We start from the raw sequence: 55096 nt of genomic DNA, 5'->3' as shown, positions 1-55096 counted from the left end.
CCGGGGCTGTAGCGCCGATCGACATCCTCGATCTCTGAGAAATCGTGCGGTGTTGTTACCCTGACCAGTCTGGGCGTGGCATCACTATCCTGGCGGACGGTATCGGATGCCGAGGCTTGCGGTGCCCCGCCCGCCTGCTTTGCCGATCGTCGGCCGAAAACAGAGCGAAGCCGCCTGAACCCGCGGCCGGCCTGCCACCAGATATCTCCGGTATGAGCCCGGGTCCGCTCAGCAGTGTTGTGTGTTGATAATCTTGGCCGAGCTCTTGGCTGGGTGATCAAATATAGGCGGCGTACCTGAAGCAGCGTCCAGTAGGTCCCAGCCCACATGAGGTAGAGAATGACCAAAAGGATAGCGATGCCGGCCAGGGAAGCCAGATATTGCCAGTACACGATCTCGCCGACGAAAAAGGCAACGACGATGGGCACAACCGCCGCCCACGCTCCGAGCTTCTTCTTGATGGGTGTCATAAGCCCCCCCGAGCCGAATCCCGCTTAGATTGCAGCGTTCATCCTATCGGCTCATGACACGGGCTCAACCTGTGTGATGCAGTTTGCGTCGGATGAGGCCGCAAGGGGGATGGTTGCGGCAAGGACGTGCCCCAATCACCAGGCCGCATTCAGCCGCTTCTCACCGCATCCACTCGGGTTCATCCTCATAGTCGCGGCAGTCGGTTCCGGTGGTGCAGCGATCGAGGGCATCGTCGCGAAAATGGTTCTCGAAGCGCGATTGGGTCTGCTCCTGATCGCGGATCTCCTCAGCCTTGGCGTCCGCGTCGGCGACGCCGCCCCGGTACTCGATCACCTCGTAATCGTTGGCCATCTCCCGATCGAGCATCTGCCGGATCGTCCGGTCCGAGGCGCCGTTCCTGCGCATGGGTGCGACGATCGTCTCATACCACCAGGTCGCGCCGCCTGCGTCCGGAGACCGCCCCAGGTTCTCACCATAGGCCCGGCAGAGAACGGGGTCGGCGGTGCATCGCGACGGGCTTAGCTCGTCGTTGCCAGCAACCGTCGGCGGCTGAGGCGGCGGCGGCGGAATGTACCGCTTGCAGCGCAGCTCACCGGACGCACTGACGCCTTCGGCATATTCCAGGATCGAGGCGTTGCAGTCCTTGCCCAGCACCCGTTCGACCCAGGGGGCGGCATCGGTCACGAACCGCTCGATCTCGGCGAGACGAAGGTCCAGAGCCTCCAGGCTGGTGTTTTTGGTCGTGCCTCGACCCGCCCAGGACTGGGCGAGCGCCACGCCGGGACTGAAGACGGTGCAGGCGGAGATGATGAGAAGAGACAGGCGCATGGCAGTGATCCGGATTTGTTCGTTCTAGGGGCGCTTTTTGCGGCACACGACGGCTTCGCCATCGCCGACCGCGGCCAGGAAATTGTTCTTGCCGGAGCAGGTCGCCCGTCTGAGACGCTCGACGGTGGGGGTCGTTTCCTTGGTGAAAGCTTCCAGCCTCTCCAGGCGGGCGATCAAGCGGCTGACGTCCGAGGCTGACCGGCTGCCCTCGCCGCTGAGCGCTTGGGCGTGGGCAGGGTCAGAGGCTGCGATCGACAGCGTTACGGCGCACGCGGCAACAGCGCTCAGGACGATCCTCGGGCAGGACAAAGGTCTCAGTATCTGCATATCGCGCGCCCCTCTTCGTCGAAGCCGATGATGAACTGGCCGTCCTTGCACTCGGCCTTGCCGAGCGCGGCCAGAAGCGGCTCGTAGATGGCGGCGAGCCGCTCCATCTGCGCGATGCGGGCCTCAAGACGGGCCAGCTGTGGGGTCTGGGTCGTTCCGCGCGAGGCGGCGTTCTGCGCCTGGGCGGGCGGGCTTGCCGACGCTGCCATCAGCAGTGCGACGGCAAGAACGCGGGCCCATCGGGGGGTCTGGATTGGCATGCGGTTCCCTCTTTCGTGGTTGGTATCTCTCTCTTATGGGGGATGTCAGGAATTGACGGCTGACGGGTCGGCAGACGGCCTGAGCGGTCGGCTTCGTCGAGGACGACACCCGCGACGGCATCGACCGAGATCAATCCAAACCACGAGCTGTCCCGCGAGCCGGAGGGCACCTCTCCCATGAGCAGGAGAGCCCCGTCCGGAATGCGATTGTCATAGGCCTTGGCATAGAGGGAGAGCATGGCTGCGCGCTCCCCTGGCAGACGATAGGGCACCCCGGCCGCGTTGCGGGCCGGGCTGCCGTTGACAACGACCGCGCCATGCCGAGCGATCCGCAACCGGTCGCCGGCCTTGCCAACGACGGCTTTGGCCAGTGGCTTGCGGCTGGCGCCGACCCGCACCAGCACGATCGCGCCTCGATCGAGCCCCGGCCCACAACCCGGACCCAGCGCTGCAAGCAGCGTCGCGCCATCGGCGATCCGGGGTTCAAGAGAGTGCCCCTCGACGCGGACATAGCCGGGTCGGCAGGTCGAAGCGGAGACTGGCGATGGGGCCGCCGTCAGGCCCACCAGGAGGGCCAGGCCAATGGCGGTGCAGCCGTGACAGAGCGCGCGCCGTCCCGGGGCCGTGCCTCGACAGCGACCATTGGGCCTACCATCAGCAGACTTCCGGTTCGGCGATCCCCGGACGGCCACGGACCAGCGGCCAAGCAACAGCAGCGCGCGGGTCAAAAATTGCAGCACCAGAGCGGGTGCGTCGCGTTGCAGTTGGAAGCCCTGTAGTCCCAAACCGCTTTGTAAGTGGTGCCCCCAACATCCGACACGGCGCCGTTACCAGTAGTTACTGTATACGGGTCGCTATGACCGCCACATGGTCCGACTGACGGCTCATGCACCCAGCCAAGCCTATCCACGATCGTGTTGAGTGAACCGAGCTGGGACATTTCTCCGAAGTGCCAACCGGCACCGAACTCGGCGGCACACTTGGCGTGCGCCCCGCTCAACCCACCCAGATCGCCGCTGTAGGACTGCCAGGTGCGCTTGCAGATCGGCGTGGTTCCGGCACCGCCACTGGCCCCGACCACAGAGATGGCGCTATCGACATAGGCCTTGGTGGCGACATTGTTGTCGGCCACCGGGGGAGCAGCCGTCATCGTCCCATCGGACGTGATCGGTCCGTTGGAGACGATCGCGTCGGCGGTGACGGTCCCGTTCACCGTGACATCGCCGCCGGTGATGGTCGGGGCGGCGTTGTCGCACTGGATCTGACTGCCGTCGCTGCGACAGAGCCGATTGCTGATGAGCGTTCCCACTTCCGGATCGTCCTCCGTGGTGATGGCCCCGCCCGCGACGCCTTCGGTCTGGTCAGGCACGCACTGCCAGCTTCCTCCGGCCGTGTCGGTCCACACCAGCTTGGCATTGGTCAGGTGGCAGTAGGGCGGTACGGCCCCGTTGGTCGCGTGCGGGCCAACGCTCGGGTCGGCCTCATCGACGCAAGCCCACGCGGTTCCCGTCCATTGCAGCATCCGGCCGTCGCCGTCGCACAGCACGATGGGCGCCTTGGCGTGGGGGTCGATGTCGGCAAGCTCGTGCTCGGCCGCGTCGATGCGGTCGCCATGGTCGGTCAGGGTCGCGCCGATCCCGTCCAGCCGGCTCTCATGGCCGTCGATGCGGGTCTCCAGCTCGGCGTCCTTGGCGACGAGGTCCGCTTTCATTTTTGTCGTCAATGCCTGCAGCCGGGCAATGCCGGCCTGGCCTCGGGCCATGCCGCTGGTGCCGTACACGACGCCTTGGGCGAACGCTGCCGTCGGCAGCAGCATCAGCGCCAGACAAACTCCTTTGAACGCGAACCGCATGTTGTCTTTCCTCCGCACGATGATCCGGTTGTCTTCCGGCGTCGTGCGAAGCCTCTCCGGACGGTTGTCCCGGGGTCTCGCTGTTCGGGTCGAGCAGAAACAGTCTGCTACGCCGGTGACCCGCTCTTGCTTATGAACGGGCTTACAAGCGCGGGTTCGCGGGTCCTGACAGTTACCTGACAGGGGGCCGGCTTGCGGGTGCGGCCGAACAGTCGGGGTGGCCTGTCAGGCACTCCGTCGGCGGCGGTCTTTGTCGTCTGCGGCCCGTCCTCCGTCTCTGGGCGGGTGCGCCCGCATCTTCCGTCCTTGCCCCGAGATGGCGGCTCTGACCGGGGCCGCCAGCCGGCGCAACGGCTTCGCCGTCCTCCTCTCCCGTTGCGGTCCTTCGGATGCGCCGACCGGCTCTTGGGCCCCGGTTCTTCGAGGCCATCGCAAGGCCGTTCGAAAGGCGAGCGGCTTAAGAGACCAAAGGAGGACAGACCGATGACAAAGACCCGTACCGACGTGCACGCCACCATCACCGACGCGATCGTGGCCGCGATCGAAGCCGGAACCGACGCCTGGCAGATGCCCTGGCACCGCGCAGGCGGCGCGCTCTCCCGCCCCGTGAACATCGCCACAGGGAACCCATACCGGGGCATCAACATCCTGGCGCTTTGGGTCGCAGCCCAGACCCGGGAGTTCACCCGCCCGGAGTGGGGCACCTACCGCCAGTGGGCCGCCAAAGGCGCCCAAGTGCGCAAGGGCGAGAAAGGCACTACGACCGTGTTCTACAGGGAGCTTGCCGTCGAGGCTGATGCGACCCCTGACGACGGCGACACCGCGTCTCCCGAGCGTCGCTGTGTGGCCCGCGCCAACATCGTCTTCAACGCCGACCAGGTGGACGGCTGGGAACCGGCACCGACCGAAGCGCCCTCATCCATCGAAGAGTTCGCGCCTGTGGCCAACGCGGAGGCCTTCGTGGCCGCCACGGCTGCCGACATCCGTCACGGGGGCGACGCGGCCTTCTACCGGCCGGCAACCGACCATATCCAAATGCCGCCGAAGGAGGCCTTCCGCGGGAGCCCGACCAGCACGCCCGCCGAGGCCTACTACTCCACCCTATGCCACGAACTCGTCCATTGGAGCGGTGCGGACCACCGTCTGGACAGGACCCTCAAGACCCGCTTCGGCAGTGAAGCCTATGCCGCCGAAGAGCTCATCGCCGAGCTCGGGGCCGCCTTCCTCTGCGCAGACCTCGAGATCAGCCTGAAGCCCCGGACCGATCACGCCGCCTACGTCGCAACCTGGCTCAAGGTCCTCAAGAACGACACCCGAGCGATTTTCACCGCAGCCTCCAAAGCTCAACAGGCCGTGCAGTTCCTGCACGGCCTCGGAGGGGGCGAGGCCATCACCGATAGGAACCTGTAAACGGGAATCGACGCAAATGCGGACTCGCAAAACGCGTGTTGTCAATCCGAATCAACTGATTCAGGATCATAAGCATGAGCAAATTGGCGCTGTCAGCTGTTCGTGTTCTCCGGCGTTTGCCGCATTCCGCGCGGTTTGACGCTCATCTTGACGACTGCGCGGCGCTCGTCTTCCTTTATTCCCCTACGCAGGAAGACGGCATCCGCCGACTTCGGCTGCGACACGTGCTTGGGCTTATTCCGCTGCCCAGCCTCGAGCCATGCCTCATGACAGCGGGTAGCGAGTGTGTCGAGAGTTCCATTCCGGCAGGTAACGGTGCTCGGAGCTACGTAGCAGCGCCAATTGTCAATACTCGAGATACTTTCGAGCGTGGGTCTCAAACGCTCCACTAGCGTTTCAGAGCTTTCGTCCGTCACGATCAGGAGTGAAACTCCCCGTTTCACGTGACAGGCGGCCTTGCACCAGCGCTTGATGGCACCCTGCAATCTGATCACATCGCGACCTGCATCTTCGAGCTCATATTTGAGCTCGAGCTGCAGGAGAAGAGGCTGATATCCCATCAGGTGTCGCCTTCCGATTCGGACCAACTTATTATAGCTGGTCCGAAGCGGTTCTCCGAGTCGACCTCCTCGACGGGATTCGAATACGCTGTCCTCACTTGGATGACCTTCAGCCAGGACGTCTTCGTCAAGTAACTGGTGCCGGCGACAAAGGCTCGGGTCCGCAATCTGTGAGGCAGCAAGCGTCAAGCGGTTGGTGCGGGCTCTCTGACGAGTTCGGCCATTTGAAGCCATGTCCACCTGAGGAAAGCCAAAGCGAGATCCCGCCATATTGGCCTGTCGTGTGATCCTTCCAACCGGATGCCATGGCTCCGTTCGGCGAGTGGTTCCGTCGCTTCCTGCGCCCTTTCCTTTGCATGGCGGACCTGGCCCCGGCGCCGTGCCCGGCAACGGCGTGCTTCGACTTTTCTCCCCTGACCTCCGGTCATTCCGCGCGAAGCAGAAAAGTCGGCGCGTGCCGTCGTCCGCTTCGCTTCCGCCCTCCGGGTGCAGGGCCCAGCCTCAACCGGGGCCGACGGTGAGCCATGGAAGGTCGCGAGGAGCGCGGCCTCAAACACACCGAAAGGAGAAAGACATGGCAACCATTGGAACCTTCACCAAGACCGAGCGCGGCTACACCGGCGACATCCAGACCCTGACCTTCAAGGCGAAGGTGGCGCTGACGCCCGTGACACGCGGCGGCGACACCGCCCCCGACTACCGCGTGACGGCGGGCACAGCCGAGATCGGCGCGGCCTGGATCCGCACCAGCGAGGCCGGCAACAGCTACCTTGCCATCAAGCTGGACGACCCAAGCTTCCCGGCCCCGGTCTACGCCAACCTTGTCGACCGCAACGGCAAGCAGGTCCTGATCTGGACCCGCTGAGGATAATCGGCCCCGCCCCAGCGGCGGGGCCGTTTTATTTCACAAAGGAGATTTCAATCATGAGTACGAATACGAACCATCCCGCCGCTGACTACGCCTTCGCCGAGATTGCCGTCGAACAGCTGACCGTCTACCGCTACGTCGTGGCGCTGACCGACGATGTCTGCGATCCTGAGGCGGTCCCCCTTGCCCGCTTCAAAGCGGGCGAGACACCCGATCTTGGCCCGGCCGATGGCGAAGCGCACGATCTCAGCACCTTCTATATTGATGAGCACCTGCTCCACCCCGGCCAGGCGTAAGCGGGACCGTTCGATTCCGCTCCGCGTGCGCGGAGCGGTTTCGGCTTGCCGAACGGAAAGCCATAAACCGGCCGACAATCTCCTTCATTATATCGAATGATGTTCGTTTTTTTTCGGTTTGGCCGGCCGATACCCCTCGGCGTCGGGGGGCTGGACCGGTTCGGTGAGCCTGCCGCTCCCGGAGGTGGCGGGCTTTCGCCCCGTGTTCCGTCGTTCCGGCGTTGGCGAGATAACGGACCGCGATACGGTTTGTAAGACGCAGCTCCCACCGACCATGTCGGTTGAGCCCACGGTCGGGCCACCCTCCGTGCAGACGGACTCCTGCGGCCCAAATAGGTTTGACGGGTAGCGCTTCTTCAACCGGTTTCGGTCCCGTCGACAAGATGACTGACCCGTGCCGGACGGGCATTTCCGAGCACCCCGATCGGGGCCACCGGCCCGCAAATGTGCAGGGTCAGCTAACAGCCAGATCCGGCGGTTCCGGACTGGCCAGCAGACCTGCTGTCGACCCGCGCAGCGGACTCGCGCCGCTGTCGGAGCGGCCGGGAGAGGCCTGCGCGCTTCTGTTTTGTTGGCCGGTGTTGGCTGCCACCGGATCATGCTGGACATCGCCGCCTGTATTCGATAAGTATTGAATAAACTATTCGCCTCCGTATTGCGGCTTTTGCTCTGAGTTCCCATAACAGTCTCAGGATGAAAAACAGTCGTATGCGGGAGGCAAGATGTACGTTGTCCCACATTTATTCGCATCACCTTGCCAGAAACTGGCTTCGGTGACGGCTCATAAACGGGCCAACCTGTCCGGCATTCGCCCCCTGACGGGGGCTCAAGCCGGGACCGGTCTTGCGGACCCTTGCGGTATCCGGGAGGTGGGTCATGGGGCGTAGGGCGCTTGCCGCGGAGGCCCGTCAGGCGGCCATCCTGGACGTCCGGCTTCCTGGTCCTCAGCGCGCCTTTATCGCGGAGTGCGCCGCACGCGGCGGGATGGCCGTGGCGGACTATGTCCGTGCGGTCCTGGCCGGGGCACGGCGCCGGCCGTACCGACGCCAGTTCGAGCGGCTGAAGGCGGATGCGAAGATCCGGGTGCGGATGACGGCGGCGGAGCTGGACCGGCTTCGCGCGTTTGCGCGGGATCGCGGCATGAGCCTTGGACGCTATGTGCGCCTGGTGCTCTCCGGCGGGCGACCCAGGGGGCGGTCTGCCGCACCTCGGGCTCTGAAGCAGGTCGTCTACGAGCTTCAGTCCATGGGGGCGAACTTCCGCCAGCTCGCCACGAGCCTGGGGGATCCCGACTATCTGGAATGGCGCACCCATGTGGCAGTGATCCTGGTGCGCGATTGCGTCCGTGCGGGGGATCGGGCCGAGGCCATGGGGGCGCTGCTGGGTCCGATCAACCGGGCCGGCCACCTGCTGAACGAACTGGCCTATCGTGCCAACGCCGGTCACGCTGTCACGGAGGCTGAAGAGGCCGACGTCCTCGAGGCCGTGGCCGCCGCCCTCAAGCCGCTCGAGGACTGTGTCTGGGCGACACCGTCATCTGAGCGCTGAGGCGGAGAGCGGTCATGCGGTTCAAGGTGGGCAAGCAACAGCCGGCGAGCTTCCGGGCGGCCGCCCTCTATCTGGCGGGACAGACCCGCAAGCATCGCGAGGCCGAGCGGGCGCGAGAGTCGGAGCGCGGCGCGGGACGTTCGGGCGGACGGGGCGACGACGGTGGCCTGCTCGGCGAGACGTCGAGCCCGGCCTCTCGTGGCGAGCGGGTGCTCTGGGTGGAGGAACGCGGCCTTGGCACCACCGACCCGGAGGAGGCGGCCCGTATCATGGCGATCACCGCCGAGCGCTCCCAGCGGGTGCGCCAGCCGGCCCTCCACTTCATCGTGGCCTTCGATCCGAAAGACGCCCGCCGCGGCCGGGTCGATCCGGACTCCATGCGGGAGATTGCCGGCGAGCTCACCGAGAAGCTCGGGCTGAACGACCACCAGATGCTGATTTACGCCCATGGTGATCGTGAGCATCCCCATCTCCACTTCCTGGCGAACCGGGTCCATCCCGAGACAGGCCGGGCCTGGAGCCAGCGCGACATCGGCCGCAGGCTCACCACGCTGTGCCGGGAGATCGCCGAGGAGCGTGGCCTCAATGCGCTCAAGGAGCGGAGCCGGGACCAGGATCGCGGGAGAGACGCCGACCGCACGGGTCCCGTCTCCGACGGCGAGTATCGCACCGCCCAGCGCGAGGGGCGCGAGCCGAAGGCGCCGTTCGACCGGGACGCGCTCGCCGAGCTCAAGACCAGCCTTGCCCCTGCCTTCCGCGACGAGACCAGTTGGGCAAGCCTGAGCGGCCGGCTGGCAGCCAAGGGTCTTTATCTGCGCGCCAAGGGTCAGGGCCTGATCGTTACCGACGGCCGTGCCTATGCCAAGCTCTCCCAGCTCGGCAAGACCGTCCGCCTGAAGGAGCTGGAGGCGCGGTTCGGCGAACGCTTCGCCGACTACTATGCACGCGAGGCCAGAGACCTCGTCGCCGAACGCGAACGGGATGGAGGACACGATGACCGCAGAGCGGAGAACCGCTCGTCCCAGGCTGGTTCGGATCGCGGCCAGCGGAACGGGCCGAAGGGCAAAGACCGGGACGACCTCGATAGCCTGCACCGACTGGAGACCGCCGACTTCGAATACCGACGCTGGGCCCTTCTCGACGAGACGCTAGCGGCATCCGAGCGCCAGATCCAACGGGCGGACCGCACGACGCGCAAGCGATCCTTTGAACTCGATCGCAACCGTGGCCGCGAAGTCGTGACCTACGACCGGATGCTCGTTCACATGAAGAGGCTCTTCGCCGACCCGGCCAAGGCCCACGCGCGCTGGACGGCGCTGGAGCGGGAGCTCGGCGTTGGTGACGCGGCCGAGCTGGTCGGCAAATCGCCTGGCCTCCTCGGCAGCTTGAGCCGGGATACGAAGGTGGGCCGCTCAGGCCGTCCGTCGGCCAAGAGCTGGGAGGCTCTTCAGAAGGCTCGCACCCGCTGGCGCGACGCCGAGGCGGAGCTGGAGGATGCCCGGCACAAGATGCAGCTGGCCCGCCACGCCGCCGAACGCGTGCGCTCGAACTTCCGCCACCTCCAGGCCCAGGTCGGGGAACGCGAACAGGTGAAGCGCTACCTCCGGCGCTCCATCCGCCTGCGCGCCCGCGCCCTCGACCGCGTCAATCACCGCATGTTCGAGAAGAGCCGCCTTGCCGACGAACGCATCGAACAGCTCCATCGCGCCTGGCGCAAGCACAACGAGCGGGAGAGGCAACGCGAGCGGGAAAGCGGACGGTGAGCGTCAACATCACGGTCAAATGCAACGGCCGGCGGCCGCCATGTCTTGTTCAGGCGCGAGCTCTCCTGAAGTGACGGACTGACCACAGGGTGATATCTAAAACCGACGGTTGCTAATCCGCGCGCTTCAGGTTGCGGACCTGAACTACCGCCGTCGCGCCGCGAGCGCCGTTGAGCTGTCTGGACATCAACATGCGGGGGGCATGCATGAACCAGTCCGAGATGGAAGCCATCCTGAAGCTCTACGAAGCGCATTTCGATCCGGCGGCCTATCAGGGCGCTGTCGATCATTTCGGCAGTCGCTTTCAGGATGTTCGGCTTGGGCTACAGATCGAGGAAACCGCTCCGCGCCGGTTCTGTCTCGACAGCGTCTTCGCCAACAACGATGAGCGGGACATTTCCGACTACATCGATGTGGCGTACCTCAATCCGATGGTCACGCCGGCGACCGTCGATCTGATGCGGTCTGGCCGACTTTTCAGGAGCGAGCCGTACATCTCCCGCGCAGAGATCAAGAGAAGTGAGTTTTTCGACGTTTATCTGCGGCCCCGCAATCGAATGGATTCGGCAATCGGATTCAATGTTTTTACCGGGCGAGGTACGACGGCCATGTTCACGGCCACGATCCCGGAAGCTCTCAGCGAAGACGAGCGGACCGATCTGGCCGCCTCTATCGATCGAATCCGACCATACGTTCAGCGGTCGTTTCGCATGGTTCGCGACCTGATGCAGCGCACCGCCGTCGCACAGACCGGTGATATCATCGATCGGGTTGGTACGCCGGTGGCGGTGTTCGATGCAGCACACCAGCTCATCGCCCAGAACGGGAAGGCCGAGGCCATGTTCCGCAGCGGCGGCGAGCTGTCGCTCTCAGGGCGCGGAACCCTGGCCGCCCGGGAGAAGAAATCGTCGGACCATCTGTATGCGGCGGCGGGCAAGGTCATGGCGGGCTCGCTGCCCGTTGGTCCGGTCCGCATAGCGCGTCCAGCCCAGGTTCCGTTGATCCTCTACTTCGTGCCAGCCGGCGGCGGCCGCCTCAATCCGATCATCGAGCCGTTCAAGGAAGGGTTTCCAGCCTATCTTCTCTACGTCCTCGATCCGGAGGACGTGGATCCTGCCCCGATGGATATTCTGACCTCGGCACTCGGGCTGACGCCGGCCGAGGCACGGTTGGCGGAATCCCTCCACAGAGGCAGCACGGTCAGGGAGGCGGCGGAGCAATCGTCAACCGCCTATGCCACGGCACGCAATCAGCTGACGGCCATCACCCGCAAGCTCAACCTGAGCCGACAGTCGGAGCTGACAGGGCTCCTCGCCCGCATTATGGCGCGGGTGCCGCGATAGACCGGCGACCAGCCCCCAACAGCAGTGGCAGGATCAAAAAAGATCGACCACATTGGTGAGATCGAGAACGATCAGCACGCCGCCGGCGAAGGCGGCGAACTCGATGCACATCCGGATCGTCACGATCACCCGGGTGATGTTGTCCATTGTCTGACGCCGAATGTGCTGTGGCCGAAAATGGGCGAACTCTCACTATTCTTGGGGGATGCTGCCGCGTGCGCATGATGCAAATGCTCTATCCGCCAGATGGTCTCGGTCAGTTTCCGGCATTGGAAGGGCAATCGGCCGGGTAAGTTGCGCTCTTCCCTCCGCCTTGTCGCAAAGAGCCAATCAGCTTGAGGCGGCTGCGCTCATGCGGCGTCTGCTGCGCACCCGGCGAAGTGCCCCTATCTCGCGCTTTGATCCGACGGCCGTCCCCAGAATGCGATCTCGTCTACCCGGTCGCCCCAGCCGACGACGAAGCGCAGGGTCCGCTCCCCCTGATCGGTGATCGCCATCGCCGTGCACCGGCGAAGCTCGGTGCCATCGGCGATGCTCGATACCTCCCGGATGGAATGGAGGCCGAAGACCACGAGATCGTCGTTCTCGGCAGCAAAGCCCGCCTGAACGATGCGTCGGCCTTCGTCGGCGCTGCAGGCCGGCAGCTTCGCTGGCGGTTTGGCCGTGGCCAGGCCAATCGTCACGCCGAAGACGGCCGCCGCAAACGCGATCATCGTGAACAGCTGCCAGGTGGCGGCGGTGTTGGGATTGGTGTTCGGGTCCATGGCGGTCTCTCCCTATCTTGCTTTCTGGTTTTCTAGTTGTCGTCCTTTCGTGCTTCGGCACGCCGCTCGGCGAGCGCCTTGCGGGCGCGGAACGGCTCCTCGGCGAACCAGCGGATCTTGCGCGCCCGGATCGGTGGGCAGGCCTGGACGAAGAGAAGCTGGTGCGTGGTCGGCATGGCCATGACCTCGTCCGGCGTCATCAGCTTGCGCGCCTGCAGCCCTTCGCTGGTTGAGAAGTGGTTCGGCAACAGCGACAGCGGTCCGGCCGTCGCCCGGCTGATGCTGGGCGCGATCACCGTGCGCGTCCCGAGCATGTTGGAGAGCTCCGCGGCCGTTGCGTAGTCGGTGACGTTGAAGGCTTGGCGCACCGCGCAGTTGGCGATCATCGAGCGCCAGCGCGGGTAGATCTGCATCAGCTGGTCGAGATCCTGGAAGAACAGCCACAGGCTCGCGCCGTAACCGGCGAGCCAGCCGATGCCGGCCTCGATCGGCTCCATCCGTCCAAGAGCTGCCGTCTCGTCCAGGAAGAAGACAACGGGCTCGCGCCGAGCGGTGCGAGCCCGGGTCGTGGCGACCAGCGCCAGTCCCACGAAGAGACGGACGAAGGGGCGGTAGGTCTCCAGGAGCTCCGGCGGCAGGATCAGATAGAGGCTGGTCGGTCTGCGCTTCAGATCCTCCATCATGAAGTCGGAGGCTTCCGTCGCGCGGGCGAGCAGCGGGCTCTTCCAGATCTTCATGTGGGTCTGGGCGGTGGAGATCACGGCGGAGCGCTCGCGGATCTCCTTCTGGGAAAAGCCCCGTGCCATGGCGGCAATACCGGCGTGATCGAAGGTAAGTATCTCGTCCAAGAGGTCCTCGAACCCGTCCTGATCACGCATCAGCAGCGTCCAGACATGGCTGAGCGTCCGCTCCGAACCGGTGCGGGCGTGAGCCACGTAGAGCAGGAGACAGGTGATCAGCGCCTTGGCTTCGCTGTCCCAGAAGGTCTCCGGGCCGCTGGAGGTCACCAGCATCTCGGTGATGAGGGTGGCGTCGTCGATCTCTTCCGCCTCTCCGACCCGGATGAAGTCGACCGGGTTGAACCGGGACGTCTCCACCTGCCGATCAAAAGGGGCGACGGCATGCACGCGGCCGAGGCTCGCCCGAAAGGCAGCGCTCGCCGCATGGTTCTCGCCCTTGGGATCGATGACGAACACCGATCCCGGATGATCGAGCAGGTTTGGAATGATGGAGCCTGCTCCCTTGCCGGAGCGGGTCGGGGCGAAGGCCAGCAGATGGCCAGGCCGCTCAAACCGCAGGAACGTCCGACCAATTCGTCCGAGGATGAGACCGCGGCGGCCGCGGAGGGCGTGAACATCGAGATCTCGCCTTGTGGCAAAGCGCGCAGAGCCATGCAGGGTCGCCCACTTGCGGTGTCGGCGGATCCGCAGCCAGAGGCCAGCGCCCAGACCAACACCGAGCAGCAGCACCACAGGCACCAGGCCCCAGGCAAACACCAGGAACAGGCCGACAAGGACGACCAGCGTGCGGCCGAGAAGCCGCGCGGGGGCTCGCACAAGCAAAGCCCACAGGAAGGCCAGAGCGCGCATCGGCGACGCCTCCTTCGTTTATTGCAACCACCTGCTTATGGGTGGCGGCACGAATGGAGGTGGCTTTTGCTTGCGGAGATCCAGAAACTGAGAGAGGCTTAAAGGTGTTGCCAGCCGAATACAGACGTCGCATTCCGGCGTTTATTGCAACCCGAGCGGCTGGCAACACCTGTTTATGGATGGCCGAGCCCGATCAATACCTGACATCTCCCGAAAGAGAGCATGCGCCTTACCCCGTTTGAGGGAGGCGTGTTTGCGCGGATTTGCACCAGTCCACCGGGCGGTGAAATCGGCGCGTTTTCGGGCTCGCGGGCTCGGGCGAAAGAACGGGCGCGTGCGGGCGGCATGATGGAGGTGTTTGGCCCTCGATCAGCTGCTAATGCTTCTGGTACCCGAGAAAGAGTGCACCAATCCGGATCGGAAAAGGTCGCGGTTTCGAGCGTCGACCGGTTCGGTGACGGCTTGCGACCAATGACCAAAGGGCGGGACGGGCTCGGGGTAGTATCCTTGCTGGAACAAGATCAAACGCCATGCTGACCCCAGGAGAGATCTACTCGAATCTCGACGACCTCGCCGCAGAACCTCCGGCGGGGGGGGGATTTGGCTTAGCGCTAATGGAGGCTGTAGGAGCCCCGCGCTCCACGATCACCAAACTCCGCGAGACCGCAAAGGGCGGTGCATTCACGTGGACAAGGATGCTGCGTTTCGAGGCGACTCAGCCGGGAGGAGCGGATGCGGCGTTAGATCGTATGCGAGCCGAAGCAGAGGCTTCGCCCAAGGGACGCCGTCCCCGCATCCTGCTTGCTTATGACGGTGAGCGGATCGCGGCCTATGACACCAGCCCGAAATTTGACGAAGAGCCGCTGCGCGTCGGCATCGACATGCTTTCGCTGGAAGGCGACGTGTTCTTTCCGCTCGGCGGGCACGAGCGCTACGTTCCGAAAAAGGAGCGTATGGCCGACGTGCGGGCTACGCGCTTCATCTCGCGCTTCCACGACGCAGTCCGCGACGTCAACCCAGGTTGGACCACCCAAGCCGATCGGCACGCTCTCAATATCTTCATGGCGCGCGTACTGTTCTGTCTGTTCTCGGACGATGTCGGCATTTTCGAGAAGGACGTGTTTGAAAAAGCGGTGCGGCAGTCCACGAGGGTTGATGGCGCCGATCTAGCGGATTTCTTCGAGGGCGCCTTTCGTCACATGGATACGCCTCATGCGATGCGTTCCTCTGAGACCAAAGGCTGGTCAAAGCTGGAATACGTCAACGGCTCCTTGTTCGAAGAAGATGTGCCCATGCCGGCGCTGGACGGGCGCTGCCGCAAGCTGCTTCTCGACTGCGCAGGGCTGAACTGGAAGCTCATTAACCCCGATATTTTCGGCTCCATGCTCCAAGCCGTCGTCGACGTGGAGAAGCGCGGCGAGCTCGGGATGCACTACACGTCTCCGGCAAACATCATGAAGGTGCTGGAGCCCATTCTGCTCGATCCGCTCAAGGCCGAGCTTGAGCGGGCGGGGGCGAACAAGGGGCGGCTGCGCGCCTTCCTCGAGCGGCTCGGCCGAATCCGCGTGTTCGATCCGGCCTGCGGGTCGGGAAACTTCCTGATCCTCGCCTACAAAGAGATGCGGGCGCTGGAGATGGAGGCAATGCGCCGCCTCGCCACGCCACGCCTATCAGGCATCGCACTGGAGCAATTCTTCGGAATAGAAATCGATGACTTTGCTTGTCAGGCGGCGCGGCTGGGCCTCTGGATCGCGAAATACCAGTGCGATCAGCAACTGGAATTGGACCTTGGTCAGCGCACCGACTTCCTACCACTCCAAAAGGCGGGCGTGATCGTGACTGGCAACGCAGCGGAGGTGGATTGGCTGGAGGTTTGTCCGCCCACGGACGCGGTGGGCGAGCCCGTCGAGACGGTGGTGATAGGGAACCCACAGTTCAAGGGTGCGATGTGGCAGTCCAAGTCACAAAAGGCCGACATGGACCGCGTGTTCAATGGGCGGGTGCCGAACGTCGGACGACTGGATTATGTCGGGATTTGGTTCCTCAAAGGTGCTGACTACGCGGAGGCAACGGGGGCGCCCTTCGCTTTTGTCTCCACGAATTCGATTGTCCAGGGCGACTCGGTGGGAATGCTCTGGCCGTACCTTCTAGATCGGCTTGATATCCGCTTCGCCTATCGTTCTTTTAAGTGGTCGAACCTTGCCGCGCACAATGCGGGAGTGACCTGTGTCATCGTCGGCATGGGACCGCCAAGCGATGCGCCGAAGCGCCTTTTTGACGGCGATACGGTGCGAGACGTGGAGGTTATCGGCCCCTATCTCGCGCCCGGAGTGACGACGATTGTGGGAAAGAGGAGCACGCCTCTCTCCTCGGATCTGGAACCGTTGGTATTTGGAAACATGCCGCGGGACGGAGGGCACCTTCTGCTAGACCGCAACGAGCGCAACGCGTTGCTAGAGGCGCACCCGGAAGCGGAACGATTTCTCCGCCGGATCTACGGCTCACAGGAACTGATGAAAGGCATCGAACGGTGGTGCCTTTGGGTGGACGATAAAGACTACGCAGCTGCCCGGCAGATTAAAGAATTGGCGGCGCGGTTCGAGCGCGTCTCTGAAATGCGCCTCCAAGGAAGCGCGAGTACGGCAGCGTTCGCTGATCAACCCTACCGCTTCGTTCAACGTCCGGGTGCTGCAACCTCGCACACAATCATGGTCCCTGCGATCACGTCCGAGGGTCGAGCTTGGCTTCCCGTTGCGGTCATGGATCATCGAAATATCATCAACAATAAGATATATGGACTTATTGACGGCTCGATTTGGCAGGCGGGGATTTTATCCTCTCGTATGCACCGGCTTTGGCTGGAAACAGTGGGGGGACGACTTGAGACCCGCCTCAGCTACGCGAACACCCTCGTTTGGAACACTTTTCCTCTCCCACCTCTCTCTGAGCGGCGTAAGGCAGAGCTGGAGGAGCATTGGTGGGCGATAGACGAAGCCCGACAGGAGGCGGGGTTCGGGCAATCGCTTGGCGAACTTTACGCCCCCGCCACCATGCCCCGTCGCCTGCGCCGTGCACATGAAGAGCTGGACGAGACGATGGAGACCATCTTCGGTTCGCGTCGCTATCGCTCGGACGCCGACCGCATCGAGCACATGCTGCAACTCTATGCGCGCATGGCCGCGGGAGAAGCGAAGCCGATAAGGACCAAGGAAAGGGTGAGCCCATGAGCGCGGCGGGGAACAAGGCTGGTGAGAACGGGCTCGGCTCGATCACGCTCAACTACGATGGAACAGGCGCGTCCAAGGCGACCGATAGTCTCGGCATGCGCGCTATGCAGGCCCGCGTGTGGGACAAGCGGGACGCCCAACATCTCCTAGTGAAGTCACCCCCCGCTTCGGGCAAATCGCGCGCGGCCATGTTTGTCGGATTAGAGAAGCTGCGCACAAACGCGGTCGATCGCGTGGTCATCGCCGTGCCGGAGCGCTCAATCGGCGCTTCGTTTCGGGACACGGATCTCGCGGCAGGAGGCTTCCACTCAGACTGGCGGCTCGACCTTGACCTCTGCACCATCGGCTCGGAGACCGGCCGAAAAGTGAACGAACTGATCGGGTTCCTTCGCGGCGAGGGTGGCGGGCGGACGACACTGTGTACCCACTCCACCCTGCGCGCCGCCTATGCCAAGACGGACGATGTGACCATGTTTGACCGCGCACTCGTCTGCGTGGACGAGCTGCATCATGCTTCTTCGGACGAGAACAGCCGGCTAGGCAATCTGCTGCGCGGACTGATCGACCGGGCGGGCGAAGCAGGGCACGACGCGGCGCATATCCTCGCCATGACCGGCTCCTACTTCCGCGGTGACGGCACTGCGGTCCTGCACCCGGAGGACGAGGCGCGCTTCGAGCGCGTGATCTACACCTACTACGAGCAGCTCAACGGCTACGAGTACCTCAAAACACTTCGCATCAACTTCCGATTCTATCAGGGCAGGTATCTCGACGCGATCGGCGACGCCCTGGACCCAAGCCTGAAGACCATCGTGCACATACCCCATGTTGGCTCGGCCGAGGGGAGTGGGATCAACAAGATGTTTGCGGTCGACGCGATCGTGGACGCGATTGGCGACCGCCTGGGCAAGAGCCCCAAGACAAGCATCGACCAAGCCACCGGCTTCGTGCAGCTCACGGTTGGCGGCCGTACGCTCAAGATCGCGAATCTTGTGGACGATAGCGCCGACCGCGAGAAGGTGCTGGCTAGCCTGCGTGCGGTAGAGGATCGCGATGACGTCGATATCATCATTGCACTCGGCATGGCAAAAGAGGGCTTCGACTGGGTGTGGTGCGAGCACGTTCTCACCGTCGGCTACAGAGGCTCGCTGACTGAGGTCGTGCAGATCATCGGCAGGGCGACGCGTGATGCGCCCGGCAAAAACGAAGCGCTATTCACCAACCTTGTCTCCGCGCCCTTCGCCAACGACGAAGCGGTAAGCCGTGCCGTCAATGATATGCTTAAGGCGATCTCGGTATCGCTTTTGATGGAGCAGGTGATGGCACCTGTCTTCAAGTTCCGGACCCATAAAGGCGCCGATGAGTTCGATGGCTCGCCCGGCAACAAATCAAAATTGGAGCCTGTGACCAACGCCGGCGAGATCGAGATCGTTGGCATGCCGGAGCTGGACGAGAAGGTGGTCGAAACGATCGAATCTGACTTCAACGACCTGTTTGCCGATGTGCAGAACGACCCCCGGACGCTTACAGTGATGATCAATCCCGACGACCACCACACGGACGTGATGTACGACCTCGTGGTGACAGATGTGATCAAGCGGCGATACCCCGGCTTTTCCGACGAGCAAGTCCAGGACGCGGTTAGCCTGTTCAGCGTGCGTGCCGGGCTGGGGCGCGAGGTCGCCAAGGACCCCAGCATCATCCAGACGCCCGGCATGTCCGAGAACGAACAGGCTGCCTATGCAGGACCGGGAGAAGGCGACGACGGGCAACACACGACCGGTCCGAACGCCGGCGATCGCTTCGTGGAGCAGGCAAAGCGGTTCATTAATGTGAGGGAGTTGCAGGTCGATCTATTGGGCGGCCGTCGAGACTTTGACGATGCCTACGAACTGTTATCAAAAGAACTCTCAGAGGAGCTGCTCGCGCGCCTTCACGGCGAAGTTCGCGCCCTGAAGGTCAACATGTCGCAGGAAGAGGCCGAAAAGCTCTATCCGCGCATCAAAGACTTCATCCAGCGCGAGGGTCGCGAGCCCAATTTGAACTCCCCTAACGGTCGCGAAGCGAGGCTGGCCGAGGCGCTGGCGTACCTGCGCAAGCTCTCCCGAGAGAAACGCGAAGCAATGACGGGCGCGGACAAGGGACAGGTCGATGCCTGATCCGATCGACTACTTCAACGACGAGCTTCTTCTCACACCTAATGAGAAGCCGAAAGCAGCGCGAACGCCCCTGCTCGATCGCGCAGTCGAGGTGATTGAGCGCATCAATGCTTTCGTCGATGAGACGAGTGCGGAGCCGGTCTCCGAGCCGGGAAAGAGCGTTCGCGAACGCATGCTGGCAAACGAGCTTGCCGGATTGCGGGCATCGAAAGCGGGTCTCGAAGGGCTGGCATCCTACGATAGACACAGCCTAGTGTTTGGGAAAACGAGCGCAGTTGACCCGCTCGATGATCCTCTCCTTTCGGATGGCCTCGACATCTTCGAGGTGCGCGCCGAGCTAAAGCCAATGGCCCGTCCCGACTTCGTGGCTGATCGAAGGCCTTGTCCGGATTTTGAGCGCTTTGAGCCGCTGATAGAGAACATCCGCAGGGCTGTTGAGGCAGGAGGGCGCAAGCCACAGCCCTTTCGGCAGGAGCGCGTCGAATCAGGCGAGTTCTTCGTCCTCAAGGGCCAACTCGTCTACGTCGCAGATCTTCGTGATGAGCACAGGCGCAATGATAAACCAGATGCGCGTTTACGCGTCATCTTCGACAACGGCACGGAATCGAACCTCCTGATGTCGTCGCTCGTTCGGCGGCTCTACGAGGATAAAGATGCCCGCCGCATCGGTCTGGCAGATGCTGGCCCCTTGTTCGAGGGCGCTCGTACTGGGTTTGTATACGTGCTCCGCTCCCGATCCGACAAACCTGAAGTCCAAGGACTGCTGAAGGTTGGCACCACATCAGGAGCGGTGGAAGATCGCATCGCGCGTGCGGAAACCCAGTCAGCGTTTTTGTTCGCGCCTGTTGAGATCGTCGCCACTTATGAACTTGTGGGGCACTCGGCGAAGGAGGCCGAACAGCGTATCCACCGGGCGCTTCGCTCCTATCACATCGCTCTCAGAGTGACGGGGCCGGATGGACGATCCTTCAGTGCGACGGAATGGTTCAGGGCGAAACCGGAACTTATTGAAGATGCGATCAATTTAGCGCTCACTTAGGGTTTGCCGGCCTCTTGCGGTCCGTCCGCATTGTCTAGAATCGAAATGGCCGCTTGATGAATTTACGAGGCATATCGACCGGTATGAGATCGGGATCGGCAAGGACTTTGCCAGGAGATCGACGTATTTTTTCTCGGTGTCCGTAGCCTCAACCTCTCCGACGATGACGACCTCATCAACCGATCGAGATTCAGGCCACAATGCGTAGTCGAGGATCTGTCCGAGCGCCTCGCGAATGCAGCCGCGGGCGGTTGATGCAGTTTTTACTTCGAAGAGGATGCGCTTCTTCGGCGTCTGCACAACCATGTCGATCAAGCCACCGCCGTCGGATTGTTGCTCTCCACCGACATGATGTTTACCGTGTTCGGCGACCAGAAGATCGAATAGAGCTTTTTGAATTAGCTTGTGTCGGAAATGCATTGACGAAGATTTGGCTGACGCCTGAAAGGCTGTCTCGGTCATACCAAGCGAAAAACCGGGCTTGAAGTCGAAGGTAAATTTTGATGGTGCTGAAACGGTAGCGCGGCCGCCCTGAACGTAGAGATAGATAGGCAACAGCCGGTTGAACGTCGCGATCATGCGATCGTAGTCCGGGTCGTTGAACGTTGTTACCTGCCCGATGAAAACAAACGTCCCGGGCGTCATGTGTTCATTCAGAATTTCGGTCGGTCGATGAGGTGAACTGCGCCCGTCGTTGGTGTGATACCACATCCACAAATCGGATAATTCTTCGCGGTTCTGTCGGAGAAAGTCGTTGAAGAGCGCGGCCTTGGGCTTTAAAATGCTGACGTCCAGCAGGCTGCGGTTGGGTTGGAACGAGAAGGCAATGCCGTAGCGGAGATCGCCCAGCTTTTCGACAAACGGCGCCTCTTCTCCAAGATTGAACTGAAGTTCGTCGAATCCGCCGTGATGATGAGCCCATTCGTCGGAATTGGCCCGGCCGAAGGGTACAGCGTTTGGGCGCCGACCCAGCCCTTTTAATTCCTTTCTCAAGTCTTGCAGTCGGCCAAACTCAGTGTTTGCTGACCGCCGATCTATTTCATCGACCAGTTCCTGCATCGTCGGCATATCGTCAGACCACTCCCCGATTGTCGCCGTTCATGTAGATCGAGGCCCTCGGAACGGTCTCGAAGACCTTCCGCGTGGTTACAGTATGTCCAATTCGGGAGTGAGGCTATCCTTCTCACCGACCATTCTGAGCGCGATTCGGGCGTACCTTCGGGAGAGCTGTGCCATTTGCGGTGAGAGCAGGCCTGCTAGCCACAATGCATCGACCGGATGTTTCCGAATAGAAATCTTATTATATTCAAGATATATTTAAATCGTGCTATCGTTACTGCACGATAAGCAATAAAGCACGAAAACAAGAAGGGGATCAGTCAATGACCCGAAGACTTGGCCTGGTGTCACAGAAGGGTGGGGTGGGCAAGAGCACGCTCGCCCGCCTGATGGCCCGAGAGTTTGCAGAGTGCGGCTGGCGGGTCGCGATTGCTGACCTGGATACCGCACAGATCACAAGCACCGAATGGGCGTCACGGCGGACCGAAGCCGGGCGACTGCCAGCGATCTCCGTCGCACCCGCCCGTACTGCCAGGGAGGTGCTGTCGAAGAATGACGAGACGGATCTGCTGATCTTCGATGCCCCACCCCATTCCATGCAGGGGACCAAGGCGATTGCCCAGGCGTCGGACCTGGTTGTGCTGCCGACGGGATTGTCTCTCGACGATCTTCGCCCGACAGTCCTGCTTGCCCACGAGCTGGTTGGTTCCGGCATACCCGTTGAGCGGATCGCCATTGCGCTCTGCCGGGTCGGTGATCGGCCCCGGGAGATCGAAGAAGCTCGAGACTACGTTGCCGATGCTGGTTATCTGGTGCTGTCGGGGTCGCTGCCGGAGCGCACCGCCTATCGTCGCGTCGCCGACCAGGGTGGTGCGCTGACGGAGGTTCTGTTTCCGACCTTGCGGGAACGGGCCGAAGAGCTTGCCGCGGCGATCGCGGCCCGGCTCATGGCCGTCACGACGAGCGAGATGGAGGTCGCATGACGATGGCGCTCGATCTCCCTCCGCCGAATACGCGGACGTCTGTGACTGCAGCTGACGGGGCCGCCAGGGCTGGTCTCCCCGGCAAGGGTCGGCCGCCGGGGCGTGAAGCCGTCCGCGAGACGCTCCGTCGCCCGGATCCGTCCGAGACCGTCGCCCTGAACTTCAAGGTGCCGGCTGGCTTCAAGCGCGACTTCAAACAGGCCGCCCTCGACTACGGCGTCACCCAGTCCGCCCTTTTGCAGGAGCTTCTGGCCGAGTTCCGCGCCCGGCGCGGTTGAGGGGGCTCGGCTAATGCAGGAGCTTGTCCGCACCCAGATCGGCGGTGTCGCGCTCGATCCGGATCTTGCGCAGCGTCTCGAGGCCTTGGTGCCCGGGCGGATGCAAGACATTCTCGCGCGCTCGCTTGTCGAGGAGCAGCGGGAGCGCAACGCAAATGCGGCCCGCCAGGCGGCGATGACCCCGGTCGCCCGTCGAATCGATCGGACCCGCGAGACGATCGCAGCCCGTCCCCTGGCCGATGCCGACCGCCACCACATCCACAGCGTGATTGCGCTTTGTGGCCTGCCCTATCGGCGCCCGAAGGACGACCACCAGGACGTTGTGCGCGAGTACGGCCGCAGCTCGCTCGTCGTCCAGCCGGGCTACCTGAAGGATCCCTATACCGGCGCCATGGTGCGTCAGGGTGTTCCCTACGGCCCCAAGGCCCGGCTGCTGATGCTCCACATCTGCACCATGGCGGTGCGCCAGAACACGCCGACGATCGATCTCGGCGATTCCATGAGCGCCTTCATCCGGGACCTTGGCTTTGCCGTGACCGGCGGGCGCCGCGGCACGATCACCCAGTTCAAGGAGCAGCTCAACCGGATCGCCGCCTCGCGGATCCAGCTTGGCCTGTGGAGTGGAACCGAAGCGCGCACCCTCAACAGCCAGCCGATCAGCTCCTTCGACCTCTGGCTTCCACGGTCGCCGGACCAGCGCATGCTGTGGAACTCGACGCTCACCCTCGACGACGGCTTCTTCCAGTCGCTGAAGTCCCATGCGCTGCCCGTCGATATCCGCGCGCTCAGGGCCTTCGCTCATTCGGCGCGTCAGATCGACATCATCCTGTGGCTCTCCTACAGGCTCCCCACCGTCAAGCGTCCCTATCGGCTTGCCTGGCGGCCGCTGGCCGATCAGTTCGGCAGGGACGTCAAAACCTTCCGGCGGTTCAAGCAGGACTTTGCCGAGGACATCGCCCAGATCCGGGCCGCCTTCCCGAGGCTGCGCATTCGCCTGGACGAGCGGGGCCTCCTCATGACGCCCAGCCGCACCGACCAGCTCTTCGTGCCGCCGAAGGGGAAGTAGCCGGTCAGGCTGGCTTGCTGAATGAGACGGCGACGGCAGGGAGCGGTGTCAGGAGACGGGCTTTCGTTCAAGCACGAAAGCAAGAGGTCGTGCTGGCACGACAGCCAGACAGCACGACAGCACGTTTTGATATCCGAGACGTACGGAACGCACCACCGCACGCCGCGATGGTTGCCTCATCCGGCAAGTCACACGAGCAGGTGGCAGGCGGGGGGGCACAAGGGCGCGGAGGTCGGTCTGGCTGACGCTGACCATGAATATGTAGTCGAGCGCGGCTTTCGACGGCGGCCCAGGGAGCTGCTTTGGCGGATCGTGGCCCCAAGGCCGCGCTCTCGTCGCGCCGGCATTCCTCACGCAGACTACGGTACGCTGGCGCCAAATCGCGGGCCCGGAAACCTGCAGGCTTCGGGAGCGCCAACGCAGACTTCGGTACGCCCTCACGCAGACCACGGTACGATATTGGCCCGGTTCACGCAGACCAAGGTACGCGGTCGCGCAGACAAAGGTACGGTCATCACGCAGAGTAGGGTACGCCGAAGAGGCAAAACTCGTTGATGGGCGCGGTATGCGGCAGGCCGCATATAGTTAGAACAGATATCTTCTACCTATAAAGAAGCAGATAAACTCTCATATGTGCCAGATATTTGATTTTCGTCTTTGAAATGAAAAAGGGCCCGCTTTGCAGCGGGCCCCGTAAATTGGGTCAGGCGGCGCGAGATCCCTCAGCAAGCCAGGCCTGAAAACCGTCAACGTGGATGTAGATGCGTCCTCCGACACGAACAATGGCGCCGGACTGATCAAGGCCGTTGGCGTCGCGGTGGAAGAGCCACCACCGCATCTTGCCTTCAGTCAGCCAAGGCGCCTCAGCGACAATCTGTTTGACTGTCCGCAGCTTCGTGTGGTCGACGCGACCATCTCCCTCGTTCATCGGTCCCTCGTAAGGTTGGGAAAGAGAAGAAGAAAGAAAGGGCCGCGAGGCCAGCGACGACAGAACGCGTCGCTACCCTATCATATAGTCGAGCCGGCCCTGAAATTCAAGGTTGCGCTAGACATTGCCCGGACTGCCACCCCTACGATGGTCCGTCTGACGCAGAAATCCACTTCATATTCCGTTGGCCGGGAGCTGAACGCGACTCAATCAGCTCCTGTGGGGTTGCCGAGTCGCACTGGATCCGCCCAGCCGGTGGCCCGAAACTGTCGAGCGCAGTGGCCCGGTGTTGTCCCGATGTGTGCCAAAACTGTGCCAAAAACGCTGAAAGCCCCGTTCACGATGAACGGGACCTTCAGAGAAAGTCAATAAAATCAGTAACTTGGTTGGTTGCGGGGGTAGGATTTGAACCTACGACCTTCAGGTTATGAGCCTGACGAGCTACCGGGCTGCTCCACCCCGCGTCACCAGTGACGGTCATGTAGCAAACGCACCTCCCGGGTGAAAGGGGCAGGCGACATTTTTTTGTCATCTCCACCGGTTTCGGGCATGGGCACCCGTTCTCTCATCGCCGCCGGACCGTCGCGCTTGCTTTCATTTGCGTGGGGGGCAGCCCGCGGGCGCCAGCAGTAGACTTGAAACCGGTCCGCATTCGGGAAGACCGAATGGCGCAGGCTGCTCAAGCGCCCCGCCGTCGTTGCCCCCTGTGGTCGGAAAGCCGGATCGTTCACCGGAGTGCGCGATGGGGTTCGTCGTTGGTACGGGTGGTCGGACTCGAACCGACACTCTGTCGCCAGAACCGGATTTTGAGCCGGCCTGAAGCGTCTATGCTAAACCTCGCCGAACGCAAGTAAGAATGCGAAAACCTACTACGATCAAAGACTTATCTTGCATCGTGGGGCTTTCAATCTTCTCCATGGCTTTCGGCAATGACCGGGAGCCGTCCGCCTGAGTGCCCCTATTCGGCTCCTAGAATTCTGAGGTTTGGAGACGATAGATGGCCAAAATCAAGCTCACCAAGACCGCGGTAGATGCCGCAACCCCGAAGGACCGCGATTACGAACTCCGCGATACGCTCGTACCGGGATTCATGCTGAAAGTCACGCCCGCGGGGCGGAAGACCTTCATGCTCCAATATCAGACCAACTCCGGTGTTCGCCGGAAGCCTGCCATCGGACGCTTCGGCGAACTGACCGTCGAGCAGGCGAGAAAGATCGCCCAGGATTGGTTGGCCGATGTCCGTCAGGGCAATGACCCGAGCGCCGAGAAGTCGGCGGCGCGCGCGGCCCCGACCATGAAGCAGCTCTGCGACAAGTTCATTGAGGACTATTCCAAGCTGCACAACAAGCCGAGCACGGTTGAGGGCAACGAACTCAACATCAAGAACCACATCGTTCCCCGGCTTGGCCGGATGAAGGTTCATGAGGTAACGCGGGCCGACATCTCCGGCCTGATGACCGCGATGTCGGATCGACCGGTCATCGCGAACCGGACCCTCGCTTGCCTCCGCAAGATGTTCAATCTCTCCGAGATCTGGGGCTATCGCCCCGACGGGTCCAACCCCTGCCGCCATGTCCAGAAATATGCCGAGAAGGGATCGACGCGGTTCATTACCGACGACGAGCTGCGCAAGCTGTTCACCTACCTCGATGCAGCGGACCGGGAAGGACTTGAGCATCCCTTCCTGACGCTGGCGATCCGCCTGCAATTCGAGTTCGCCGCCCGCATGTCGGAGGTGCTGTCCCTTGAATGGGACTGGATCGATTTCGAGCAGCGCCGCGTCACCTGGCCGGACAGCAAGACCGGCGGCATCACGAAGCCGCTCAGCGATGAAGCCTATCGTCTCCTGACCGAAGCGCCGCGCTTCGAGGATTCGCCGTTCGTCTGCCCTTCCATCTTTGATCCCTCCAAGCCGATGACGGAGAACACCTATCATCATGGTTGGCGGCGGGTGCTGGTGCGCGCCGGGGTCCCCCACGTCGGCACCCACGGTATCCGGCATCGCGCCGCCACGGACATCGCCAATTCCGGCGTGCCGTTGAAGGTCGGCATGGCGCTGACGGCCCATAAGACTGTCGCCATGTTCATGCGCTACATCCACAACGAGGATGACCCGGTTCGGTCCGCAGCCGACGTGGTCGCTGCCCGTCGCCGATCGGTCGTGACGCCAAACGCACCCATAGTCGACGTGCAAGATCCGGAGATGATTGAAGCGACGCCGACCGTCGCCCCCGAGCCGGTTAGGGAAACCAGCCCGTCCGGCCCGCCGTCCGGTCTCGAAGATGGGAAGTACAAATCCCGCACCAAGGTCGGAAACTACCGACCTTTCCGTCACCGGAAGGGCGACAACCGCACCGTTCCACCAGGAACGCGGCGCGAGGCCGTCAGCGCGGAGGCCGCAGAATGAAAGCCTCCAAATCCCAACCTACACGCCGGGCATGGTCCGATAAGATAGCCGAGCCCGCCATCGCGCTCGGCTCCAAATGGCTGCGCACGCGCCAAGCGGCGCTTTACCTCAACCTGTCCTATCGCACGCTGGCGAAGCTTCGCTCCTCCGACGGTGGCCCAACCTACCGCAAGGTCGGCGGGACAGTGCTCTTTCGGATGGATGAACACGACGCGTGGGTCGATTCCCATAGCTTCACCTCGACCTCAGAGGAAATCCAAGTGGGCAAGGAGAGCCGCAATGCGTAGCAGTAATTCACAAAGCCGCTGGCCTTCGGCCGATCTTCTCAAGCGCGCCGTCTTCGTGAAGGAAGCCGGCCCCGTCCGCTTTGTCGATACCGAAGCTGCCGCCCGGTATCTCGCCCTGGAAGCCCATACGCTGGAGTGTTACCGCTCGCTCGGCGGTGGCCCGATCTTCCATAAGTTCGGTCGTTACGTTCGCTATGCGGTCGACGATCTGGATGCGTGGGCGGCCTCTTGCCGGCGCGTGACGACGGCAGTGGCGGTCGAGGCCACCATGCCCCCAGTTGAGCAAACATAGCCCAAAGGCTTCACCGCTCGCACGTTTCTTCGTCGGCTGCGCTACCGTCGATCGTTACAGCGACTCACCGGCGTCCTTTAGCCCAAGGCTCACTGTGTTTCATGCCGACCATGGCATCGAAAGCTGCCAATTTTGCTTCATCCTGGGTGGCGTAGGGCAGCTTCGAAGTCCTCTGATAACCGCTGGGCCGGTGCTCTACGCGGCCGCCCCAGATGGCCCCCTTGGAATAGATGACGACATTGAAGCCGTCATTCGTGTTCAGAAACTCGTTCCCGGCCGCGGAGGTGCGCCATGCCCTCTGTAACCAGCGCGCGCGACGGCTGCGATCATTCTTGTAGGCGGCTTCGCGCTTGCGAGCCCCAACGAGATCTTCCTCCATGTGGCCGGCGCAGACGCAGCCGACGCGCAGGACCTCGTCATAAGCGGGATGCTCCATGACATGGACGAAGCGGACTTGCCGCGTCTCGCACATCTCACAGAGGTGATCTTGCTCGTCGCGTTCCTCGATGTCGACGCAGCACCAGCCTTTGTGCGGGACACCCGGCTGATTCCATTTTCCGGTTCCGGCTGTTTCGTCCGAACCCGAGCCGACCATGTCAGCGCGCCCGAAACGTCAGGTCGCGCACCGGGATGTACGCGCGGTTCGTTTCCGCAGCGCAGCGCGCCTTTTCTTCGAGAACCTCGATGAGCGACACCCGACGGGACAACACCTCGTACAGGTCGAGCCCGTCGACACAGATGAGGTTCGTCTGCCGGCCGCGGCTGAATGCTTCCAGTCCCTCCTGCGTAAAGCCTGAATTGCTGACGAAAAGGCCCCGCGCCCATGCAGCCTTGCCAGCAACCTTGCCGGAAAACGCCATGAGATCAGCAAAGCCGATCTGCGGCCCATGCCATTTGGCTTCGACCAGATATGTTTCCGTGTGAAGCCGAAAGCTCCCGTCGATCTGCTCGCCCACTATGCGAAAGGAGCCGCGCGGCGCGAGGTCGAACGCCGCGAAAACGTCCGTAAGGAACCCCTCAAACCGCAACCCGCGTTCCTGCGGACCCAATCCGCTCACCTCCATCAGCCGAGCAACGAGTGCCTGCGCCGATGCCTCTGACAAGATAACCCTGGAAGATGCGGGAGCCGCCTTCGCTGGGTCCCCAAAGCTCTTCAGGAAGGCTGGATCGAGCAAATCCGGAATCTTGAACGAAACACCCGGAAGGGCCGCGTTCAACCGATCGATCTCGTCGCGGGTCAGAGGATTGCCCTTGCCGCGCCGCCACGTCATCGACTGGTGGACGATCGCGATGATCAATGCCGTGAATCGGTTTCGGCGGCGATCAAGGGTCAACTTCAGAAGCTCGACGATCGCCGGCCGTTTGCTCCCGCCGGTCCAGAACTCCCCGACGCCGGCTTGAGTGGCGGCGAGCGGAAAGGCTGTCTTGCTGTTGCCGCTACCGGGCAAAAACTCGTAGAGTAGATCGGCAATATTCTCTACAGCCTGCGCCTCCGCCAGCGACAGCATCGCTCAGTCCTTCGACGAAACGAGAGTGAGCGATGGCCGTGACCGGCCTCCTTCGCTTCGGCGCGCAATGCCAGCGAGACTTGTCAACGCCAGGCCGAACACCAGTTCGTCGATATCGGTTGGATGGACCCGCAGCGCCTCGGCGATCTCCTCCTTGCTAACCCCCTCCGCCCGCAGCGCCGAGAACACCTTCTGCAGCACCTGGGAGACTTCGCGCGGCCCCCCGTCAGGCTCCCTCTTGCGATATCCACGCGACGAGATCTCGATGTAGAGCTTTCGATAGTGCCATTCTGAAAGGAGATCGAGCTTGTGGAGACGATAGGTCATCGCGGCGAGTGAGACCCCCCACACCTTCTTCAATCGCATCAAATTGTCGATGGTCGCGAACCGCGGCGCGTGCGCCCGCACGCTCGCCGGCGGCATCAGCAAGGCCGAGGCGAAGGCGTTTGCATCCTGCTCCGCCTCCTGACCGCTGGGAGCGGCATGCCGGTGTAGAACCAGGTGCCCCAACTCGTGCGCGGCGTCGAACCGTCCATGTTCGGCGGATTTGAGCGTGTTGAGAAAGACGAAGGGACGGTCGCGTCGCCACATCGAAAAGGCGTCGACCTCGACCGCGTCTATGGCGAGCGAATAGACGCGCACGCCCTTCGACTCCAGCAAATGCACCATGTTCTTGATCGCGAGCTCGCCCAGTCCCCAAGCCTGACGCACGGCAGCCGCTGCGCTCTCGGGACTAGCATCCCGACCGAGATCGGGAAGATCGGAGGGCGGCAGGTCAAATCGTGCCTCGATCCATTCGTTGAGCAGCATGGCGACGGCGCCGCTACCGAGGGCTGTATCCCTCTGGCGTGCCGTCATCTTAGACAAGGACCGGAAGCTGGCCGTGTCGATCGCCGGCTCCTCGATATCGTCGCCGAAGAAGAACTCCTGCGGAAACTTCAGGGTACGCGCGATGACCGTCAGACGATCAGGCTCCGGGTTGAACTCACCGGTTTCGTAAGCCGACACCGAGCGTAACTCGACGCCTATGCTCGCCGCCAATCGCGTCTTGGTAAGTCCGCGCCGGCGGCGCGCCCAGGTCAGGCGAGTCGGGTTAAATACGTCAACGGCACTCATGCTTTCCGCTTCACATCGATATCGAGATCCGGACCCACCGGCGCCACGATTTCGATCTCGGAACCGTCCAGCGGAATGGACGGCAACATGATCCGCTCCTGCCAGCGCGTGATGCGACCGTCGGGTGAAATCTGGGACGGCAACGACAGCTCACAACGGACTTCGGTCCCGGCGCGGTGAAGCAGCAGGAACCAGGTCAACGGCCCCTCATCACCACGCACATGCGGCATATCCGGCACCGGCAAATCCAATTCGAGCTGCACCTGATTGACTGAGATCGCATCAGCCGTGCTGGTCCCTTTCGGTGCCTTATTGCTTACGTTCGCGGTCGGAAGCCCAGTCCCTGCGTCGCCCGTCGCGACATTGATCGCCATCGACCCGCCCGGATGGACGACTAGAGCATAGTTCTTCTCATCTGAGCGGATCCAACCGATCGGCAGCAGCCCTTCGCGCAAGGCCGCCACCGCCTCCATCCAGGCCGCGATGCCGATGCCGAAAGGCGGGTGATTGGCGGTGAAACTGATCCAGGACAAATACCAACGCCGTGCCGCATGCAGCAGAGGCTCCTCGGTCAGACCCATGGAGCCCAACCGGGCGCTCACGTCGTCAGGCTCAGAATAAACGGACAAAATCGCGGACATCGAATCCCCCAAGAGAACAGGTTCCGCTTTTTCTGCCTCAAATGAGGGGAAAAAACAAGAACCTTGTCTGCGATCACCTCGATAAGCGCCGCTGGAGGGGGTATTGCCTGACCCAGGGTCCCAGGCGATTGACACTCATTGGAACGGCGCGGCTTGTAGAAGATCGGAATTTTGCACAACCACGGTACACCAGCGTTGCGCGCGCGTGAGCGCGTTGTAGAGCAGCCGCCGTTTATGCTCGGCGTCGCCGCCAATCTGATAGGGCCATAGGATGAAGACGCCCTCGAACTCGCGGTTTTTTGCCTGTTGCACCGTCATGGCCGTGAAATCGTAGCTGTCCGTTCCGTAGCGCTGCCGTCGAACAGCCACCTGTCGTGCTATAACCGCCTCGATTTCTGTACGGCTTAACTCCGTCCGACCCCTAGCCCGCGCTTGATGCCGTACCCAAGCGCAGGTTTCGCGGACAGCCCCCGACCGTGGCAGGGCTTCAAGGGCTGTCAACGCCTCAGCCGTACATACAACGCCATTGAGTTGAAGCCCATCGGTCAAGGCAGCCGTCTCATCCTGCTCCGAGCGTTCCCAACGAATCGCGTAGGGTCCATTTCGCTGCTTCCCACAGGAATTTTCGCAAACGCGACGCACAACGCTCTGCGCGAAGCCGCCTTGAAGCGACGGAGTGATCACCGCGACCCGCCCGCCCTGACGCCACCGGATCGCGCTGGCCAGCATCGCGGCGGCCACCGGCACGCCCTGCGCCGCCAAAATCCGGAACCTGTTTCCCGCAACCGGCGCCTCACCCGCGCGAATCGCCGCGGCTGCGGTCAGCAGAGCCGGCACGTTGGTGCGCCGAACCTGATTTAGAATCTCGGGTTCACAAACGCCACGCATCCACCCGATCAGCGGGTTCGGGCGCAATGCAGCGTCAAGACACTGGAATTCGTCCGCGGCGATCAGCGTGCGCGCCGATTGCGCCAGCGCGGACAGCATTCTGAGCCGCTGCGGCTTCAGGTCCTGAGCTTCATCCACGAGCACGATTGGAAAGCTCGTCGTAACCCACCCGCGCACTTCCGGCCGTTCGAGCAACATGCCTGCGGCGTCGCATTGCGCATCATACTGGTCCTCCTGCGGGGGCTGGATACCAAGCGTGGCAGCGAGGCCGCGCCAACGACGCAGGAGCCGCCATGCGAAGCTGTCGACGGTGACGCATTCAAAGCGCCGCTTCAGCCCAGGAACGGCCCCTAGCTTGTCGTTCAAGCGTCGCCTTGCGCCATGCATGAAGGACAGCGCCAAGACGCGCTGGCCCTCCTGAAGCGGCACCGCCGCAAGCGCTTCACCCAAAGCTTCCATCAATCGAAAGGTCTTGCCGCAGCCGGCGGGGCCCTCCACCGCAAAGAGCGTCATGGCTGGAAGACCCGGATGCGGGGATCTTCGCCAGCAGCGGCCGTGAACCGCCCGCTGTCGCCTCCGAGCAGGACGTCAGTCATGGCATTCAACAGCTCCCGAGCCCGTCGGCAGCAAGCCTCCGTCGAGCCAATGACGTCAGCGACGACCTCGTACGCTATCTGGTCTTGCTTCAGCCCATGCGCCGTACGGTCCTCGGACTTCAGTCGTGCAACGAGGGCCGCAATCGTCGCAGGAGGAGGCGCTATCGATTGCGCCAGCGCAGCGATTGCCGCCGCGCCATCCTCCCCCAGGATCCAACCTATGACGTCTTCAACTGTCCAGCCATCCGGCCACCGAAGAATTGCCGCCGGCCTCGCCGCAGCAGCAGCAAGAGCCTGGGCATAACCAATGCCCGTCCCATCGCCATCGACCAGAGCGGAAATGCGCGGGTGTAGGGGAATCAGAGCCGCCACCGTCGCTCCGACGGCTGCATCATGAGTAGGGACCACGCCGACATAGGAGCCAAAGCGACTTTCGTCCGCCGCCGCCCATTCCTGTCGGAGATCCACCGCACGCACGAGCAGCTTCAGCCAATCATGGTCCGTCCGTCCCTCCGGCACGAGCATTGCGTCGTGCATGACGGCGGCGATCGTGTCCACGCGGTTAAGCTGAAAGAGCTTTCGTACGCCGTTCGGCGTTGCGGCGGGCAGCGCAGCGGCGAGCAGCGGTGTGGACGATAACGCGCCACCCTCGTTGCGCAGCACCACTACCGCTTGCGGATCGGAGATGGCCGCTACCATCGGCGAATGCGTGGAGACGAAGGTCTGGGTCGATAGTGCCTGAATGCGATGCACGAGCCGTCGCTGCAGCGGCGGCGGAACGTGCAGCTCCGGTTCCTCCAGCGCCATCCAAAAGCCGTCGCCCGCATCTGCACGCTGTCGTCCGAATTGCAAAAGAAGAAGGAGGTGTTGCAGCGAGATGAGGCCACTGCCGTGGCGTCTTGCGGGCAAGCCCAATGCCGCATCCGCCTGCGCATAATGCGGAACGACGGCTTCAAGCAGGCCATCGCTATCTGTAGCCGTCACCCGAAGATGAAGCCGCGGCTGAGTGCGGAAGAACCCGGCCAGCTCAGTATTGAGCCGCGCGACGATCGGTTCCAGTCGAGGATCGGCTTCAAGGGGCTGTACGGGCGCGCGAAGGCGATCGCGCTCGCCAAGCACCGACTCCGCCGGCTGGCCCCCGCCCGAAGCGACCACGCGCCGAAACAGCTCCGAGCCGAAGGAAACCACTCGATCCCACGTGCGGCTGGCCGGAACCAGGAAAAACCCAACCTCGCGGATCAATCGGGCCGGTACGGCAGTCCACAGTTCGTCCACGAACACGTCTGCGACTGCGTCGTCATCGTGAAAGTACCGAATTGTTTCGACCTCCAGCGAGGGACGGTCGAAGCGAGCACAGAACCCTATTTGGCATGCAAGGCGCCAAGCTGGGTCGTCGCGTGTGGCTGAAACGGCGCCTGTCGCCGGGTTCCACCATTTGATGACGCCACGGTCGTCTCTGAACCAATCGGCATGGTCGGCAGGCTCGTCACCATCGAACCCTGTGACTGTTGCCACGAGGCGGATCCGGTCGGCTGGCTGGGGATCGCCCCCCGAAGAAATCGTGCTCCGTCAGGGCGCGGACCATACGGTCTCGGCCGAAGAGCAGCGCCAACGCCTCAATGACCGTGGTCTTGCCGCAATTGTTGGGGCCAACGAATACCGTGTGCGAGCCGAACCGGATGTGGCCGTTCCGAATCCCTCGAAAATTCTCAATGCGCAGGTCGGCAATCTGCATGATTTTCGTCCCCCGGTTCGCCGCCTTACGAGATTGGCGGTGGATTTATTGGTTCCTTATTCAGCGTCTCCGGTCGACGATGCCGAAGGCAGCCACGGTCCGCCTGGCGACCACACGCGTTCCTCTTCCAATGCGAAACCTAGAGGCATCAGGAAAGCACGGAGGGCAGCGATGACGACAGCGAAGGTGTCCGGCGCGGCCGCCATACGCTCACGTCCCAGGAAAGTTCGCCATTGGACGGCCCACGCCGTGGCGAATTCGTCGCTCAGCCCTACTGGTGTATCAGTCGGCAACGTGGTTTCGCGCCGTTCAAATGTGCGTCGCACGGCGTCGACAAGAACCGGCTGACGAAATTCGAACGTCTGCGCGATCAGCCAAAGGTCATAGAAATCCTTGAGGCGGCTGTTGGCCATGCCGAGCGTGACCAAGGCCTCGAATTTCTCGGCCACTACCGTTTCGACGGGATAGGCTCGAAGATGCGGCGCCGGGGCGTCCAGCAGAACGGGATAGTCGATCTCGACCGGCGCTGGCGTTACTGCGTCGCCAAAGCCCACATCGACCTGGATCGGAACGCGCGCGCCCGCAATCGTCGCCGTCGTGCGGACACGCACGCCACCATATTCCACCTCCTCGCGGATCGGCGCCGCCTGCAACCCGACGACGTCGAAGGTCACTCCGTCATCGGTAACTGGTTCGCGGCAGATGGCGCGGAAAGTGTCGGCGATCGTCTCGACATCATTGTCGCCGTGGCCAAGCAGATCCAGGTCGCGGGTCGGCCGGAATGGATCAGTTACCCACGTCACGAAGAGCATCGCGCCCTTCAGGATGAAACGGTCACGATGACGCGATACACTCAGCCGATATAGCAGGCGCTCAAGTGCATACCGCGTCAGCAGAATTTGAAAGTCCGACCGCTCGGCGCGCGCACGATCGAGGAGTCGCGCCCGGACCGAGGCGCCGATGTTGCGGGGCTCACGCGGCATCGGACACCATCGCTTCGACGTAGGGGCGCATCACCGACCAGACCCGTGCTTTTCGTGCATGACGCCAGAGTTCATCGGGTGTGCAGCGGCGACGGCGAAGGCCTTCGCGCAGCCCCTCCATCGCCACGTCGAGCCCGACTTTCGCGCGATAACGGAAGCAGTCGACGATCGTCCTTGCGGGCTCGGTGATGGGGACTTCGACGCCCTCAATGCGATGCCGCACAACCCCCTCCGTCAGCGCCAGCCCTGCAAAGCGCACGAACCGGATGCGCGGATAGTCGATCTTTGGTCGCCAAGCGGTGCGATCGATGGCCATCCATATGGCGGACGGCATCTGCAGCGTCAGTTCGTGGAACTGAAGCGCCGAGGTCAGACAAACAATGCCTTTGGGAACCAGGACGGCAGCCTCGGCCAGCGCATGGGCGGCCTCGACTTGCGTGTCGGAAAGCTGGTAAAGGCCCCGTGCCGGGCGCACGACCACCCCCTCCCGCACGAGACGGGCCAGCGTTTCCGGCCCGATTCCTTCGGCGACGAAATCCTTCAGCCTGAGCATTCCCCGGGCTTTCAGAAGATCGAGCGCGCGGATTCGCTGGGCGCTTGTGGACGGCATGATCGGTGATAGTTCCTCTGCTCTTCCAAAGACTAGCAGAGGTTTTATCACAATACACCCCTCCTGGAAACCTGAAACAAATCGACTCCTGGAGGCCGCCCATGGGGGGGGGGAAAGCCTTCCCCTGCCTGCAACCCGCCCAAGGCGGTTTTCCGGCACCCCTTCGAGCGGGGGAACCCCGCAACGCCCCTGCTCGACCCAAGGAAGTCGGCCCTATCAGTTTCGGGCGCCCCCGCAACGAGACGGAAGCGCTGCGTTGGAGCCCATTGCCGCCAAATCGGTCCCAGTTTGCGACCGACTGGTCCCTGAAAAGAGTGAGAGTGCGGACCGGGTTTGCCGTGACGGGTTGAAGGTCGGGAGAGAGGCTCCCGGCGCCCGTCGCGGAGATCCGCGATGTCCAGACATGCTGCTCGCGCCCGTTCCGGCTCCGACCGGACGAGCCTCTATGACGAAATCACCGGAAAGATCCTCGCCGAGCTGGAGGCCGGCCGGCTACCCTGGATCCAGCCCTGGGGCACGGCGGCGGCGAAGGCGCCGCTCGCCATGCCGAAGAACGCCGCCACGGGGCGCGTCTATTCCGGGGTGAATGTGCTCATCCTTTGGGGCGCGGTCTTCGACCATGGCTTCCCCACCCAAAGCTGGCTCACGTTCCGGCAGGCGCTGTCACTTGGCGGTCATGTCCGCAAGGGCGAGCATGGCACCACCGTCGTCTATGCCGACCGCTTCGTCCCCGACGACGAGAAGCGGCGCGCCCGCGAGACCGGCGAGGAAGCCCAGGCGATCCCGTTCCTGAAGCGCTTCACGGTTTTCAACCTGGCGCAATGCGAGGGCCTGCCCGACGACCTCGCGATTGTCGCGCCACCGCCCGAACCCGGCCTGATCGAGCCGAAGGTGGATGCGCTGATCAAGGCGAGCGGGATCGATTTCCGGATCGGCGGCAACCGTGCCTTCTACGTGCCGGCGCGCGATTTTGTCATGGTCCCGCCGCCCCAGGCCTTCTTCGAGCCCATCAACTGGCACCGGACCGCCCTGCATGAATGCTCCCATGCCAGCGGGGCGCCGCATCGCCTGAACCGCGACCTCTCCGGTTCCTTTGGCACGAAGAAGTACGCCTTCGAGGAGATGATCGCCTTATCTGGACAGTCTGGCTGTGGATTATCTGGACAGTCCGGCGCGACTCGCAGCGAACTCTGATACGGGCGTTGAGGCCACGAATTCGCTGTCCATCGACCTCAGCGTTGGCCGTGGTTCTCCGCCGCTGAGACCGGAGCTGGGACGCGTAGCGGACCAGCGGAGGGCTCAGCGGCGGAAGCGCATCTTTTCAATGTCCAAGTGCGTGCGTCGAGAGCGGGGCTCGTCCATGATCACGCTGTTGGAACGCCGTGGCCAGCAGGCTGCGGACGGTACAGGTTCTGGCGGCTGGAGCCGACATGCTCAGACACCGAGAATCCAGCAGGAAGGCAAGGCCTACGACGCCAACCTCGATCGTTTCCTGGCCGACTTGCCGCTCAATGGCGTGCGGTCGCAGCACAGCCTGCGCAGCTACGCCTATGATCTGCTCGTCTGGGTGCGGTTCCTTGATGAGGCGTGCGGCAAGTCCGTCTGGCAGGCCACGCGTGACGACGTGGATGCCTATCATCGTGCCCGCCGTCAAGACGACGCCGCGAACCGCATCTCTGCCGCCTCGTGGAACCGCGCCGTGGCCGCGCTCGACAAGCTTTACCGATGGGCCGTCGAGGACGGCATCATCGCGCAAAGCCCCTTCCTCTATCGCGATGTCTGGCGCCGGATGCCGTCCGCCCGAGGCCGCACGATCACCGTCACGCGCAACCAGGCCTACGAGCGCGCCGCCAAGCGCTCCGACGTTAAGTTCATCACCATCGAGGACTACCGCCGCTTCCGAGATGTCGGGCTGCTGGGGCTCGAGGTCGACGGAGGCGAGCGTGCGGGTGCCCGTGACCGCAATGGCAGCCGCAATGCGCTCTTCGCCGATCTCCTGATCTCCACCGGGCTTCGGCTTGAGGAAGCGTCCTCCCTGCTTGCCGTCGAGATCGAGGAAGCGATCCGCGCCAGCGCCGGCGGCGACAAGCAGGTCGCATTCCGATTGTCCGCTTCGCTCACCAAGGGCGACAAGGGTCGCACCATCCGCATTCCAGCCTCGCTTCTGTCAAGGCTGCGCAGCTACCTCGAGGTCGAGCGTGCTGTAGCCGTCGACAAGTTCAGGACGCGCGGTGGCGTGAAGCGGATGCCGGCCACCCTGACGTGTGCCGTCAACGCCGGCAGGATCGAGGTCGCGACCGTAACCGGCGGACGCGGGCCGCTGCGGCTCGACACCGTGACGCCGGACGAGCGCCGCCGGCTTGTCATCCACGGCAGCGATGGCACGCCGATCGAGCCCGCCGCGTTGTGGCTCAGCGAGGTGGGACTGCCTGTCGCGCCCAACACTTGGGAGGTCACCTTCACCCGCGCGTCCCGGCGCTGCCAGGCCACCGGACTCCCCTACGACGTCCACCCGCACCAGCTACGGCACAGCTTCGCCGTGCACATGCTGGCGTTGCTGATCCGGCAGCGGTTCGGCGAGACGCACAAGGATCATGATCTCTCCGGCGCGGCCTATCGCCGGCTGCTCGGCGATCCCCTACAGCAGGTGCAGCGCCTGCTCGGGCATTCGAGCATCGCTACGACCTACATTTATCTCGATCATCTCTGCGGCTGCCAGGACACGGTCGATGCCGCCGTCGAGGAACTGCTGTCCGGCATCGAGACGCCGCAACCGGTCAGGACGGCGGCATGAGCGGCAAGGGCAAGGCACGGCCTCGCAAGGGGCAGCGAGTCTCGTTCACTCGTGAGGACGGCAAGGCGCCTGCACCACGATCCAATGCCGTCACCGGCTTGCGCTTCACGGTCAACACTGTGCATGGCGGCACGGCCCTGATCGATCTCGTCGAGCTGCGCCCGCGCCGACTGGCACTGGTCTTCGGGGCGGCCCTCCGCGAGATCGCGCCGACCATGGTCCGCACGACCGTTATCCAGCACGTCAACGGGTTGAAGCGCTTCTTCCGGTTCCTCAACGAGACGGCGGCGGCTGTCGATGGCCCCGAGCATCTGCGCGCCGAGCAACTCGACGGATTCGAGAGCTGGCTCGAGGCCCAGGGCGTGACGACCATCCACCGCCACACCATACTCGCCAAGGCCATCATCGCGCTGCGCACCATCGACGCGGGCCGGCCGGGCCTCCTCGACGAGAAGCTGCGGCAGCGGCTCAGCTACACGAGCGCGCGGCCCCTCGGCCGATCGACGCCGCGGGATGCCTACAGCGGATACGTGGCCAAGCAACTACGCGATGCGGCGCGAGCCGATATCCAGGCCATCACCCGCCGGTTAAAATCTCCCGCACCGATCGAGCATGCCGACGCCACGTTGCGCGGCCACCTCGAGGCCGCCGCCGAGGTCATCGAGGCCGACGGCACGATCAGTTACAAGAATCCGAAGCTGCAAGCGTTCTACCGGCGCTTTCACCTGCTCGGCCTCGCTGCCGGCACGCCGATCCGCGATCTGCATGCCCGTCGCTATCTGCTTGCGGAGGACGTGATCCCGTTCTTCGTCCTGCTCAGCCTGGAGACCGGGCTCGAGCCCGAGTGCGTCAAAGCATTGCGCGTCGACTGCCTGCGCAATCCTGCGTCTGGCACCGTCGAGATCGAGTATGTGAAGCGGCGCGCACGGGGATCGGAGTGGAAGCGGCTGCGCGTCCGCGATGGTGCGTCGTCCACGCCGGGTGGCATCATCCGGACGCTCATCGAGCTGACGACGCCCGCCCGCAAGCACAAGCCGAGCGACAGCCTGTGGGTCTACTTCCACACTGGACGCCTCGCCGATCGCATTCTGCACCCGCAGGAGATGATCGATATCTGGGTCGCGCGACACGGCCTCGTCGATGATGCGGGCCAACCGCTCCCTCTGCTGCTCTCCCGCCTGCGTAAGACGCACAAGGCGCTCTGGTACGCCAAGACCCAGGGCGAGATGGCCCGCTTCGCCGTCGGCCACACGCCCGAGGTCGCCGCCCGCCACTACGCCGACCTGCCGTCGCTGCGGCACCTGCACGAGCAGGCCATCGCCGATGGCTTGAACGATGCGCTCACCTCGGCGCTCCAGCCCCGCATCGTCACGCTCGAGGAGGAGACGGTCGCTCGCAAGGCCCCTTCAACGCTGCAGCTTTCCGTGCCGGCCGACCAGGTTCGGCCTATATTGAGCAGCAAGCAGGATGTCTGGCTGGCGAGCTGCAGCGGCTTTCACAACAGCCCGTTCGCGGCCGACGGCGAGCCGTGCGCCGAGCCGTTCTGGGGCTGCCTCGAATGCCGTAATGCGGTCATCACCGCGCGCAAGCTGCCCTCCATCGTCGCGTTCCTCGAATTCATCGTGGCGCGTCGTGCCGAGATGGCCGAGGCCGACTGGTGGGCCAAGTTCGGCCGCCCCTGGTCGCGCATCACACAGCAAGTTTTGCCCGCGTTCTCGGAGGCCGTCGTCGCGGAGGCACGCGAGAAAGCCAAGGCGCTCGAGCATCAACCCTATATGCCGCTGGAGGCCCGCGCATGAACCAGGCGCAAGCCCTGAAGCTCGTCCCCAGGTCGAGCCCCCATCCTCTCGCCGGCAAGCCAGTGCTGGAGAGCGCACCCTTGAGGCGCGGACACAAGCGATTGGCGCTGTCCCGCTTCGAGAACGACACCTGGGATCTGTCGCCGGCCGTGTTCCGCGAGAACGCTCGCGTCTGCCACGTCACCGCGCACTTCGACGGCATCGAGGATGGGCGCGTCGCCCGGACTTTGCGCGAGTTCCTCTATGCACGGCTCAACTTCGATATTCCCGGGCACCGCACCCGCCTGCCGCCGGCCAGCATCCGCCAGTTGTTCAACCGTACGCGGCGGTTCCTGGAGTTTGTGGCCGAGATGAAGGGCAACTGCAATCTAGCCCGTGTCGATCAGGCCACGCTCGACGCCTACCGCAACCATCTGACCGCCGATCCGCAGCGCCGCTCCGTCCAGGTAGCGCATTTGCTCGAGGTCGTCGTCGATCTCCACCATTACCGCGAGCACATGCCGTCGGGCGGGCTCGAGCTGCTGCCGTGGAAGGGGCGCTCGGCTCATGTCGTGGCCGGTGCCAAGCAGACCGCGGGCGAGAACAAGACGCCGCGCCTGCCCGAGGCGGTGATCGCTCCTCTGCTGCAATGGTCGCTCAAGTACATCACCGTCTTTTCGGTCGATATCCTGGCCGCACGCGCCGAGCTCGAGGCGCTGGAGGAACGTCACAGAACACTCGTCACCGAGGATAGGCGCTTCTCGCCGTCCACCCGCAAGCAACGCCGCCGGCAGCGGCTCATCACCTTTCTCGATCAGCTGCGCGCCAACGGCCGTGGCGTGCCGATCTGGACCACATCGCACAATGGTGCCGTCCGCCAGGATCCGATCACGGGCACCTCGAAGCCGCCGGTGAATGCTCTCCTCATCCATCTGCATATCGGTCTCGACGCCCAGGCCGAGCCGGCCCAGCACGTGCTGCTCCGCAAGACGAACAAGGCACTCGTACTCGATGCGATCGATGAACTCGGCACCGAGGTTGGCGGGATGGACACGGCCATCTCGATCGACCCGGACACCGGCAAGCCTTGGCGGCCGCGCTTCGACGCCAAATCTCTGCTCCTCGAGGAGCGCATGCTGCAGGCAGCCTGCTATATCGTCTGCGCCTACTTGACCGGCATGCGTGACTGCGAGGTGCAGGCGATGCGCTCGGGTTGTCTCGATGTCGAGCGTAGCGAGGACGGCCTTATCGAGCGGTATCGGATCAAGAGCACGGTCTACAAGCGCCGCGACGTGCGCGGCCAGGCCGAGAAGTGGGTCACGATCGAGCCGGTCGCCAAGGCCATCACGGTGCTCGAGCGCCTGACCGAGCACATCCGGTGCCGCCGGGGTGGCGACACGCTATGGAGGGTGCTCGGTGATCACGGCAGCAAGGATCACATCTCGGCCGAGATCGTGCGCCAGCTCAACACGTTCCGCGACCACCTCAATGCGCACTTCGGTACGATAGACACGCCGATCGTCCCGCCAGGCACCGACGCCAAGCCGTGGCGCATCACGACCCGGCAGTTCCGGCGCACAGTCGCCTGGCACATCGCCAACCGCCCGTTCGGCGCGGTCGCCGGCATGATCCAGTACAAGCACAGCGGCATCGCTGCCTATGAGGGCTACGCCGGCTCGAGCCGGTCCGGCTTCCGCAACGAGGTAGAACGTGAGCGGGCACTTGGCCAGCTCGACGATGTGCTCACCTACTTCGAGCACCACCGTGCCGGCGAGGTGCTGATGGGCCCGGCCGCCGCCCGCATCAGCGGCGAGCTGCAGCAGGCCGCCGACAAGATCGATCCGCTCCCCGGCCACATCGCCGATCCGGCCCGCGTCCGAGCCATGCTGGCGCATGTGGCCAAGACGTTGTTCGTCGGCGTGTTGAGCGACTGCTTCTTCGACCCGGCGACCGCCCTCTGTCTCAACGGCAAGTCCGACCACAGCACGCCCGCCATGGCCCAGTGCCGCCCAGACCGCTGCCCCAACTCCTGCATCACGAGCCGCCACCGGCCCCTCTGGGCCAAGGCCATCGCCGACGGCGAGGAGCTGCTCAGGACCAAGCGGCTGTCGCCGCTGCAGCGGGAGGCGATCGAGGCGGACATTGCCAGGTATCGCAAAGCCATCCGAGAATTCTGAGGGCTGCGACCTCGTCGCGCGCAAGGAGGTCTGAACTTGACTCCGGTCAATGCGTCCATCAAGCTATAGAAGCTATAGGTTTTTACATTCCGCGTTGTCTGGAGGTTGACCATGCGCAACACACATAAATCGCTCCTTGGGAGCATCCTTGTTTCCGCCGCGCTCCTTGCCGTGGCCATCAGTGCACAGGCTCAGCAGATGCAGCATGGGCCGGGCATGATGGGCGGCCAACACATGATGGGTCCGGGCATGCCCATGGGCGGCGGCATGATGGGGTGCCCCATGATGGGTGGCCAAGGCATGACGATGGGCCAGATGCCCATGGGCGGCATGAGTCCTGGCATGATGATGACCGGCCCGGCGATCGAGGGCCGTCTCGCCTATCTCAAGGCTGAGCTCGGCATCACCGAGGCGCAGACGGCGGCCTGGAACGGCTACGTCACGGCAGCCAAGGCGCGCCAGTCGGCCATGCAGGGCACGCACCAGGGCATGATGCAGGCGTGGCAATCGGGCACCGCGGTTGCTCGGCTCGACGCTCATACCAAGGCGATGGAGAGCATGGTTGAGGCCCTCAAAGCCCTGAGACCGGCGACCGAAGCGCTCTATGCCGTGCTAAGCCCGGATCAGAAGACGAAGGCAGATCAGCTGCTCGGCATGGGATGCTGCATGATGTGAGGACCACGATGCTCCGCAGCTTCACCCTGGCTTTGGCGCTTGTCCCGGTACTCGCAGTGCCGGGCTGGGCGCAGACCAATCCTCAAGGCTGGCCAATGCATGAATGGATGTGGTGGTGGGGGCCTTGGCACATGCTGATGCCGCTGCTGTTTCTCGGCCTCATCGTAGCCGGGGTCATCTTCCTCGTTCGCAAGCTTTGGCCAGATGAGCCGCGCCACTTTGGCGGCAGCCGCGCCCTCGATCTGCTCGACGAGCGCTATGCCAAGGGCGAGATCGATCGCGAAGAATATCAGCGGCGCAGGCAGGACATTCTCGGAAGGTGACGTCATGAGCTTTTATCTCGCCAAGACCATACAAGCGCCGTTCGATGCCGCCATCGACAAGGTGACGGCAGCGCTCAAGGAGGAGGGATTCGGCGTCCTCACCGACATCGATGTGCGCGCCACGCTCAAGCAGAAAATCGGAGTGGACTGGCGCCCTTATCGCATTCTCGGTGCCTGCAACCCCCCGCTCGCGCACCGCGCCCTGCAGGCCGAGGACAAGATCGGCACCATGCTGCCCTGCAACGTCATCGTGCAGGATCTCGGCGGCGGTAGTGTCGAGGTCGCCGCCATTGATCCGGCCGCATCGATGGAGCGGGTTGGCAAACCGGAGTTGACTGAGCTCGCGCACACGGTTCGAACCAAGTTGCAGGCAGTCCTCGCCAGTCTCTGACGCCGTCTCCATCACCGGCGAGGATCGCTCAGTGCCTCCATGATCCGGCAGTCCTTCATCCGGCCGCCATGGCACGAGGTGACCAAATCCTTCAGTGCCCGCTCGAGGGCACGCAGCCGCGCGAGCCGCTCCCTGACGACTTCCAGGTTGGCTTCCGCGATATCAATCACCTCGCTGCAAGGCCGGTCCGGCTTCGATGCGAGATCGAGAAGCGTGACGATGGTCTCGATCGTGAACCCGAGATCGCGGGCATTGCGGATGAACGCCAGCCGGCGCACGTGGTCGGCGCTGTAGCGCCTCTGGTTGCCCTCAGTGCGCGACGGTCGCGGCATCAAGCCGATCTGCTCATAATAGCGGATCGTCTGCACGTTGGTGCCTGTCTGCTCGGCAAGTCCGCCTATGCTCAGTTCTTGGCCATTCATCTATACGAGAATCCTCTTGAACCTATAGTGGCTATAGATTGTAACATGGCCTTGAATGACAAGCCAAGATCCTCCGGAGCAACCCATGCCAGCAGTCCAAGAGCATCGCTTCCAAGTAAGCGGAATGGACTGTCCGTCCTGCGCCGCCAAAGTCGAGACCGCCGTCGGTCGTTTCGAGGATGTGTCGGACGTCACTGTCAACTTCGTGACGCAGGTTCTGACGTTCCGCGCTTCGGCTGACGGGGCGCGTCCGGACGCCATCGGGGACGCCGTCCGCAAGCTCGGCTATGGGGTCGAGCCGATAACGCCTCGGCCGATATCTCGCGTCGACGAGAAGTTCCGTGTGGACGGCATGGACTGTCCTTCCTGCGCGGCCAAGATCGAGACGGCTGTGCGGCAGTTACCGGGCACATCTGACATCGCCGTCAATTTCGCGACACAGATCCTGAGTGTTCGCCTCGATGCGGCCACGACACCCCCGGATACGGTCATCCAGGCGGTGACGAAGCTCGGCTATCGCACCCAACACATCGAGTCCCTCGACGGTCCTGAGCAGGCCGAATCGCGTGCGGGAGCAGCGCCGGCAGCTGACGAGGATCAGCAGACATGGTGGAGCACGCCGAAGGCTCGGCTCATGGGATTGCTCCTTGCGTCGGCGGCGGCTGGCCTCGTTGCGTGGCTGAGCGGAGTTGCAAGCGAGCAGCTTGCATTCCTGCCAACGGCGCTCATCGGCCTCGCTTATTTCGGCCGCCGCGCCGTCGCCAGCGCACGTGCGGGCACGCCGTTCAGCATCGAGATGCTGGTCTCGCTCGCTACCGCGGGCGCGGTCGTCATGGGCGCGAGTTCTGAAGCCGCCCTGGTCAACGTTCTGTTCCTTCTGGGCGAGCTGCTGGAAGGCCTTGCCGCCCGCCGCGCGCGCGATGGCATCCGGGCGCTCGGCAAACTCATCCCGCGCACCGCATTGCTGGTCGAGGGCGATGTGACGCGGGCTGTCGAGATCGACTCGCTGAGCATTGGTCAGGTCGTGCTTGTGCGTCCCGGCGACCGTGTGCCCGTCGACGGCACCATCATCGGCGGCTCGTCCGATCTCGACGAGGCGGCTGTGACGGGTGAATCGATCCCGGTGCCGAAGACGCCCGGCAGCAGTGTCGTTGCCGGCAGCGTCAATACAACGGGCGCTCTCAAGATTCAGGTCACCCGACGGGTCGACGACAATACGATCAACCGCATCATCCACATGGTCGAGGAGGCGCAGGCGACCAAGGCCCCGACAGCCCGACTGATTGACCGCTTCAGTAGGTATTACACGCCCACCGCCATCCTGGTCGCAGCGCTGACCATGGTCCTGCCACCGATGGCATTTGGCGCCGACTGGAGCACATGGTTCTATCGCGGCTTGGGTCTTCTGCTGGTCGCCTGCCCGTGCGCGCTCGTGCTCTCGACACCGGCCGCCATTGCGTCGGCGCTTGCAGCCGGTGCGCGCTCCGGTCTGCTGATCAAGGGCGGCGCGGCACTGGAAGCCATCGGTAGCGCTCGCACGGTCGCCTTCGATAAGACCGGCACGCTTACGGTTGGTAAGCCGGTCGTGACGGATATCGTGCCCATCGACGGCACGGCCGACACACTGTTGGCTCTTGCCGCCGCCATCGAGCGGGGCTCAAGTCATCCGATCGCTCGCGCGATTACCGATCGCGCGAGCGACGCACGAACCAAAATACCCGTCGCCACAGACCAGCGTGCGCTTCCCGGTAAATCCGTCGAGGGCCTGGTCGATGGGGCACGCATCGAGATACTGTCCCCGCGTCACGCGGCTGGTCTCGGCTACGTACCAGACACGCATCCGACCATCTCGGCGCTCGAGGAGAGCGGCAAGACCGTCGTGATTGTCGCCAAGGACAAAGCGCCGATTGGTTTCATAGCCGTGCGTGACGAGCCTCGGCCTGATGCAGCGAGAGCCATCGCTCGTGTGCGGCAGCTCGGCGTCACGCCGATCATGCTGTCCGGTGACAACCGAAGAACCGCAGCAGCCGTCGGCAAGGCACTAGGCTTGGAAGCCCGAGCCGAATTGTTGCCAGACGACAAGCTGAAGGAGATCGCGCGGCTCAAGAGCCAAGGCACCGTGGTCATGGTCGGTGACGGTATCAACGACGCGCCGGCTCTGGCCGCAGCCGACGTCGGCATCGCCATGGGCGGCGGCACTGACGTGGCGCTCGAGACGGCTGACGCGGCGCTGCTGCACGAGCGCGTCGGCGGCGTGGCCGACATGATCGAGCTGTCCCAAGGCACCCGGCGCAACATCGCTCAGAACGTCGTCATTGCTCTAGGGCTTAAGGCAATCTTTCTCGTGACGACGATCACTGGCGCGACGGGTTTGTGGCTCGCCATCATGGCGGATACGGGCGCGACCATCCTTGTCACGCTCAATGCCCTACGGTTGCTGCGCTTCACAGGCCGCGAGCAGGATCGCACCACCCGAGACCGCAGCAAAAACCTCCGCCCGGTGGAGGCCAGCGCATGAAGAGCTCGACAAAGCTCCTGCAGTCATCGCCGGTCGCCTTCGGACTAGTCGTTATGACAGTCGCGATGTTGGATCTGTGGTCGAAGTCGGAGATGATCGCTTGGCTCACGCCGGCCCGGCGCACCATTGAGGTGACACCCTTCTTCAACCTGCGCCTCGGCTATAACCCTGGCATCAGCTTTGGCCTCTTTCCCACAGAGAGCGACCTTTCGCGAATGCTGCTGATCGGATTCGCGCTGCTGGCGACCCTTCTCGTCGTGTGGCTCGGATTGCGATCGCGGGTCTGGATTGAGCGTCTCAGCTTTGCGCTGATTGCTGGCGGCGCCGTCGGCAATGTCATCGACCGTGGCGGTGACGGCCTTGTTACCGATTTTCTCGATTTCCACGCCTTCGGCTGGCACTGGCCAACGTTCAATCTGGCCGATGTGGCGATTGCGAGCGGCGTGCTCGTACTTCTTGCTGCCAGTCTCATCGGCGATCGTTTCGCCCAACCCAGTCAGGATCAAACGCGATGATAAGAGCGACAACAGCGGTCCGCCGGACGAGCGCTCACGTTGCCATGACTAAAGGAAGGCGCATCGCACCGTTGCTGTCGTTTCTCGTGATCCTTCTTCCGGCAGCGGCAATGGCGGCTTCGGTCGAGATGATGACCACATCGGGCTGCTCATGCTGTCATGCCTGGGCTCGACATCTGCGCGCTGCTGGTTTCGAGGTGACGGTTAAAGACCTGGCAATGGGCCAACTGATGCGTGCCAAGCTGGATGCCGGGGTACCAGCCACGTTGGCCGCCTGCCACACGGCGCGCATCGGCGGCTATGTCGTCGAGGGCCATGTGCCCGCGCGTGAAATCCAGAAGCTGCTAACAGAGCGCCCCGAAGCGATCGGGCTCGTCGTCCCAGGTATGCCGATAGGATCACCCGGGATGGAGTCCGGCGATCGTCGCGAGGCCTATGAGGTGCTGCTGCTCAAGCGGGGTGGCAAGACGGAGGTATTTGCACGCTACGAATAGCTTTGCGTAGTCGTTTTGCAGCAGGACCACTTTTCACTATTCACCGTCTGACGCGATTTCAGACTGTCAGGATAAGTCGCAGAGATTTCAGCGGCATTCTGCTGTGCTGCGCTCGGCATCGTGCCGACCGTGCGGCACGCCGATTACATCGGATCCTGGGCCGAGATTCTGCGCGAGGACAATCGCGCCATCGTCCGCGCAGCGTCGCAGGCCAGCAAGGCTGCCGATTTCCTGCTCAGCTTCCTATCCGAAGACGAACGGCTTGCTCCGGTCTCCGCCGACGCCGACGAGCGGGAGGCGGCCTGATGCGCGCGCCGTCTCCAGCAGGCCGGCGATGCTTCCGGCAGGAACCCCCGTCATCCCATGAGGCCGGTCATGCGTCCGCACGGGCGCGCGGCTCCTTGAGGCGCTGGCGAGGCAGGTATCTCTTCGACAATGCGGTTGAGTTCCTCGCCGGGGTCCAACACCTCCAAGGCTCCGACGATCCTCACTCTCGCGAAATCCTCTTTCATCTCATCGGATGCGCCGTCGAACTGTCGCTGAAATCCTATCTGCATTTCCGGGGGTGGAACGATGACCAATGCAGGCGCGAGGTCCGGCACGATCTGGTCAAAGCGCTCGCCGCCGCGGAGCGGCTCGGATTTCATCGGCGTCATCCGGACGTGCGAATGCTGACGCGGGTTTTGTCGCCCTATTATCGCTGCCATCGCGTCCGAGAACTGGCGAGACACAACCCGGCGCCGATATCGCCCGAACGGGCGTTGCAGGCAGCCGAAGGATTGCTGGACGATGTCCTGGCCGCCGTGACGGGACCTCCCCGTTCCGGGGGCTGACCGGACGCCGGCGTCTGCTGCGCGCCGGCCGCCGACCCTAGCTTCTCCGCCTCCTCGGCCTTCGCTTTCGCCGCGAGCCGAGAGGAAGAGGGCCGAGGGGATTTTCGTGACGGGTTGGAGGCCGGGAGAGAGGCTTTCGGCCGCCCGTCGTGGAGACTATCCCAATGGCTACTGCCGTTCAGAAGATCACCCTGTCGTCCTCGCGCGACATCCCCTTCAATAAGCTGGTGCTGAGCCAGTCGAACGTCCGGCGCGTGAAGGCCGGCGTCTCGATCGAGGAGCTGGCCGAGGACATCGCCCGGCGCGGCCTGCTTCAGGGCCTCAATGTCCGCCCCGTGCTCGACGCCGAAGGCAAGGAAACCGGCATGTTCGAGATCCCGGCCGGCGGCCGCCGCTACCGCGCGCTCGAACGGCTCGTGAAGCAGAAGCGTCTGGCAAAGGCCGCGCCCGTCCCCTGCGTCGTGCGCGATCCCGCGACCGGCATCCTCGCCGAGGACGACTCGCTCGCCGAAAATTGCCAGCGCGCCCCGCTCCATCCGCTCGACCAGTTTCGCGCCTTCCAGACCCTTCGCGAGAAGGGCCAGTCCGAGGAGGAGATCGCGGCGGCCTTCTTCGTGCCGGTCAACGTCGTCAAGCAGCGGCTGCGGCTCGCGTCCGTTTCGCCAACGCTGCTCGAAACCTATGCCGAGGACGGCATGTCGCTCGAGCAGTTGATGGCCTTCACCGTCTCCTCCGACCATGCCCGCCAGGAACAGGTCTGGGACGCAATCCGCAACAGCTGGTCGAAGGAACCCTATCAGATCCGCCGCATGCTGACGGAATCGACGGTGCGCGCCTCCGACAAGCGCGCCGTGTTCATCGGAATCGACGCCTATGAGGCGGCGGGCGGCATCGTCCTGCGCGACCTGTTCCAGTCCGACGATGGCGGCTGGCTGCAGGATGCAGCGATGCTCGACCGGTTGGCCGCCGAGAAGCTGAAGGTCATGGCCGACGAGATCGCCAATGAAGGCTGGAAGTGGATCGAGGTTGCCGTCAGCTTTCCCTACGACAACGCCCGCGGCCTGCGCGAACTCGCAAGCACGCCGATCGACCTCACTGCCGATGAGCAGGCGACGATCGACGCCCTGAACGCCGAATATGCGAAGCTCGAGGCCGAATATGAAGGCGCGGACGAGCTGCCCGACGAGGTGGACGAGCGGCTCGGCGAGATCGAGACGTCGCTCGCTAGTTTCGAGAGCCGACCGGTCCATTATGATCCGGCCGATATCGTTCGCGCGGGCGTCTTCGTCAGCATCGATGCGGACGGCTCGCTCCTCGTCGATCGCGGCTATGTCCGCCCCGAGGACGAGGCGCCGGTTGCCATCGAGGGTGAGGACGGCGAAGACGCTCCGACCGACGCGGACGATCCCGCGGCGCCTTCCGTCCAGCGCGCCGTCATCACCATCGGCGGCCAGCCCGTCGAGCCGGAGGAGGACGAGGACGACGTCATCAAGCCGCTGCCCGATCGCCTGGTGATGGAACTGACCGCGCACCGCACCCTGGCGCTGCGCGACGCCATGGCCAACAATCCCCACGTCGCCATGACGGCGCTCCTGCACAAGCTCGTCACCGATGCCCTCCAGCGCATGTCGAGCGCTGGCGGGTGCCTGGAGGCCTCGGTCCACCATGTCTTCTTCCCTGCTCAGTCCACCGACCTTAAGGACAGCCCGTCCGCGAAGTCGGTGAACGAGCGGCAGGAGGCGTGGAAGACCGACATCCCGCAGGACGATCAGGCCCTGTGGGACTGGCTCGACGCGCTCGATGACGCCAGCCGCATGGCGATGCTCGCCCATTGCGTCAGCTACGGCGTCAACGCCCTCTACGAGAAGGTCGACCGCTATGGCGGCTCCGGCCTCTCGCAGCATGGGCTCGAACGCCGCCTCGGCCAGGCTGACCGTCTGGCCCGTGCCTGCGGGCTCGACATGGTGGAGGCTGGCTGGAAGCCGACCGTCGAGAACTATCTCGGCCGTGTCACCAAGGCTCGCATCCTGGAAGCCGTGCGCGAAGCCCGGGGGGAACAGGCCGCCCAACTCATCGATCATCTGAAGAAGGGCGATATGGCGAAGGAAGCCGAGCGCCTGCTCGCCGACACCGGCTGGCTGCCCGAACCACTGCGCCTTGCCGAGGACGAGCCGGCTCCTGACGTGGCGACGGCCGAGGGAGAAACCGAGGCGCTGCCCGACTTCCTCGCCGGCGATGACGGCGAGGATGACCCGGCCCGCATGATCGCTGCGGAATAGCCGAACCCCGCGGGGCGGCCCCGGCCGCCTCGCATCCCTTCACCCCATCCGCTTATCCGAGCCCGGCCCCCCTCAACAGGGAACAGCCGGGCTCCTCTCGTTTCAGGAGCCTCGCATGGCCGACTATTTCACCCATTTCTCATGCCTGCTCGATGTCGGCACGCCGCAGAACACCGCCCGCGCGCTCGACCTCTATAACAGGCTGTCCGAAGACGGCGCGGCGGAAGACCCGCCGTCCGACGGCTTCGTGCTTTCGATCCAGCCCGAGCATGGCGGCACGCAGCTCTGGATCCGCGATGACGTGACCGGTGATCCACAGCGCGTCATCGACTTCGTGCTGCACTGCGCAAAGACCTTTGGTCTCACCGGCCGTTGGGGTTTCCAGTACGCCAACACCTGCTCGCGTCCACGCATCGATGCCTTCGGCGGCGGCGCGCATGTGCTCGATCTCGGCACCGGTCAATCCGTCGCCTGGATCGGCACGCACGGATGGCTCGCCGACATGCTCGCGACGGGAGGGTCGGACGATGCCGAGGATCGTTGAAACCACCGTCTATCAGCTCGGCGAGCTGTCCGTGGAGGCGCAGCAGAAGGCGCGCGCCTGGTTCCGCGAAAGCATGGACACCGATGGTTGGTACGAATTCGTCTGCGACGATTTCGAGGCGATCTGCGCCATTCTCGGGGTGCGGCTCAAGACCCGCGCCGTGCGCCTCCATGGCGGCGGTACGCGGCAGAAGCCATGCGTCTATTTCCGTGGTTTCTGGTCGCAGGGCGATGGCGCCTGCTTCGAGGCCTTTTATTGCCATGCGAACGGCGCCCCTCACAAGATCAGGGCGTACGCGCCGCAAGATGGCGAGCTTCACCGGATCGCGGACGCCTTGCAGGCGATCCAGAAGCGGAACTTCTATCAGCTTCAAGCCGATGCCAGCCATCGCGGCCGCTATACCCATGAGTATTGCATGGCGATCTCGGTCGAGCGCGATAGTCCGACCTATCAGGACATGACCGCCGATGCAGAGGAAGCCGTGACGGAAGCGCTGCGCGATCTCGCCCGCTGGCTCTACCGCCAGCTCGAGCGGGAATATGAGTATCAGACCTCGGACGCCGAGGTCGACGAGGCAATCACTGCCAACGCATACACCTTTACCAATTCCGGGCGCCGCTTCGGCTGAGCGTCTGGGCACCATCGTCACGATGTCGGTCCGTTAGAGAGAGAGGTCGGCCGGGACGGGTTTGAGCCGGTGCGGTCGAGAGAGAGCGCCAGCCGGCTCGTCCCGTTCCGCTCTCCTCGAGGTTCCCTCCATGACCACTGTCTCCGCTTCCGCGGCCGCCCGCGCGGCCACGTCCCTCCCGCTCGTTCCCGCCGCCGATCCGGCCGCTCGCATCGTCGACGCGGCGGGGCTTCTCCTCCCCCATCTCGAACGCGGCCAGCGCATCGATGCGGGCGTCCTGCGCGCCGCCATGGAAACGGCCTTCGGCGCCTCCGATGCGGCCGGCGCCTGGGACTGGAAGACCGCCTATGACGCCTGCGAGGCGGCGACCGTGCTGTTCCTGCGCAAATACGGAAAGGCGCTTTTCCGCAAAGCCGGCTCTCCGGCGGCCATGCTGCCGATGCTGGCGAAGGTCGCCGGCCTTCTTCCCACCCACACGCGCCGTTCGGCCGAGAGCGAGACCTTCCAACAATTTTCGACCCCGATCCCGCTTGGCCTCGCGGCCGCAACCGCCGCGGCGATTTCCTCCGCCGACCGTGTGCTGGAGCCCTCTTCCGGCACCGGCCTGCTCGCCATCCTGGCCGAGATCGCAGGCGGATCGCTGGTCTTGAACGAACTGGCCGAGACCCGCGCCGCTCTTCTCTACCACCTCTTTCCGGCCATTCCCGTCACCCGTTTTGACGCCGCGCAGATCGATGATCATCTGGATGCGGTCGTTGTGCCGTCCGTCGTGCTGATGAACCCGCCATTCTCCGTCATGGCGAATGTGCAGGGTCGGATGGCCGACGCCGCCTATCGCCATGTCGCCTCGGCACTGTCGCGCCTGGCTGACGGCGGGCGGTTGGTGGCGATCACCGGCGCGAACTTTTCTCCCGACAATCCGGCATGGGCGGCGGCATTCACCCGCTTGCAGGCGCGCGGGCGCGTGGTGTTCACCGCCGCCATCGACGGCTCGGTCTATGCCAGGCACGGCACCACCATCGATACGCGGCTGACCGTCATCGACAAGCTGCCCGCCGATGATCCGGCGGTGTTCCCGGTCCCGCCAGGCGTCGCGCCCGACGTCGCCACGCTGCTCGGCTGGATCGACGCCCATGTTCCGGCGCGTCTGCCGGTCGCGGCCTCGGCTCGCGTTTCCGCCATTCCCGCCGCCGCGTGTGCCGTCGCTGCGCGCATCGTTCGGGGATATACCTCACGGCCATCCACTCCCGTTCCGGCCAGCCTCACCGAGCCCGACGGGGTCGACATTGACTATGAGACGGTGGACTTGACGCCGCCTGAGAACACCCGACTGACGGACGCGATCTATGAGGAATACGCTCTTCAGTCGATCCGCATTCCCGGCGCGCAGGCTCATCCCACCAAGCTGGTGCAATCGGCGGCCATGGCATCGGTCGCGCCGCCGAAGCCGAGCTATCGGCCGCGCCTGCCTGCCAGCATCGTCACCGATGGCCTGCTGTCGGATGCCCAGCTCGAGACGGTGATCTATGCCGGCGATGCCCATGGCGAATTCCTCGCCGGGTCCTGGACCGTGGACGAGACCTTCGACATCGTTTCGGCTGCGCGCGACGATGCGCCCAATGCCGTGCGTTTCCGGCGCGGCTTCATGCTCGGCGACGGGACCGGCGCCGGCAAGGGCCGTCAGTCGGCCGGCATCATCCTCGACAACTGGATGCAAGGGCGTCGCAAGGCGGTCTGGATCTCCAAGGCCGATCTCATCGAGGACGCCCGGCGCGACTGGTCGGCGCTCGGCATGGAGCGGCTGTTCGTGACGCCGCTTTCCCGCTTCCCGCAGGGCAAGCCCATCACGCTCACGCAAGGCGTCCTGTTCACCACCTATTCCACGCTGCGCTCCGACGAGCGTGGCGAGAAGCTTTCGCGCGTCAAACAGATCGTCGAATGGTTGGGCTCCGACTTCGACGGAGTGATCATTTTCGACGAAAGCCACGCCATGCAGAATGCCGCTGGCAGCAAGGGTGACCGCGGCGAGCAGGCCGCCTCGCAGCAGGGACGCGCGGGCCTCCGCCTCCAGCACGCACTGCCCAATGCCCGTGTCGTCTACGTGTCCGCCACGGGCGCAACCACCGTCCACAATCTCGCCTATGGGCAGCGGCTCGGCCTCTGGGGCGGCGAGGATTTCCCCTTCGTGACGCGGGCCGAGTTCGTCGAGGCGATCGAGGCCGGCGGCGTCGCGGCGATGGAAGTCCTGGCACGCGACCTCAAGGCGCTCGGCCTCTACATGGCGCGCTCGCTCTCCTATGACGGCGTCGAATATGAGCTGGTCGAGCACCAACTCACGGAGGAGCAGACCCGCATCTACGACGCCTATGCCGGGGCTTTCGCCGTCATCCATAACAATCTCGACGCGGCGATGCAGGCCGCCAACATCACCGGCGAGCATGGCACGCTGAACCGGCAGGCGAAGTCAGCCGCGCGTTCTGCCTTCGAATCCACCAAGCAGCGCTTCTTCGGTCATCTCCTGACCTCGATGAAAACGCCGACGCTGATCCGCTCGATCGAGCGCGATCTCGAGCAGGGTCACGCCGCGGTCATCCAGATCGTTTCGACCGGCGAGGCGTTGATGGAGCGCAGGTTGGCGGAAATCCCGACCGAGGAATGGAACGACGTCCGGGTCGACATCACGCCGCGCGAATATGTTCTTTCGTACCTGCAGCACAGCTTCCCGGTGCAGCTCTATGAACCCTTCACCGACAGCGAGGGCAACCTCTCGTCCCGGCCGGTTTTCCGTGACGGCCAGCCGGTCGAAAGCCGCGAGGCCGCCGCCCGCCGCGACCGCCTGATCGAGAAGCTCGCCTCCCTGCCGCCCGTTCCCGGCGCGCTTGATCAGGTCGTTCAGTATTTCGGCACCGACACGGTGGCGGAAGTCACCGGCCGCTCGCGCCGCATCCTGTGGCCTGCTCCCCGGCAAGTGGCCACTGTTGTGAGTTAGATTTCGGCTCCAACATTGGAGCTGAGAATGCCGAAGAAGCGCTATTCCCCTGAAC

At 63.7% G+C, this 55096-nt stretch carries 50 protein-coding genes, 1 tRNA gene and 2 pseudogenes; 30 read left to right on the top strand and 23 right to left on the bottom strand.

Annotation, left to right across the window (positions count from 1 at the left end; genetic code table 11):
- From ACSSVZ_RS24695 to ACSSVZ_RS24670, 6 genes are all read right to left on the bottom strand, one after another.
- Nucleotides 1–470: hypothetical protein (locus ACSSVZ_RS24695; RefSeq protein WP_453973442.1), on the bottom strand; the 470-nt coding region annotated here is incomplete at its 3' end.
- A gap of 160 nt (nucleotides 471–630) precedes the next feature.
- Nucleotides 631–1299 carry a hypothetical protein gene (locus tag ACSSVZ_RS24690; RefSeq protein WP_453973441.1) on the bottom strand — a complete coding sequence of 223 codons (669 nt, stop codon included), beginning with the start codon at nucleotides 1297–1299 and terminating at the stop codon, nucleotides 631–633.
- A gap of 24 nt (nucleotides 1300–1323) precedes the next feature.
- Nucleotides 1324–1626, bottom strand: a complete 303-nt coding sequence (locus ACSSVZ_RS24685) for a hypothetical protein (RefSeq protein WP_453973440.1) — start codon at nucleotides 1624–1626, stop codon at nucleotides 1324–1326.
- Nucleotides 1614–1835: a hypothetical protein gene (locus ACSSVZ_RS24680; protein ID WP_453973439.1), complete on the bottom strand. Its 222-nt coding sequence runs from the start codon at nucleotides 1833–1835 to the stop codon at nucleotides 1614–1616. Before ACSSVZ_RS24680 ends, ACSSVZ_RS24685 begins: the two co-directional genes overlap by 13 nt.
- The gene (lepB, locus tag ACSSVZ_RS24675; protein ID WP_453973438.1) at nucleotides 1835–2452 is read right to left on the bottom strand and encodes a signal peptidase I; all 618 of its coding nucleotides are present in this window, start codon (nucleotides 2450–2452) and stop codon (nucleotides 1835–1837) included. The genes ACSSVZ_RS24680 and lepB overlap by 1 nt, the downstream gene beginning before the upstream one ends.
- A 158-nt stretch (nucleotides 2453–2610) precedes the next feature.
- A complete protein-coding gene (locus ACSSVZ_RS24670) occupies nucleotides 2611–3738 on the bottom strand; it encodes a hypothetical protein (protein WP_453973437.1) in 1128 nt (375 codons plus the stop codon).
- 483 nt (nucleotides 3739–4221) lie between these two features.
- Between ACSSVZ_RS24670 and ACSSVZ_RS24665 the strand changes: the two genes are divergently transcribed.
- Nucleotides 4222–5148: an ArdC family protein gene (locus ACSSVZ_RS24665; protein WP_453973436.1), complete on the top strand. Its 927-nt coding sequence runs from the start codon at nucleotides 4222–4224 to the stop codon at nucleotides 5146–5148.
- Nucleotides 5149–5240: 92 nt separating this feature from the next.
- On the opposite strand, the gene ACSSVZ_RS24660 is transcribed toward ACSSVZ_RS24665, so the two are convergent.
- Nucleotides 5241–5708, bottom strand: a complete 468-nt coding sequence (locus tag ACSSVZ_RS24660) for a hypothetical protein (RefSeq protein WP_453973435.1) — start codon at nucleotides 5706–5708, stop codon at nucleotides 5241–5243.
- A 574-nt stretch (nucleotides 5709–6282) separates the two neighbouring features.
- Here ACSSVZ_RS24660 and ACSSVZ_RS24655 point away from each other — a divergent pair.
- The 5 genes from ACSSVZ_RS24655 to ACSSVZ_RS24635 all read left to right on the top strand — a co-directional run bounded on the left by ACSSVZ_RS24655 (nucleotide 6283) and on the right by ACSSVZ_RS24635 (nucleotide 11526).
- Nucleotides 6283–6573: a DUF736 domain-containing protein gene (locus ACSSVZ_RS24655; RefSeq protein WP_453973434.1), complete on the top strand. Its 291-nt coding sequence runs from the start codon at nucleotides 6283–6285 to the stop codon at nucleotides 6571–6573.
- Between the two features lie 59 nt (nucleotides 6574–6632).
- Nucleotides 6633–6872 carry a hypothetical protein gene (locus tag ACSSVZ_RS24650; RefSeq protein WP_453973433.1) on the top strand — a complete coding sequence of 80 codons (240 nt, stop codon included), beginning with the start codon at nucleotides 6633–6635 and terminating at the stop codon, nucleotides 6870–6872.
- Nucleotides 6873–7748: 876 nt separating this feature from the next.
- A complete protein-coding gene (locus ACSSVZ_RS24645) occupies nucleotides 7749–8420 on the top strand; it encodes a plasmid mobilization protein (protein WP_453973432.1) in 672 nt (223 codons plus the stop codon).
- Between the two features lie 14 nt (nucleotides 8421–8434).
- Nucleotides 8435–10183, top strand: a complete 1749-nt coding sequence (locus tag ACSSVZ_RS24640; protein ID WP_453973431.1) for a relaxase/mobilization nuclease domain-containing protein — start codon at nucleotides 8435–8437, stop codon at nucleotides 10181–10183.
- A gap of 206 nt (nucleotides 10184–10389) precedes the next feature.
- Nucleotides 10390–11526 (top strand): helix-turn-helix transcriptional regulator, encoded by a 1137-nt coding sequence (locus tag ACSSVZ_RS24635; protein ID WP_453973430.1) that lies wholly within the window; start codon nucleotides 10390–10392, stop codon nucleotides 11524–11526.
- Between the two features lie 386 nt (nucleotides 11527–11912).
- On the opposite strand, the gene ACSSVZ_RS24630 is transcribed toward ACSSVZ_RS24635, so the two are convergent.
- Together ACSSVZ_RS24630 and ACSSVZ_RS24625 are read right to left on the bottom strand one after the other, a co-directional pair.
- Nucleotides 11913–12290 carry a hypothetical protein gene (locus ACSSVZ_RS24630; protein WP_453973429.1) on the bottom strand — a complete coding sequence of 126 codons (378 nt, stop codon included), beginning with the start codon at nucleotides 12288–12290 and terminating at the stop codon, nucleotides 11913–11915.
- A 32-nt stretch (nucleotides 12291–12322) separates the two neighbouring features.
- On the bottom strand, nucleotides 12323–13879 hold the full coding sequence (locus ACSSVZ_RS24625; protein WP_453973428.1) for a type IV secretory system conjugative DNA transfer family protein: 1557 nt from the start codon (nucleotides 13877–13879) through the stop codon (nucleotides 12323–12325).
- A gap of 530 nt (nucleotides 13880–14409) precedes the next feature.
- Here ACSSVZ_RS24625 and ACSSVZ_RS24620 point away from each other — a divergent pair.
- From ACSSVZ_RS24620 to ACSSVZ_RS24610, 3 genes are read left to right on the top strand one after another with little or no spacing between them, the layout of a single operon-like run.
- A complete protein-coding gene (locus ACSSVZ_RS24620) occupies nucleotides 14410–17106 on the top strand; it encodes a DNA methyltransferase (protein WP_453973427.1) in 2697 nt (898 codons plus the stop codon).
- Nucleotides 17103–19265 (top strand): DEAD/DEAH box helicase, encoded by a 2163-nt coding sequence (locus tag ACSSVZ_RS24615; RefSeq protein WP_453973426.1) that lies wholly within the window; start codon nucleotides 17103–17105, stop codon nucleotides 19263–19265. Before ACSSVZ_RS24620 ends, ACSSVZ_RS24615 begins: the two co-directional genes overlap by 4 nt.
- Nucleotides 19258–20304 (top strand): GIY-YIG nuclease family protein, encoded by a 1047-nt coding sequence (locus ACSSVZ_RS24610; RefSeq protein ID WP_453973425.1) that lies wholly within the window; start codon nucleotides 19258–19260, stop codon nucleotides 20302–20304. Before ACSSVZ_RS24615 ends, ACSSVZ_RS24610 begins: the two co-directional genes overlap by 8 nt.
- On the opposite strand, the gene ACSSVZ_RS24605 is transcribed toward ACSSVZ_RS24610, so the two are convergent.
- Nucleotides 20290–21363 carry a hypothetical protein gene (locus ACSSVZ_RS24605; protein WP_453973424.1) on the bottom strand — a complete coding sequence of 358 codons (1074 nt, stop codon included), beginning with the start codon at nucleotides 21361–21363 and terminating at the stop codon, nucleotides 20290–20292. The genes ACSSVZ_RS24610 and ACSSVZ_RS24605 overlap by 15 nt on opposite strands.
- Nucleotides 21364–21686: 323 nt before the next feature.
- Here ACSSVZ_RS24605 and ACSSVZ_RS24600 point away from each other — a divergent pair, with 323 nt between their 5' ends.
- The 3 genes from ACSSVZ_RS24600 to ACSSVZ_RS24590 are packed head-to-tail and all read left to right on the top strand — an operon-like array spanning nucleotide 21687 to nucleotide 23690.
- Nucleotides 21687–22346, top strand: a complete 660-nt coding sequence (locus tag ACSSVZ_RS24600) for a nucleotide-binding protein (RefSeq protein ID WP_453973423.1) — start codon at nucleotides 21687–21689, stop codon at nucleotides 22344–22346.
- Nucleotides 22343–22624 (top strand): hypothetical protein, encoded by a 282-nt coding sequence (locus ACSSVZ_RS24595; RefSeq protein ID WP_453973422.1) that lies wholly within the window; start codon nucleotides 22343–22345, stop codon nucleotides 22622–22624. Before ACSSVZ_RS24600 ends, ACSSVZ_RS24595 begins: the two co-directional genes overlap by 4 nt.
- Nucleotides 22625–22637: 13 nt before the next feature.
- Entirely contained in the window at nucleotides 22638–23690 is a 1053-nt protein-coding gene (locus tag ACSSVZ_RS24590; RefSeq protein ID WP_453973420.1) for a replication protein RepA, read from the top strand.
- 703 nt (nucleotides 23691–24393) lie between these two features.
- On the opposite strand, the gene ACSSVZ_RS24585 is transcribed toward ACSSVZ_RS24590, so the two are convergent.
- A complete protein-coding gene (locus ACSSVZ_RS24585; RefSeq protein ID WP_453973419.1) occupies nucleotides 24394–24618 on the bottom strand; it encodes a hypothetical protein in 225 nt (74 codons plus the stop codon).
- A gap of 387 nt (nucleotides 24619–25005) precedes the next feature.
- A tRNA-Met gene (locus ACSSVZ_RS24580) sits at nucleotides 25006–25082 on the bottom strand.
- 533 nt (nucleotides 25083–25615) lie between these two features.
- On the opposite strand from ACSSVZ_RS24580, the gene ACSSVZ_RS24575 reads away from it, so the two are divergent.
- Genes ACSSVZ_RS24575 through ACSSVZ_RS24565 form a run of 3 tightly spaced genes read left to right on the top strand, consistent with a single transcriptional unit; the run spans nucleotide 25616 to nucleotide 27604 of the window.
- The gene (locus ACSSVZ_RS24575; protein WP_394031097.1) at nucleotides 25616–27025 is read left to right on the top strand and encodes a tyrosine-type recombinase/integrase; all 1410 of its coding nucleotides are present in this window, start codon (nucleotides 25616–25618) and stop codon (nucleotides 27023–27025) included.
- Nucleotides 27022–27312, top strand: coding sequence for a helix-turn-helix transcriptional regulator (locus ACSSVZ_RS24570; protein ID WP_394031095.1), 291 nt, complete (start codon nucleotides 27022–27024; stop codon nucleotides 27310–27312). Before ACSSVZ_RS24575 ends, ACSSVZ_RS24570 begins: the two co-directional genes overlap by 4 nt.
- Nucleotides 27305–27604 carry a helix-turn-helix domain-containing protein gene (locus tag ACSSVZ_RS24565; RefSeq protein ID WP_394031093.1) on the top strand — a complete coding sequence of 100 codons (300 nt, stop codon included), beginning with the start codon at nucleotides 27305–27307 and terminating at the stop codon, nucleotides 27602–27604. Before ACSSVZ_RS24570 ends, ACSSVZ_RS24565 begins: the two co-directional genes overlap by 8 nt.
- 64 nt (nucleotides 27605–27668) lie before the next feature.
- On the opposite strand, the gene ACSSVZ_RS24560 is transcribed toward ACSSVZ_RS24565, so the two are convergent.
- The 9 genes from ACSSVZ_RS24560 to ACSSVZ_RS24520 all read right to left on the bottom strand — a co-directional run bounded on the left by ACSSVZ_RS24560 (nucleotide 27669) and on the right by ACSSVZ_RS24520 (nucleotide 35681).
- Nucleotides 27669–28199 carry a hypothetical protein gene (locus ACSSVZ_RS24560; RefSeq protein WP_394031091.1) on the bottom strand — a complete coding sequence of 177 codons (531 nt, stop codon included), beginning with the start codon at nucleotides 28197–28199 and terminating at the stop codon, nucleotides 27669–27671.
- Nucleotide 28200: 1 nt separating this feature from the next.
- Entirely contained in the window at nucleotides 28201–29112 is a 912-nt protein-coding gene (locus ACSSVZ_RS24555) for a restriction endonuclease (RefSeq protein WP_394031089.1), read from the bottom strand.
- Between the two features lie 3 nt (nucleotides 29113–29115).
- Nucleotides 29116–30228, bottom strand: a complete 1113-nt coding sequence (locus ACSSVZ_RS24550) for a helix-turn-helix domain-containing protein (protein ID WP_394031087.1) — start codon at nucleotides 30226–30228, stop codon at nucleotides 29116–29118.
- Nucleotides 30225–30809, bottom strand: coding sequence for a hypothetical protein (locus tag ACSSVZ_RS24545; RefSeq protein ID WP_394086910.1), 585 nt, complete (start codon nucleotides 30807–30809; stop codon nucleotides 30225–30227). The genes ACSSVZ_RS24550 and ACSSVZ_RS24545 overlap by 4 nt, the downstream gene beginning before the upstream one ends.
- Nucleotides 30810–31004: 195 nt before the next feature.
- Entirely contained in the window at nucleotides 31005–32270 is a 1266-nt protein-coding gene (locus tag ACSSVZ_RS24540; protein WP_394031084.1) for an ATP-binding domain-containing protein, read from the bottom strand.
- Nucleotides 32267–33868: an ATP-dependent nuclease gene (locus ACSSVZ_RS24535; RefSeq protein WP_394031082.1), complete on the bottom strand. Its 1602-nt coding sequence runs from the start codon at nucleotides 33866–33868 to the stop codon at nucleotides 32267–32269. Before ACSSVZ_RS24535 ends, ACSSVZ_RS24540 begins: the two co-directional genes overlap by 4 nt.
- A complete protein-coding gene (locus tag ACSSVZ_RS24530; RefSeq protein WP_394031080.1) occupies nucleotides 33840–34088 on the bottom strand; it encodes an ATP-dependent nuclease in 249 nt (82 codons plus the stop codon). Before ACSSVZ_RS24530 ends, ACSSVZ_RS24535 begins: the two co-directional genes overlap by 29 nt.
- A 56-nt stretch (nucleotides 34089–34144) precedes the next feature.
- A complete protein-coding gene (locus tag ACSSVZ_RS24525) occupies nucleotides 34145–35071 on the bottom strand; it encodes a nucleotidyl transferase AbiEii/AbiGii toxin family protein (protein WP_394031078.1) in 927 nt (308 codons plus the stop codon).
- Complete coding sequence (locus tag ACSSVZ_RS24520; protein ID WP_394031076.1) at nucleotides 35061–35681, bottom strand: type IV toxin-antitoxin system AbiEi family antitoxin domain-containing protein; 621 nt, start codon at nucleotides 35679–35681, stop codon at nucleotides 35061–35063. The genes ACSSVZ_RS24525 and ACSSVZ_RS24520 overlap by 11 nt, the downstream gene beginning before the upstream one ends.
- Nucleotides 35682–36074: 393 nt before the next feature.
- Here ACSSVZ_RS24520 and ACSSVZ_RS24515 point away from each other — a divergent pair, with 393 nt between their 5' ends.
- The 7 genes from ACSSVZ_RS24515 to ACSSVZ_RS24485 all read left to right on the top strand — a co-directional run bounded on the left by ACSSVZ_RS24515 (nucleotide 36075) and on the right by ACSSVZ_RS24485 (nucleotide 43819).
- Nucleotides 36075–36875, top strand: a complete 801-nt coding sequence (locus ACSSVZ_RS24515) for an ArdC family protein (RefSeq protein WP_394031075.1) — start codon at nucleotides 36075–36077, stop codon at nucleotides 36873–36875.
- Nucleotides 36876–37041: 166 nt separating this feature from the next.
- Complete coding sequence (locus ACSSVZ_RS24510) at nucleotides 37042–38475, top strand: tyrosine-type recombinase/integrase (RefSeq protein ID WP_394031073.1); 1434 nt, start codon at nucleotides 37042–37044, stop codon at nucleotides 38473–38475.
- Nucleotides 38472–40274 carry a hypothetical protein gene (locus ACSSVZ_RS24505; RefSeq protein ID WP_394031071.1) on the top strand — a complete coding sequence of 601 codons (1803 nt, stop codon included), beginning with the start codon at nucleotides 38472–38474 and terminating at the stop codon, nucleotides 40272–40274. The genes ACSSVZ_RS24510 and ACSSVZ_RS24505 overlap by 4 nt, the downstream gene beginning before the upstream one ends.
- A complete protein-coding gene (locus ACSSVZ_RS24500) occupies nucleotides 40271–42430 on the top strand; it encodes an integrase (RefSeq protein ID WP_394031069.1) in 2160 nt (719 codons plus the stop codon). Before ACSSVZ_RS24505 ends, ACSSVZ_RS24500 begins: the two co-directional genes overlap by 4 nt.
- Nucleotides 42431–42541: 111 nt before the next feature.
- Entirely contained in the window at nucleotides 42542–43105 is a 564-nt protein-coding gene (locus tag ACSSVZ_RS24495; protein WP_394031067.1) for a Spy/CpxP family protein refolding chaperone, read from the top strand.
- 8 nt (nucleotides 43106–43113) lie between these two features.
- Nucleotides 43114–43428 carry an SHOCT domain-containing protein gene (locus tag ACSSVZ_RS24490; protein ID WP_020083909.1) on the top strand — a complete coding sequence of 105 codons (315 nt, stop codon included), beginning with the start codon at nucleotides 43114–43116 and terminating at the stop codon, nucleotides 43426–43428.
- 4 nt (nucleotides 43429–43432) lie between these two features.
- Complete coding sequence (locus ACSSVZ_RS24485; RefSeq protein ID WP_394031065.1) at nucleotides 43433–43819, top strand: DUF302 domain-containing protein; 387 nt, start codon at nucleotides 43433–43435, stop codon at nucleotides 43817–43819.
- Between the two features lie 11 nt (nucleotides 43820–43830).
- Here the strand turns inward: ACSSVZ_RS24485 and ACSSVZ_RS24480 are convergent, their stop codons facing one another.
- Nucleotides 43831–44241, bottom strand: a complete 411-nt coding sequence (locus ACSSVZ_RS24480; RefSeq protein ID WP_394031063.1) for a MerR family transcriptional regulator — start codon at nucleotides 44239–44241, stop codon at nucleotides 43831–43833.
- Nucleotides 44242–44326: 85 nt separating this feature from the next.
- Between ACSSVZ_RS24480 and ACSSVZ_RS24475 the strand changes: the two genes are divergently transcribed.
- The 4 genes and pseudogenes from ACSSVZ_RS24475 to ACSSVZ_RS24460 all read left to right on the top strand — a co-directional run.
- Complete coding sequence (locus ACSSVZ_RS24475) at nucleotides 44327–46759, top strand: heavy metal translocating P-type ATPase (RefSeq protein ID WP_394031061.1); 2433 nt, start codon at nucleotides 44327–44329, stop codon at nucleotides 46757–46759.
- Nucleotides 46756–47274 carry a signal peptidase II gene (lspA, locus tag ACSSVZ_RS24470; protein WP_394031059.1) on the top strand — a complete coding sequence of 173 codons (519 nt, stop codon included), beginning with the start codon at nucleotides 46756–46758 and terminating at the stop codon, nucleotides 47272–47274. Before ACSSVZ_RS24475 ends, lspA begins: the two co-directional genes overlap by 4 nt.
- Nucleotides 47275–47318: 44 nt before the next feature.
- Nucleotides 47319–47768: a DUF411 domain-containing protein gene (locus ACSSVZ_RS24465; RefSeq protein WP_453973415.1), complete on the top strand. Its 450-nt coding sequence runs from the start codon at nucleotides 47319–47321 to the stop codon at nucleotides 47766–47768.
- A 75-nt stretch (nucleotides 47769–47843) separates the two neighbouring features.
- Nucleotides 47844–48074, top strand: a pseudogene (locus tag ACSSVZ_RS24460) (zincin-like metallopeptidase domain-containing protein); the annotation flags it as partial.
- Nucleotides 48075–48124: 50 nt separating this feature from the next.
- Here the strand turns inward: ACSSVZ_RS24460 and ACSSVZ_RS24455 are convergent.
- Nucleotides 48125–48415: a hypothetical protein gene (locus ACSSVZ_RS24455; RefSeq protein ID WP_394031055.1), complete on the bottom strand. Its 291-nt coding sequence runs from the start codon at nucleotides 48413–48415 to the stop codon at nucleotides 48125–48127.
- Between the two features lie 350 nt (nucleotides 48416–48765).
- On the opposite strand from ACSSVZ_RS24455, the gene ACSSVZ_RS24450 reads away from it, so the two are divergent.
- The 4 genes and pseudogenes from ACSSVZ_RS24450 to ACSSVZ_RS24435 all read left to right on the top strand — a co-directional run.
- Entirely contained in the window at nucleotides 48766–50880 is a 2115-nt protein-coding gene (locus ACSSVZ_RS24450) for a ParB/RepB/Spo0J family partition protein (protein ID WP_394031053.1), read from the top strand.
- 115 nt (nucleotides 50881–50995) lie between these two features.
- Entirely contained in the window at nucleotides 50996–51424 is a 429-nt protein-coding gene (locus ACSSVZ_RS24445; protein ID WP_394031051.1) for a hypothetical protein, read from the top strand.
- On the top strand, nucleotides 51408–52052 hold the full coding sequence (locus tag ACSSVZ_RS24440; RefSeq protein WP_394031049.1) for an antitoxin of toxin-antitoxin stability system: 645 nt from the start codon (nucleotides 51408–51410) through the stop codon (nucleotides 52050–52052). The genes ACSSVZ_RS24445 and ACSSVZ_RS24440 overlap by 17 nt, the downstream gene beginning before the upstream one ends.
- Nucleotides 52053–52182: 130 nt before the next feature.
- Nucleotides 52183–55002, top strand: a pseudogene (locus ACSSVZ_RS24435) (strawberry notch-like NTP hydrolase domain-containing protein); the annotation flags it as partial.
- Between the last annotated feature and the right edge of the window lie 94 nt (nucleotides 55003–55096).

The organism is Amorphus sp. MBR-141 (assembly GCF_053628695.1).
Note: the sequence above shows the minus strand (reverse complement) of the source record. Positions and strands in the feature narration are given on the sequence as shown.

Bases quoted from the DNA above. Each gene is read 5' to 3' on its own strand.
- ACSSVZ_RS24690 (WP_453973441.1), bottom strand. From the start codon at position 1,299: ATGCGCCTGTCTCTTCTCATCATCTCCGCCTGCACCGTCTTCAGTCCC.
- ACSSVZ_RS24685 (WP_453973440.1), bottom strand. From the start codon at position 1,626: ATGCAGATACTGAGACCTTTGTCCTGCCCGAGGATCGTCCTGAGCGCT.
- ACSSVZ_RS24680 (WP_453973439.1), bottom strand. From the start codon at position 1,835: ATGGCAGCGTCGGCAAGCCCGCCCGCCCAGGCGCAGAACGCCGCCTCG.
- ACSSVZ_RS24670 (WP_453973437.1), bottom strand. From the start codon at position 3,738: ATGCGGTTCGCGTTCAAAGGAGTTTGTCTGGCGCTGATGCTGCTGCCG.
- ACSSVZ_RS24665 (WP_453973436.1), top strand. From the start codon at position 4,222: ATGACAAAGACCCGTACCGACGTGCACGCCACCATCACCGACGCGATC.
- ACSSVZ_RS24660 (WP_453973435.1), bottom strand. From the start codon at position 5,708: ATGGGATATCAGCCTCTTCTCCTGCAGCTCGAGCTCAAATATGAGCTC.
- ACSSVZ_RS24655 (WP_453973434.1), top strand. From the start codon at position 6,283: ATGGCAACCATTGGAACCTTCACCAAGACCGAGCGCGGCTACACCGGC.
- ACSSVZ_RS24650 (WP_453973433.1), top strand. From the start codon at position 6,633: ATGAGTACGAATACGAACCATCCCGCCGCTGACTACGCCTTCGCCGAG.
- ACSSVZ_RS24645 (WP_453973432.1), top strand. From the start codon at position 7,749: ATGGGGCGTAGGGCGCTTGCCGCGGAGGCCCGTCAGGCGGCCATCCTG.
- ACSSVZ_RS24640 (WP_453973431.1), top strand. From the start codon at position 8,435: ATGCGGTTCAAGGTGGGCAAGCAACAGCCGGCGAGCTTCCGGGCGGCC.
- ACSSVZ_RS24635 (WP_453973430.1), top strand. From the start codon at position 10,390: ATGAACCAGTCCGAGATGGAAGCCATCCTGAAGCTCTACGAAGCGCAT.
- ACSSVZ_RS24630 (WP_453973429.1), bottom strand. From the start codon at position 12,290: ATGGACCCGAACACCAATCCCAACACCGCCGCCACCTGGCAGCTGTTC.
- ACSSVZ_RS24625 (WP_453973428.1), bottom strand. From the start codon at position 13,879: ATGCGCGCTCTGGCCTTCCTGTGGGCTTTGCTTGTGCGAGCCCCCGCG.
- ACSSVZ_RS24620 (WP_453973427.1), top strand. From the start codon at position 14,410: ATGCTGACCCCAGGAGAGATCTACTCGAATCTCGACGACCTCGCCGCA.
- ACSSVZ_RS24615 (WP_453973426.1), top strand. From the start codon at position 17,103: ATGAGCGCGGCGGGGAACAAGGCTGGTGAGAACGGGCTCGGCTCGATC.
- ACSSVZ_RS24610 (WP_453973425.1), top strand. From the start codon at position 19,258: ATGCCTGATCCGATCGACTACTTCAACGACGAGCTTCTTCTCACACCT.
- ACSSVZ_RS24605 (WP_453973424.1), bottom strand. From the start codon at position 21,363: ATGCAGGAACTGGTCGATGAAATAGATCGGCGGTCAGCAAACACTGAG.
- ACSSVZ_RS24600 (WP_453973423.1), top strand. From the start codon at position 21,687: ATGACCCGAAGACTTGGCCTGGTGTCACAGAAGGGTGGGGTGGGCAAG.
- ACSSVZ_RS24595 (WP_453973422.1), top strand. From the start codon at position 22,343: ATGACGATGGCGCTCGATCTCCCTCCGCCGAATACGCGGACGTCTGTG.
- ACSSVZ_RS24590 (WP_453973420.1), top strand. From the start codon at position 22,638: ATGCAGGAGCTTGTCCGCACCCAGATCGGCGGTGTCGCGCTCGATCCG.
- ACSSVZ_RS24585 (WP_453973419.1), bottom strand. From the start codon at position 24,618: ATGAACGAGGGAGATGGTCGCGTCGACCACACGAAGCTGCGGACAGTC.
- ACSSVZ_RS24575 (WP_394031097.1), top strand. From the start codon at position 25,616: ATGGCCAAAATCAAGCTCACCAAGACCGCGGTAGATGCCGCAACCCCG.
- ACSSVZ_RS24570 (WP_394031095.1), top strand. From the start codon at position 27,022: ATGAAAGCCTCCAAATCCCAACCTACACGCCGGGCATGGTCCGATAAG.
- ACSSVZ_RS24565 (WP_394031093.1), top strand. From the start codon at position 27,305: ATGCGTAGCAGTAATTCACAAAGCCGCTGGCCTTCGGCCGATCTTCTC.
- ACSSVZ_RS24560 (WP_394031091.1), bottom strand. From the start codon at position 28,199: ATGGTCGGCTCGGGTTCGGACGAAACAGCCGGAACCGGAAAATGGAAT.
- ACSSVZ_RS24555 (WP_394031089.1), bottom strand. From the start codon at position 29,112: ATGCTGTCGCTGGCGGAGGCGCAGGCTGTAGAGAATATTGCCGATCTA.
- ACSSVZ_RS24550 (WP_394031087.1), bottom strand. From the start codon at position 30,228: ATGAGTGCCGTTGACGTATTTAACCCGACTCGCCTGACCTGGGCGCGC.
- ACSSVZ_RS24545 (WP_394086910.1), bottom strand. From the start codon at position 30,809: ATGGGTCTGACCGAGGAGCCTCTGCTGCATGCGGCACGGCGTTGGTAT.
- ACSSVZ_RS24540 (WP_394031084.1), bottom strand. From the start codon at position 32,270: ATGACGCTCTTTGCGGTGGAGGGCCCCGCCGGCTGCGGCAAGACCTTT.
- ACSSVZ_RS24530 (WP_394031080.1), bottom strand. From the start codon at position 34,088: ATGCAGATTGCCGACCTGCGCATTGAGAATTTTCGAGGGATTCGGAAC.
- ACSSVZ_RS24525 (WP_394031078.1), bottom strand. From the start codon at position 35,071: ATGCCGCGTGAGCCCCGCAACATCGGCGCCTCGGTCCGGGCGCGACTC.
- ACSSVZ_RS24520 (WP_394031076.1), bottom strand. From the start codon at position 35,681: ATGCCGTCCACAAGCGCCCAGCGAATCCGCGCGCTCGATCTTCTGAAA.
- ACSSVZ_RS24515 (WP_394031075.1), top strand. From the start codon at position 36,075: ATGTCCAGACATGCTGCTCGCGCCCGTTCCGGCTCCGACCGGACGAGC.
- ACSSVZ_RS24510 (WP_394031073.1), top strand. From the start codon at position 37,042: ATGATCACGCTGTTGGAACGCCGTGGCCAGCAGGCTGCGGACGGTACA.
- ACSSVZ_RS24505 (WP_394031071.1), top strand. From the start codon at position 38,472: ATGAGCGGCAAGGGCAAGGCACGGCCTCGCAAGGGGCAGCGAGTCTCG.
- ACSSVZ_RS24500 (WP_394031069.1), top strand. From the start codon at position 40,271: ATGAACCAGGCGCAAGCCCTGAAGCTCGTCCCCAGGTCGAGCCCCCAT.
- ACSSVZ_RS24495 (WP_394031067.1), top strand. From the start codon at position 42,542: ATGCGCAACACACATAAATCGCTCCTTGGGAGCATCCTTGTTTCCGCC.
- ACSSVZ_RS24490 (WP_020083909.1), top strand. From the start codon at position 43,114: ATGCTCCGCAGCTTCACCCTGGCTTTGGCGCTTGTCCCGGTACTCGCA.
- ACSSVZ_RS24485 (WP_394031065.1), top strand. From the start codon at position 43,433: ATGAGCTTTTATCTCGCCAAGACCATACAAGCGCCGTTCGATGCCGCC.
- ACSSVZ_RS24480 (WP_394031063.1), bottom strand. From the start codon at position 44,241: ATGAATGGCCAAGAACTGAGCATAGGCGGACTTGCCGAGCAGACAGGC.
- ACSSVZ_RS24475 (WP_394031061.1), top strand. From the start codon at position 44,327: ATGCCAGCAGTCCAAGAGCATCGCTTCCAAGTAAGCGGAATGGACTGT.
- lspA (WP_394031059.1), top strand. From the start codon at position 46,756: ATGAAGAGCTCGACAAAGCTCCTGCAGTCATCGCCGGTCGCCTTCGGA.
- ACSSVZ_RS24465 (WP_453973415.1), top strand. From the start codon at position 47,319: ATGACTAAAGGAAGGCGCATCGCACCGTTGCTGTCGTTTCTCGTGATC.
- ACSSVZ_RS24455 (WP_394031055.1), bottom strand. From the start codon at position 48,415: ATGAAATCCGAGCCGCTCCGCGGCGGCGAGCGCTTTGACCAGATCGTG.
- ACSSVZ_RS24450 (WP_394031053.1), top strand. From the start codon at position 48,766: ATGGCTACTGCCGTTCAGAAGATCACCCTGTCGTCCTCGCGCGACATC.
- ACSSVZ_RS24445 (WP_394031051.1), top strand. From the start codon at position 50,996: ATGGCCGACTATTTCACCCATTTCTCATGCCTGCTCGATGTCGGCACG.
- ACSSVZ_RS24440 (WP_394031049.1), top strand. From the start codon at position 51,408: ATGCCGAGGATCGTTGAAACCACCGTCTATCAGCTCGGCGAGCTGTCC.